Annotated in this window: 48 protein-coding genes and 1 riboswitch (1 of these 49 running past the window's edge); of the genes, 26 read left to right on the top strand and 22 right to left on the bottom strand. The window is 56.4% G+C overall.

What is annotated here, in order from left to right; genetic code table 11:
- Positions 1-90, bottom strand: a 90-nt coding sequence (locus ACWYRJ_RS03330; RefSeq protein ID WP_172946310.1) for a class I tRNA ligase family protein, incomplete at its 3' end; no start/stop codon positions are given.
- Between the two features lie 137 nt (positions 91-227).
- Here ACWYRJ_RS03330 and apbC point away from each other — a divergent pair.
- Positions 228-1,337 (top strand): iron-sulfur cluster carrier protein ApbC, encoded by a 1,110-nt coding sequence (gene apbC, locus ACWYRJ_RS03335; protein WP_455507406.1) that lies wholly within the window; start codon positions 228-230, stop codon positions 1,335-1,337.
- A gap of 93 nt (positions 1,338-1,430) precedes the next feature.
- Here the strand turns inward: apbC and ACWYRJ_RS03340 are convergent, their stop codons facing one another.
- Both ACWYRJ_RS03340 and ACWYRJ_RS03345 read right to left on the bottom strand, forming a co-directional pair.
- Entirely contained in the window at positions 1,431-1,910 is a 480-nt protein-coding gene (locus tag ACWYRJ_RS03340; protein ID WP_455507407.1) for a GNAT family N-acetyltransferase, read from the bottom strand.
- Entirely contained in the window at positions 1,861-2,184 is a 324-nt protein-coding gene (locus ACWYRJ_RS03345) for an RcnB family protein (protein WP_048992494.1), read from the bottom strand. Before ACWYRJ_RS03345 ends, ACWYRJ_RS03340 begins: the two co-directional genes overlap by 50 nt.
- 251 nt (positions 2,185-2,435) lie before the next feature.
- Here ACWYRJ_RS03345 and ACWYRJ_RS03350 point away from each other — a divergent pair, with 251 nt between their 5' ends.
- Positions 2,436-2,951 (top strand): protein disulfide oxidoreductase, encoded by a 516-nt coding sequence (locus ACWYRJ_RS03350; RefSeq protein WP_149366495.1) that lies wholly within the window; start codon positions 2,436-2,438, stop codon positions 2,949-2,951.
- Positions 2,952-2,987: 36 nt separating this feature from the next.
- Here ACWYRJ_RS03350 and ACWYRJ_RS03355 read toward each other — a convergent pair whose 3' ends face one another.
- The 3 genes from ACWYRJ_RS03355 to ACWYRJ_RS03365 all read right to left on the bottom strand — a co-directional run bounded on the left by ACWYRJ_RS03355 (position 2,988) and on the right by ACWYRJ_RS03365 (position 7,189).
- On the bottom strand, positions 2,988-4,454 hold the full coding sequence (locus tag ACWYRJ_RS03355; protein ID WP_455507408.1) for a pyridoxal phosphate-dependent decarboxylase family protein: 1,467 nt from the start codon (positions 4,452-4,454) through the stop codon (positions 2,988-2,990).
- Between the two features lie 18 nt (positions 4,455-4,472).
- Positions 4,473-5,849, bottom strand: coding sequence for a diaminobutyrate--2-oxoglutarate transaminase (locus tag ACWYRJ_RS03360; RefSeq protein WP_047624397.1), 1,377 nt, complete (start codon positions 5,847-5,849; stop codon positions 4,473-4,475).
- A 332-nt stretch (positions 5,850-6,181) separates the two neighbouring features.
- Positions 6,182-7,189: a LacI family DNA-binding transcriptional regulator gene (locus ACWYRJ_RS03365; RefSeq protein WP_455507409.1), complete on the bottom strand. Its 1,008-nt coding sequence runs from the start codon at positions 7,187-7,189 to the stop codon at positions 6,182-6,184.
- A gap of 238 nt (positions 7,190-7,427) precedes the next feature.
- Here ACWYRJ_RS03365 and ACWYRJ_RS03370 point away from each other — a divergent pair, with 238 nt between their 5' ends.
- Positions 7,428-8,669, top strand: coding sequence for an oligosaccharide MFS transporter (locus tag ACWYRJ_RS03370; RefSeq protein ID WP_455507410.1), 1,242 nt, complete (start codon positions 7,428-7,430; stop codon positions 8,667-8,669).
- Positions 8,670-8,684: 15 nt separating this feature from the next.
- Positions 8,685-10,118, top strand: coding sequence for a glycoside hydrolase family 32 protein (locus ACWYRJ_RS03375; RefSeq protein ID WP_455507411.1), 1,434 nt, complete (start codon positions 8,685-8,687; stop codon positions 10,116-10,118).
- Positions 10,119-10,202: 84 nt separating this feature from the next.
- On the opposite strand, the gene ACWYRJ_RS03380 is transcribed toward ACWYRJ_RS03375, so the two are convergent.
- Entirely contained in the window at positions 10,203-10,664 is a 462-nt protein-coding gene (locus ACWYRJ_RS03380; RefSeq protein ID WP_455507412.1) for a hypothetical protein, read from the bottom strand.
- Positions 10,665-10,877: 213 nt separating this feature from the next.
- On the bottom strand, positions 10,878-11,951 hold the full coding sequence (locus ACWYRJ_RS03385) for a YadA C-terminal domain-containing protein (protein ID WP_455507413.1): 1,074 nt from the start codon (positions 11,949-11,951) through the stop codon (positions 10,878-10,880).
- 615 nt (positions 11,952-12,566) lie between these two features.
- Positions 12,567-12,664: riboswitch (TPP riboswitch) on the top strand.
- A gap of 35 nt (positions 12,665-12,699) precedes the next feature.
- Between ACWYRJ_RS03385 and thiM the strand changes: the two genes are divergently transcribed.
- Genes thiM through ACWYRJ_RS03400 form a run of 3 tightly spaced genes read left to right on the top strand, consistent with a single transcriptional unit; the run spans position 12,700 to position 15,056 of the window.
- Positions 12,700-13,470, top strand: a complete 771-nt coding sequence (gene thiM / locus ACWYRJ_RS03390) for a hydroxyethylthiazole kinase (protein ID WP_223579668.1) — start codon at positions 12,700-12,702, stop codon at positions 13,468-13,470.
- On the top strand, positions 13,467-14,267 hold the full coding sequence (gene thiD / locus ACWYRJ_RS03395; RefSeq protein ID WP_149366503.1) for a bifunctional hydroxymethylpyrimidine kinase/phosphomethylpyrimidine kinase: 801 nt from the start codon (positions 13,467-13,469) through the stop codon (positions 14,265-14,267). The genes thiM and thiD overlap by 4 nt, the downstream gene beginning before the upstream one ends.
- A gap of 42 nt (positions 14,268-14,309) precedes the next feature.
- Positions 14,310-15,056, top strand: coding sequence for a GntR family transcriptional regulator (locus ACWYRJ_RS03400; RefSeq protein WP_032646519.1), 747 nt, complete (start codon positions 14,310-14,312; stop codon positions 15,054-15,056).
- Here the strand turns inward: ACWYRJ_RS03400 and ACWYRJ_RS03405 are convergent.
- From ACWYRJ_RS03405 to ACWYRJ_RS03415, 3 genes are read right to left on the bottom strand one after another with little or no spacing between them, the layout of a single operon-like run.
- Complete coding sequence (locus tag ACWYRJ_RS03405; RefSeq protein WP_149366504.1) at positions 15,030-15,983, bottom strand: PfkB family carbohydrate kinase; 954 nt, start codon at positions 15,981-15,983, stop codon at positions 15,030-15,032. The two genes, ACWYRJ_RS03400 and ACWYRJ_RS03405, sit on opposite strands and share 27 nt — an antisense overlap.
- The gene (locus tag ACWYRJ_RS03410) at positions 15,980-16,984 is read right to left on the bottom strand and encodes an ADP-ribosylglycohydrolase family protein (protein ID WP_149366505.1); all 1,005 of its coding nucleotides are present in this window, start codon (positions 16,982-16,984) and stop codon (positions 15,980-15,982) included. The genes ACWYRJ_RS03405 and ACWYRJ_RS03410 overlap by 4 nt, the downstream gene beginning before the upstream one ends.
- The gene (locus ACWYRJ_RS03415; RefSeq protein ID WP_047174535.1) at positions 16,981-18,258 is read right to left on the bottom strand and encodes a nucleoside permease; all 1,278 of its coding nucleotides are present in this window, start codon (positions 18,256-18,258) and stop codon (positions 16,981-16,983) included. Before ACWYRJ_RS03415 ends, ACWYRJ_RS03410 begins: the two co-directional genes overlap by 4 nt.
- A gap of 250 nt (positions 18,259-18,508) precedes the next feature.
- Between ACWYRJ_RS03415 and fbaB the strand changes: the two genes are divergently transcribed.
- Positions 18,509-19,561, top strand: coding sequence for a class I fructose-bisphosphate aldolase (gene fbaB, locus ACWYRJ_RS03420; protein ID WP_008500869.1), 1,053 nt, complete (start codon positions 18,509-18,511; stop codon positions 19,559-19,561).
- Between the two features lie 53 nt (positions 19,562-19,614).
- Here the strand turns inward: fbaB and yegS are convergent, their stop codons facing one another.
- Positions 19,615-20,514: a lipid kinase YegS gene (gene yegS / locus ACWYRJ_RS03425; RefSeq protein ID WP_455507414.1), complete on the bottom strand. Its 900-nt coding sequence runs from the start codon at positions 20,512-20,514 to the stop codon at positions 19,615-19,617.
- A gap of 141 nt (positions 20,515-20,655) precedes the next feature.
- Between yegS and ACWYRJ_RS03430 the strand changes: the two genes are divergently transcribed.
- Positions 20,656-21,156: a DUF523 domain-containing protein gene (locus tag ACWYRJ_RS03430; RefSeq protein WP_455507415.1), complete on the top strand. Its 501-nt coding sequence runs from the start codon at positions 20,656-20,658 to the stop codon at positions 21,154-21,156.
- 161 nt (positions 21,157-21,317) lie between these two features.
- Here ACWYRJ_RS03430 and trhP read toward each other — a convergent pair whose 3' ends face one another.
- The 8 genes from trhP to yegD form a co-directional block, all read right to left on the bottom strand.
- On the bottom strand, positions 21,318-22,679 hold the full coding sequence (gene trhP, locus ACWYRJ_RS03435; RefSeq protein WP_008500866.1) for a prephenate-dependent tRNA uridine(34) hydroxylase TrhP: 1,362 nt from the start codon (positions 22,677-22,679) through the stop codon (positions 21,318-21,320).
- Positions 22,680-22,847: 168 nt separating this feature from the next.
- Complete coding sequence (baeR, locus tag ACWYRJ_RS03440) at positions 22,848-23,570, bottom strand: envelope stress response regulator BaeR (RefSeq protein WP_127731642.1); 723 nt, start codon at positions 23,568-23,570, stop codon at positions 22,848-22,850.
- Positions 23,567-24,970 carry an envelope stress sensor histidine kinase BaeS gene (gene baeS, locus ACWYRJ_RS03445; RefSeq protein WP_455507416.1) on the bottom strand — a complete coding sequence of 468 codons (1,404 nt, stop codon included), beginning with the start codon at positions 24,968-24,970 and terminating at the stop codon, positions 23,567-23,569. Before baeS ends, baeR begins: the two co-directional genes overlap by 4 nt.
- Entirely contained in the window at positions 24,967-26,382 is a 1,416-nt protein-coding gene (gene mdtD, locus ACWYRJ_RS03450; protein ID WP_455507417.1) for a multidrug transporter subunit MdtD, read from the bottom strand. Before mdtD ends, baeS begins: the two co-directional genes overlap by 4 nt.
- Entirely contained in the window at positions 26,383-29,460 is a 3,078-nt protein-coding gene (gene mdtC / locus ACWYRJ_RS03455) for a multidrug efflux RND transporter permease subunit MdtC (protein ID WP_455507418.1), read from the bottom strand.
- Positions 29,461-32,583, bottom strand: a complete 3,123-nt coding sequence (locus tag ACWYRJ_RS03460; RefSeq protein ID WP_455507419.1) for an MdtB/MuxB family multidrug efflux RND transporter permease subunit — start codon at positions 32,581-32,583, stop codon at positions 29,461-29,463. It abuts the gene before it with no gap.
- Positions 32,583-33,785 (bottom strand): MdtA/MuxA family multidrug efflux RND transporter periplasmic adaptor subunit, encoded by a 1,203-nt coding sequence (locus ACWYRJ_RS03465; protein ID WP_455507420.1) that lies wholly within the window; start codon positions 33,783-33,785, stop codon positions 32,583-32,585. The genes ACWYRJ_RS03460 and ACWYRJ_RS03465 overlap by 1 nt, the downstream gene beginning before the upstream one ends.
- A 212-nt stretch (positions 33,786-33,997) precedes the next feature.
- A complete protein-coding gene (gene yegD, locus ACWYRJ_RS03470; RefSeq protein WP_249576341.1) occupies positions 33,998-35,350 on the bottom strand; it encodes a molecular chaperone in 1,353 nt (450 codons plus the stop codon).
- A 130-nt stretch (positions 35,351-35,480) separates the two neighbouring features.
- Between yegD and alkA the strand changes: the two genes are divergently transcribed.
- Positions 35,481-36,347 (top strand): DNA-3-methyladenine glycosylase 2, encoded by an 867-nt coding sequence (alkA, locus tag ACWYRJ_RS03475; protein ID WP_455507421.1) that lies wholly within the window; start codon positions 35,481-35,483, stop codon positions 36,345-36,347.
- Here alkA and ACWYRJ_RS03480 read toward each other — a convergent pair.
- Positions 36,318-39,647: a diguanylate cyclase gene (locus ACWYRJ_RS03480; RefSeq protein WP_111965788.1), complete on the bottom strand. Its 3,330-nt coding sequence runs from the start codon at positions 39,645-39,647 to the stop codon at positions 36,318-36,320. The genes alkA and ACWYRJ_RS03480 overlap by 30 nt on opposite strands.
- A 343-nt stretch (positions 39,648-39,990) precedes the next feature.
- On the opposite strand from ACWYRJ_RS03480, the gene udk reads away from it, so the two are divergent.
- The 3 genes from udk (at position 39,991) to asmA (ending at position 43,178) form a co-directional block, all read left to right on the top strand.
- Positions 39,991-40,632, top strand: coding sequence for a uridine kinase (gene udk, locus ACWYRJ_RS03485; protein WP_008500855.1), 642 nt, complete (start codon positions 39,991-39,993; stop codon positions 40,630-40,632).
- 91 nt (positions 40,633-40,723) lie between these two features.
- The gene (gene dcd, locus ACWYRJ_RS03490; protein ID WP_111965787.1) at positions 40,724-41,305 is read left to right on the top strand and encodes a dCTP deaminase; all 582 of its coding nucleotides are present in this window, start codon (positions 40,724-40,726) and stop codon (positions 41,303-41,305) included.
- A 22-nt stretch (positions 41,306-41,327) separates the two neighbouring features.
- A complete protein-coding gene (gene asmA / locus ACWYRJ_RS03495) occupies positions 41,328-43,178 on the top strand; it encodes an outer membrane assembly protein AsmA (protein ID WP_455507422.1) in 1,851 nt (616 codons plus the stop codon).
- A gap of 90 nt (positions 43,179-43,268) precedes the next feature.
- On the opposite strand, the gene ACWYRJ_RS03500 is transcribed toward asmA, so the two are convergent.
- A complete protein-coding gene (locus ACWYRJ_RS03500; protein WP_455507423.1) occupies positions 43,269-44,852 on the bottom strand; it encodes a TerC family protein in 1,584 nt (527 codons plus the stop codon).
- Between the two features lie 692 nt (positions 44,853-45,544).
- Here ACWYRJ_RS03500 and ACWYRJ_RS03505 point away from each other — a divergent pair.
- The 13 genes from ACWYRJ_RS03505 to wcaI all read left to right on the top strand — a co-directional run.
- A complete protein-coding gene (locus tag ACWYRJ_RS03505; protein WP_014170829.1) occupies positions 45,545-46,684 on the top strand; it encodes a polysaccharide export protein in 1,140 nt (379 codons plus the stop codon).
- A 6-nt stretch (positions 46,685-46,690) separates the two neighbouring features.
- Positions 46,691-47,134, top strand: a complete 444-nt coding sequence (gene wzb, locus ACWYRJ_RS03510) for a low molecular weight protein-tyrosine-phosphatase Wzb (RefSeq protein ID WP_023312405.1) — start codon at positions 46,691-46,693, stop codon at positions 47,132-47,134.
- Positions 47,135-47,136: 2 nt separating this feature from the next.
- Positions 47,137-49,299, top strand: coding sequence for a tyrosine-protein kinase Wzc (gene wzc / locus ACWYRJ_RS03515; RefSeq protein ID WP_111965784.1), 2,163 nt, complete (start codon positions 47,137-47,139; stop codon positions 49,297-49,299).
- A gap of 65 nt (positions 49,300-49,364) precedes the next feature.
- Entirely contained in the window at positions 49,365-50,207 is an 843-nt protein-coding gene (gene wcaA / locus ACWYRJ_RS03520; RefSeq protein ID WP_455507424.1) for a colanic acid biosynthesis glycosyltransferase WcaA, read from the top strand.
- Entirely contained in the window at positions 50,207-50,698 is a 492-nt protein-coding gene (gene wcaB, locus ACWYRJ_RS03525; protein WP_111965783.1) for a colanic acid biosynthesis acetyltransferase WcaB, read from the top strand. The genes wcaA and wcaB overlap by 1 nt, the downstream gene beginning before the upstream one ends.
- Positions 50,695-51,912: a colanic acid biosynthesis glycosyltransferase WcaC gene (wcaC, locus tag ACWYRJ_RS03530; RefSeq protein WP_455507425.1), complete on the top strand. Its 1,218-nt coding sequence runs from the start codon at positions 50,695-50,697 to the stop codon at positions 51,910-51,912. The genes wcaB and wcaC overlap by 4 nt, the downstream gene beginning before the upstream one ends.
- Positions 51,887-53,107 (top strand): colanic acid polymerase WcaD, encoded by a 1,221-nt coding sequence (wcaD, locus tag ACWYRJ_RS03535; RefSeq protein ID WP_008499419.1) that lies wholly within the window; start codon positions 51,887-51,889, stop codon positions 53,105-53,107. The genes wcaC and wcaD overlap by 26 nt, the downstream gene beginning before the upstream one ends.
- A 16-nt stretch (positions 53,108-53,123) precedes the next feature.
- Positions 53,124-53,870 (top strand): colanic acid biosynthesis glycosyltransferase WcaE, encoded by a 747-nt coding sequence (gene wcaE / locus ACWYRJ_RS03540; protein ID WP_008499420.1) that lies wholly within the window; start codon positions 53,124-53,126, stop codon positions 53,868-53,870.
- Between the two features lie 15 nt (positions 53,871-53,885).
- Entirely contained in the window at positions 53,886-54,434 is a 549-nt protein-coding gene (wcaF, locus tag ACWYRJ_RS03545) for a colanic acid biosynthesis acetyltransferase WcaF (RefSeq protein ID WP_455507426.1), read from the top strand.
- Positions 54,435-54,458: 24 nt separating this feature from the next.
- Positions 54,459-55,580 carry a GDP-mannose 4,6-dehydratase gene (gene gmd, locus ACWYRJ_RS03550; protein ID WP_003863514.1) on the top strand — a complete coding sequence of 374 codons (1,122 nt, stop codon included), beginning with the start codon at positions 54,459-54,461 and terminating at the stop codon, positions 55,578-55,580.
- Between the two features lie 2 nt (positions 55,581-55,582).
- The gene (fcl, locus tag ACWYRJ_RS03555; protein WP_455507427.1) at positions 55,583-56,548 is read left to right on the top strand and encodes a GDP-L-fucose synthase; all 966 of its coding nucleotides are present in this window, start codon (positions 55,583-55,585) and stop codon (positions 56,546-56,548) included.
- 2 nt (positions 56,549-56,550) lie between these two features.
- Positions 56,551-57,030: a GDP-mannose mannosyl hydrolase gene (locus ACWYRJ_RS03560; RefSeq protein ID WP_115875796.1), complete on the top strand. Its 480-nt coding sequence runs from the start codon at positions 56,551-56,553 to the stop codon at positions 57,028-57,030.
- Positions 57,027-57,671: the 5' portion of a colanic acid biosynthesis fucosyltransferase WcaI gene (gene wcaI, locus ACWYRJ_RS03565; RefSeq protein ID WP_111965779.1), read on the top strand. It continues 579 nt past the right edge of the window; 645 of the gene's 1,224 nt are visible here — the first part of the coding sequence; its start codon is at positions 57,027-57,029; its stop codon lies beyond the right edge, outside the window. The genes ACWYRJ_RS03560 and wcaI overlap by 4 nt, the downstream gene beginning before the upstream one ends.

A 57,671-nucleotide genomic window follows, 5' to 3' on the forward strand; every position in this document is an offset into this window, starting at 1 on the left:
GATATGCTCCAGCATGTGGCCGAGGTGGATTGAGCCGTTGGCGTACGGCAGTGCGCACGTTACCAGAATTTTCTTCGCGACTTGAGTCATAGTAGGCATTACTTCTTTTAACTGTGAAAAGGGTTTTCGATATTACCAAAAGGGGCATTATTAAGTAAGCACAAACCACGGCCTTTCAGGTAAACTTGTTCATCTAAGGTCTTATTCACAAGAACAAAGGAGTCGGGATGAGTTCTCAATCCCAGGCCAAATCACCGGAAGCCTTACGAGCAATGGTCGCCGGGACGCTGGCTAACTTTCAGCATCCAACCCTGAAGCACAATCTCACTACGCTGAAAGCGTTACACCACGTTGCCTGGCTGGACGATACCCTGCACATTGAACTGCAGATGCCGTTCGTCTGGACCAGCGCCTTTGACGCACTGAAAGAGCAGACCAGCTCTGAGCTGCTGCGCATTACCGGCGCGAAGGCGATTGACTGGAAGCTGAGCCACAGCATTGCCACGCTGAAGCGTGTGAAAAACCAGCCGGGCATTAACGGCGTGAAAAACATTATCGCCGTCAGTTCGGGCAAGGGTGGGGTAGGTAAATCCTCCACGGCCGTCAACCTGGCGCTGGCGCTGGCGGCGGAAGGGGCAAAGGTCGGTATTCTTGATGCCGATATCTACGGCCCGTCTATTCCGAACATGCTGGGCGCGGAAAACCAGCGTCCAACCTCACCGGACGGCACCCACATGGCGCCAATCATGGCGCACGGTCTGGCGACCAACTCCATCGGTTATCTGGTGACTGACGATAACGCCATGGTCTGGCGCGGCCCGATGGCCAGCAAAGCGCTGCTGCAGATGCTGCAGGAGACGATGTGGCCGGATCTGGATTATCTGGTACTGGATATGCCGCCGGGCACCGGTGACATTCAGCTGACGCTGGCGCAAAACATTCCGGTCACGGGGGCCGTTGTGGTGACCACGCCGCAGGATATCGCGCTGATCGACGCCAAAAAAGGCATCGTAATGTTCGAGAAGGTGGAAGTGCCGGTGCTCGGTATCGTTGAGAACATGAGCATGCACATCTGCAGCAACTGCGGTCACCACGAACCTATCTTCGGTACCGGTGGCGCAGAAAAACTGGCCGCGAAGTATCACACCCAACTGCTTGGGCAGATGCCGCTGCACCTTACCCTGCGTGAAGATTTGGACAGCGGAAAACCGACGGTCGTCAGCCGTCCGGACAGCGAATTTGCAGATATGTATCGCCAGCTGGCGGGACGCGTTGCGGCGCAGCTCTACTGGCAGGGCGAAGTGATCCCGGGCGAAATCGCGTTCCGCGCGGTGTAATTCCCCAGCGCTGGATTGCCGGGTGGCGGCTTCGCCTTACCCGGCCTACGAAATACGGTTTTGTAGGTCAGGTAAGCGAAGCGCCACCTGACTTTACCCAAGCCGATAATGCATCAGATAGTACTCTCCGTCCGGAGAATCACCCGTCGCCTCAATGTGCCAGCCGTGCCGCTGGTAAAACGCAATAGCCCGCGCATTCTTCACCAGACACTTAAGCGAACCCGTACTGGTAAACGTTTTCTGCACGTGTTCAAGCAACTCATGCCCGACGCCGATGCTCTGATACTGCGGATCTACAAACAGGTTGTGCAGGAAATTATCGTTCGTCCAGACGGAAGCAAAACCCAGGCGATGGCCGTTCTGCGTGGCAACCCAAATCACTTCGTCACGCGTTACCGCGTCAAAGTCTTCAAGCTGCCAGTCTGAACCGTCCAGCCATGGCCAGGCTTCACGCCGGGCGTGGAGGAAAAGCGTGCGCAGGAAAGGGCGATCGCTTTCCTGCCAGGGGCGAATCAGGATGGTATTAGCGGTGATAGAAAATATCTCCATTGTAGGCTTTGTAGATTTTGCCATCCGCATCGCCGATCAGCACATAGTTCTCGCCCATGTAGGTCCAGTGGGTTCCGGCATCCGGAGCCGGCAGGTTACGCAGCTGGTACTGTTTGATGGTGTACTCCGGCGTTTGATACTGCGCCGGCGCCGTGTCGCCAATTTTGAATTTCGTGAAGTCAGCGATGAACTCTTGTTCTTCATAGGCCTTGATGCCGGATGCCGCTTGTGGTGCTGCATTCGCCGCGCTTGCCAGAGACATCACGACACCCAGAAGCAGCCATTTACACTTAGCCATTTTTTCTCCAGTTGAACGGTTTTTAAGTTTGATTTTGCCTGTCAACAATACGGCAACCTGCCTATTTTAAATATCAGACTATGGCTTGTTCGAAAAAAAATGTAACAAAAATGAACCTACCTGATAACCGTTATCCGTTTGGTAAGCCTCATCGATGAAATGATCTTCACCAGCAAACAGACGCGACACTTCTTTACAGCATAGTGGTGTAATGCCCGCTAAGATGACCTCCGTTAAAACACGAGGTCACAATGGACAACCGCAAAATCAATCGACTGCGCCGCTGGGCGCGGGAAGGGATAATACTCGTTCTGCTGACGCTGGCCGTAGTGTGGGGTGTGGATCAATACCGAAAACCGATGCTCCCCGCCAGTTTTAGCGCAACACCGATGCAGAGCATCGACGGCAACATTCACGATATCGCTGCGCTCAGCCAGGAGCGTCCGCTGCTGATTTACGTCTGGGCGACCTGGTGCAGCATTTGCCGTTATACGACGCCCTCGGTTAATCAACTGGCAGAAGAGGGAGGGAACGTGGTGAGTATCGCCATGCGTTCTGGTGACAATGCAAAGCTTGCGCGCTGGGTTGAAAAGAAACAGCTGAAAATGCCGGTGATTAACGATGCAAACGGTGCTTTGTCGCAGCAATGGCAAGTGAGCGTCACGCCAACGCTGGTGGTTGTGTCGAAGGGGAACGTGGTGAGTACCACAACGGGCTGGACGAGCTACTGGGGATTGAAATTTAGGATGTGGTGGGCAGGGCTGTAAAAATAACCCCTCTCCCGGCGGAAGAGGGGTGTTGTATTACTTAGCCAGAACTTCCTGAGCAGTGCGCTCAACCAGAGACAGCAGGATTTTGATATCTTCCAGCGTCACGGTTGGGTTCAGCAGCGTCAGCTTCAGGCAGGTCACGCCGTTATGCTCGGTCACACCGACGTTCGCACGGCCGGATTCCAGCAGCGCGTCACCAATTTTCTGGTTCAGCAGGGCGATGCCCGCGTCATCCACCTGCACCTGTCCACGGAAGCGGAACAGAACGCTTGCCAGCTGCGGCTGCATAACCAGTTCCAGCGCAGGCTGCGCTTTCACGTAGGCCGCAACCTGCTGCGCCAGGGTCACGCCGTGATCGATGATCGCCGCGTATTGCTCCTGACCCAGCGCTTCCAGGCTCATCCACAGCTTCAGCGCGTCAAAACGACGGGTGGTCTGCAGAGATTTGGACACCAGGTTAGGCACGCCCGCTTCTTCATCGAACTCAGAGTTCAGGTAAGCCGCCTGATAGCGCATCAGCTCATAGTGACGCGCTTCTTTCAGCAGGAACGCGCCGCAGCTGATGGTCTGGAAGAACTGTTTGTGGAAGTCCAGGGTCACAGAATCCACCAGCTCAATGCCGTCAAGGTAGTGACGATACTGCTCAGACATCAGCAGCGCGCCGCCCCAGGCTGCATCAACGTGTACCCAGATGTTCTGCTTCGCGGCCAGTTCTGCAATCGCGCGCAGCGGGTCGATAGCACCGGCATCGGTGGTACCTGCCGTCGCGACGATCGCCAGAATCTGCTCGCCGTTCGCATTGCACTGTTCAATTTTCGCCGCCAGATCGGTCAGATCCATGCGGGAGAATTCGTCCGTTTTCACCTGCACCACGGACTGGTAGCCCAGGCCCATCAGCGCCATGTTTTTCTGCACGGAGAAGTGCGCGTTCTCGGAGCACAGTACGCGGATCTTACGCAGATCGCCTACCAGGCCGTCCTGCTGAACGGAATGACCCTGACGCGCAAAGAACGCATCGCGCGCCAGCATCAGGCCCATCAGGTTGCTCTGGGTACCGCCGCTGGTGAAGACACCCGCGTCGCCAGCCTGATAACCCACGCGGGTACGCAGCCACTCGATCAGTTTGATCTCAATGATGGTTGCGGACGGGCTTTGATCCCAGGAGTCCATACTCTGGTTAGTGGCGTTGATCAGCACTTCCGCCGCCTGGCTTACGACCAGGCTTGGGCAGTGCAGGTGCGCCACACACTGCGGGTGATGAACGGACAGGCTGTCTTTCAGGAAGAACTCCACGGCGCGTTCAATCGCCGCTTCGTTGCCCAGCCCTTTCGGGTTGAAATCCAGCTTAATACGGTCGCGCAGTTCCGCGACCGTTTTGCCCTGGTACATCTCAGGCTGTTTCAGCCACTGCATCACAGCCTGAGTGCTTTGTTCAATCGCCTGCTGGTAAGCTTCAATGCTCTGCGCAGAGGAGAACAAAATTGGGTTTGAATCAGACATCGTAATCAACAACTCCGGTTACGCCGGGCGAACGCCCGCAGCAAGCAGTGCCTGCTCAAATTTATCCAGGAAGATCTTCAGCTCTTCATCGCTGATCAGCAGAGACGGCAGCAGACGCAGAACGATACCGTTACGACCACCGCGCTCCAGAATCAGACCGGCTTCGAAGCACTTCTTCTGAATCAGTGCAGACAGCTCGCCGTCGCCCGGGAAGCAGCCCATGTGGTCTGCGGCTTCGTGTGGCTTAACGATCTCGATACCGATCATCATGCCCAGACCGCGAACGTGGCCGATAACCGGGTAACGTTTCGCCATCTCTTTCAGCTGGCTTTTCAGCCATTCGCCTTGCGCAGCCACTTTGCCTGCGATGTTCTGGTCTTTCAGGATTTTCAGCGTCGTCAGACCGGTTGCCATCGCCAGCTGGTTGCCGCGGAAGGTACCGGTGTGGTGACCTGGGGCCCATGCGTCGAACTGCTTTTTGATGCCGAGCACGGCCAGCGGCAGACCGCCACCGACTGCTTTAGACATCACGATGATGTCTGGCTCGATGCCCGCGTGTTCGAAGGCGAAGAATTTACCGGTACGGGCAAAGCCAGCCTGAACTTCGTCGAGGATCAGCAGAATTCCGTGTTCCTGAGTCACTTTACGGATGCGCTGCAGCCACTCAGCCGGAGCCGGGTTCACGCCGCCTTCGCCCTGAACCGCTTCCAGGATCACAGCTGCAGGCTTACGCACGCCGCTTTCAACGTCGTTGATCAGGTTATCGAAGTAGTAAGTCAGCGCCTTCACGCCCGCTTCACCACCGATACCCAGCGGGCAACGGTATTCGTGCGGGTAAGGCATGAACTGGACTTCTGGCATCATACCGTCAACCGCTTCTTTCGGAGACAGGTTGCCGGTCACGGACAGTGCGCCGTGAGTCATGCCGTGGTAACCACCAGAGAAGCTGATGATACCGCTACGACCGGTCACTTTTTTCGCCAGCTTCAGCGCCGCTTCAACGGCGTCAGCACCGGATGGACCGGTGAACTGCAGGCAGTACTCTTTGCCCTGACCAGGCAGCAGAGAGAGCAGGTATTCAGAAAACGCGTCTTTCAGAGGCGTAGTCAGATCCAGGGTATGTAACGGCAAGCCGCTGGTAATGACATTTTGGATGCTTTTCAGCACATCAGGATGGTTATGGCCAAGCGCAAGGGTCCCCGCGCCTGCTAAACAGTCAAGGTATTCTTTATTATCTGCATCGGTGATCCACACGCCTTCTGCTTTAGTGATGGCTAAAGGCAGTTTGCGCGGATAACTCCTGACGTTAGATTCAAACTCGGCCTGACGGGCCAGATAGGTTTCGTTGCTTTTGTGGGCATCTACGGTGTCAATACGGACTTTATCCGTCATCATATCACTCCTACAACCGCCGCTTCGTTATGAGCCACGATTGAATAAAAAGTTAAAAAACAGATGGGGGCCTGAAAAAAACGCCGCCAATATAGAGCCTTTTGCCACGGGGCTCAATGGTTAATTTGTTTACTGTTTTGTGACACGCGGCTGTAGCGAGGAAATATCCCCATTTTTAAAAAGAAAATTGCATTTTATGCCAAATAAAAACAGCGGGTTATGGCCCGTTTACCCGGTGTGTAAAGACACGGAAAAGAGTGTGACAAAACGTGCCATCGAACGGCAAAAAAGAGGGGAACGCTCCCTGTTTTTGCGTCATGGGCAAAAAAGCAGGCTTACGTTACATGCGCAACGGAATCACGCAGTAAAAATGGACTTTCTACGCGCGTGGTTTCCAGATGCTCTTCACCGTTAATAATATGCAAGGCGCTCAGACGACCAATTTCATAGTGCGGCAGTTGAACCGTCGTGAGTGGCGGCAGGAACAGCTCTCCAATACCCACCATATTGTCATAGCCGATAACGGCGACATCTTCCGGTATGCGAAGCCCTTGCCCCAGCAGCGTCTGATACACCATAAACGCGATACGATCGTTGCCGCAGATAACCGCGTCAAACCGGGGAATGCCATTCTGGATGTGAGCCAGCAACACTGACGGAATGTCGCGGTAGTGCTCATCGCCGGGTGCCATATAGCTGTGCGCCAGGCCGTCCGGATCGAGCCCCGCTTCACGGCATGCACGCTCCAGCCCCTGACGACGACGGGTTGTGGCCAGATGCCCCTCAGGCAAATGCAGGCAGAGAGGTCGTCGATAACCCTTCGCGAGTAACGCCCGCACGGCGGTATACTGCCCCTGTTCATCATCAGGAATATAGCTGGCGACCTTTTCGCCGTCACTTTCGCAATTGGCCAGCACGCAGGGAAGGGTGAGAAGTTTGGCCGGGAGAGGAACCTGACGTAACCCCATGGTGGTGTAGATAATTCCGTCAGGCCGATGAGAGAGAAGAAGGTCGACAATGGCGTCCGGGTTGTCATCGGTAAACATATTCATCACGAAGCTGTTCCAGCCGTGCATTCTGGCCGTCTCTTCAATTGACAGCGTGATCTCCACCGAAAAAGGTGTCGTCACCGTATCGAGCGCCAGTACGCCTATGGTTTTAGGCGAGGCATGCGCGCCGCGAATTTTCTTGGCGGACAGGTCAGGAACGTAGCTGGTCTGCTCGATAGCAAGCTTAACGCGCGCCAGCGTTTCAGGTTTAAGGCGCTCCGGGCTATTCAGCGCGCGGGAGACCGTCATCAGCGATACGTTAGCCAGCTTTGCGACGTCCTTCAGGGAAGCCATTTTCTTACTCCGTTAATGCTCTGCGGGAAAGGGTATACAACTAAGTGGCTGATGTAAAAGGAAAGCTGATGCACAGGGCAGGCCATATTTAATTCAGTGATTAATATTTGATCGCGATCTCATTCTATCAATGTTAACGTTAACTTTCGTGATTAACATCTTAAATTTCCGCCAAACCGGATGAGAAAGCGTAAATGTTAACGTTACCATAATGTCATTACTCCAATATGAGAATGTCATGATGAAAACGCATCACTCTCACAGCTACCCTTTATTAAGCGCATTACTGTTTTTCTTTTTTGTCACATGGTCATCTTCCGGCTCGTTGCTCTCTATCTGGCTCCACCAGGAGGTGGGGTTAAAGGCAGGGGATACGGGAGTCATCTATGCCGTGCTGTCCGTCTCCGCGCTGTGCGCGCAAATCTGCTACGGCTTCATTCAGGACAAGCTTGGCCTGCGCAAAAACCTGCTCTGGTTTCTGACCAGCCTGCTCATTCTTTCTGGCCCGGCCTTCCTGCTGTTTGGTTATCTGCTGCAAATTAACGTGTTACTCGGCAGTATTTTCGGTGGGATTTATATCGGCCTGACGTTTAACGGCGGGATAGGGGTACTGGAGTCCTATACCGAGCGCGTGGCCCGCCAGAGTCAGTTTGAGTTTGGCAAGGCGAGGATGTGGGGATCGCTGGGCTGGGCGGCAGCAACCTTTTTTGCCGGGCTCCTGTTTAACATTAACCCGAAGCTGAACTTCGCGGTGGCGAGCTGCGCCGGGCTGGTGTTTTTTGTGTTGCTGGCGCGCCTAAGAGTCTCTTCCGCGCCGCACGCCATGCAGGAGGCGGTATCCGGCGGTAAGGTCACGCTGGAGGATGCCTTACGTCTGTTGACGCTGCCGCGCTTCTGGGCGCTGGTGTTTTTTGTTATCGGCACCTGTATTTATGGCGTCTACGACCAGCAGTTCCCGGTCTATTTCTCCTCACAGTTCCCGACGCTGCAGGAAGGAAACGCCATGTACGGCTATCTCAACTCCTTCCAGGTTTTCCTTGAGGCGGCGGGCATGTTTTGCGCCCCGTGGCTGGTGAATCGCCTCGGTGCGAAAAACGGCCTGATTTTCGCCGGAATGGTGATGGCGATGCGTATGGTGGCATCGGGTCTGGTTGAGGGTCCGGTATTGATCTCCATTACCAAGCTATTGCACGCGGTTGAGCTGCCCGTTTTGCTGGTCTCCATCTTTAAATACAACAGCCTGCATTTTGATAAGCGGCTCTCTTCCACCCTCTATCTGGTGGGCTTTGCCTGTACAAGCTCGGTGATTGCCTCGGTGCTGTCGCCGCTGGCAGGTTACAGCTATGAGAAATACGGCTTTGCCCAGTCCTATCTCATCATGGGTCTACTGGTCTTCAGCACCACGTTTATCTCCATCTTCCTGTTGCGCTCGGGTAAGTTCTCTTCTGACCCGCTCATGCCGCAACCTTCCACCATCTGATCAAAGAGTAGAGAAATGGCGTATTCCATTACGAAAGCAGAACAGGAACTTCAGTCCAGACGCGAAGGGCTTAACCTGCGCTGGTATCCCCGTTACCACCTCGCTGCGCGAGCTGGCTGGATGAACGACCCTAATGGCCTGGTGTGGTTTGACGGCTGGTATCACGCGTTTTACCAGCATCATCCATATTCGACCCAGTGGGGTCCGATGCACTGGGGCCATGCGCGCAGCAAGGATTTAGTTCACTGGGAGCACCTCCCTGTTGCGCTGGCACCGGAAGGACCAGACGACAAGGACGGCTGTTTTTCCGGCTCGGCGGTAGTCGATGGCGATACGCTGGCGCTGATTTATACCGGACATAAATTCCACGGAGATCCTGGCGATGAGGCTAATCTCTACCAGTTGCAGTGTCTGGCCACCAGCCGTGACGGTATTCATTTTGCCCGGCAGGGAACGATCGTTGACACGCCGCCTGGACTGCATCACTTCCGCGACCCGAAAGTGTGGCGTGAAGGGGAGAGCTGGTACATGGTTGTCGGCGCGCGCGACGGTGAGACGGGCCAGGTGCGCGTATACCGTTCTGCCGATCTGCGCGAGTGGCTGGATACGGGCGTGCTTGCGGTGGCTGAAAAAGAGATGGGCTATATGTGGGAATGCCCGGACTTTTTTACCCTCAACGGTAAACGCGTGCTGATGTTTTCGCCTCAGGGGCTGGCGGCAGAGGGATTCAAAAATCGTAATCTTTTCCAGAGCGGCTACCTGTTGGGCGAGTGGCAGCCCGGCCAACCTTTTGTGCGTGAAGGGGAATTTGTGGAGATGGATCGCGGGTATGATTTCTATGCGCCGCAAAGTTTCCTGACTCCTGACGGCCGCCGCATTGTTATCGGCTGGCTGGACATGTGGGAATCGCCCCTGCCGGAACAGCAGGATGGCTGGGCGGGTATGCTTTCTTTACCGCGCGAGCTGACGCTGAGTGCGGATAACCATCTGCAAATGCGGCCAGCCAGAGAAGTTGAAGCCCTGCGCGGGGCGTGGTTCCCCTGGCCGATAAGTACACTTAATAACCAGCAGATGACGCTGGTGGAACACTGCGATGCGATGGAAGTCATTCTGCAATGGGATTGCACGAATAGCAGCGCGGAGCAATACGGCATTCGTCTCGGCGACGGCCTACGCCTCTATGTTGATGCCCAGATGCAGCGCCTGGTGCTGGAGCGACACTATCCACAGTATGGCCTGTGCGGTACCCGAAGCGTCGCGCTTAACCTGAACGACGCGCTCAGCCTGCGCCTGTTCTTTGACTGCTCTTCGGTGGAAGTGTTTGTTAACGAAGGTGAGGCGTGCCTCAGCAGCCGTATTTATCCTGATGCCGAATGCCGCGAGCTGGCGTTATTTGCCTGGACGGGAGGAGCATCGCTTATTCATGGCGGGGCGTGGCAGTTAGAGTAAATCTGTATTTAGTCATGAGCTAAAATAAAGCCCCATACAAATGGGGCTATGTAAATCTTATCAGGAGGGAGCGTAGTGCTAAGATCACATTTTTGATAATTGTGCGTTTAGAACTCTCTCTTTCTCGACAACCAGCTGCATAATATAGCTACCCTTGTGCCATAAACCCTTATTTGGCTTCCAGCCTTTCGAAAGCAGATATTCAGCAGCATCAGAGATTGGCTTATTCATAACGTGATCCGCTTCACCTGAAAACTGTATAACATCGCCGCTCGCTTTGGCAGGCCTGCTGTCACAACGACCCGCAGCATCCATAACCTGAGTGCAGCCTTCAGGAAAATGCTTATGTGCTGATTGTGCAAGTTGAGCAGCATTCTCCAAAGCCTGTTTTTCTGCAGCAGCGTTAATGGCTGTAGTGCGGTTTTGCTCTGCAATATAACAAGCGTCTTTACTCACCCCCTTGCTTTGACAATCCGCCATCCATTGAGCTGGTGAGGAACACGCAGCAAGATATAATACAGCCGCTATCATCATTAACTTTTTCATTATTGCCTCAGTAATTACAATTATAAATATAGGTGCCTAACATCAAGCCGATCCATATCCCTAATAAAATAAAAGTGAGATACAAAACAGCGGAGATAAAAATGTACTTTGTCATTTTATTTGCGAGCAGCAATGTATTGAGTTATAGCCAGCTGATCAAAACTCATGGGCGATTTCTTTAGCTCACTGGCATTTTGTTTTAATACTGTAACATCACCATCCGTATGATGCGGACGCCGCAACAATTTCATTGCCGTTGGATGTACCTGATGTAGAGAGAGTAGCAGCTACATTCTCAGCGAACTTATGACGGTAGCCGATCGCATAACCTTGCGCATCTTTGAAGTTGGCAGCACCGACGGCAACCGCGTTATCTGTATCAACGTAATGCAAACCAGCAAGAGAAGCAGCGCCAGCGATACCAGCACGATATTCCTTGCGATCCTCATTCTGCTGATTCTCCAGAGAAGAGAACTTAGCGTTATTTTGACTCTCTAACGCAGTAATACGTGATTCATGATTCGCTAATTGTGCGCTGTGATTCTGAATTGTCGCTTCCTGTGTTTGCTGGCGTGACTGAACGGTAGCAACAGCAGATTTATTCGCTGCGGCTACCGTTTCTGCATCGACAGCTAAAGATTGCGCATAAGCGCCCGTATTAAATGCCTGAGTCGCTTTGCCAGAGGCATCCTGAAGTGCTTGATCTTGTCTATCCTGATCGGCGTTGAAAATGCTTTTATCTACCTTACTTGCTAGCGCTTGAGTGTTGGCGTCTGCTTTGTTGTTCGCATTGGTCGCGGTGATGTCAGTTTTATCTACTCTCGTGTTTGTATCAATAATTGCTTGACCGTTAGTAATAACGCCTTGTAAAGCCGCGTCTGCTTTATTATTAGTGTTATCAATCAATATATTCTGTTTGTTATCAGTGATTGTCTGATCTGCTTTGTAATCGTCGACTTTCTGGTTAAGGATAGCGTTAGCTTGAGTGTTAGCATTTACGCCATCTTGAGCGGTGTTAGCTGTATCTTGTGCTTTATTAATAGCTGTATTTGCTCTGTCAATATCGCCCTGAAGGTTATAGATTTGCCCGTCTTGCTTAATGTTACTCCCCTCAATGTTATCAAGGTTATAGGCGGTTTTATCGGTACCCTGAATTTGAATGTGAGCACCTGGATTGTTGACGTTATCGTCAAGGTTTATGTTTGCTTCCGCAGCATTTGCAGTATTCATTGAACCAGCAAACACAAAACCAAAAACAGCGATAGCTGTTGTATTTAAATAGTTCATTTTAAAGCTCTCATCATCACTACAAGAAAAAATAAAGTAAGGGCGCTATCCTGGCGGGAAGATACAACGCCTTGTTATATCTGAAATAATTCACTATTAACGTTGAAAATTTTGGTTTGATAACTTATTTCGTAACGTGCAGTAACTATCTATGAATGTGTAATTTTGATTATTGATCTAAATCATAAATAGCAGGAATAGCAAAACGAACCGTTCCAGAAAAGCTCGGCTTAATAATCTTATAATACAATAAGATAGCGATTCATAATGGATGAGAGTCAAATTAGATATAAAACACTAATACATTAAATATATTTAAGTGTTTTGATTTGAATGGGTTAATAATACACATAACAGTTTATGTAAATTTATGGTTTTTTGCCGATTATTTATTATCGAACCTTTCGTCAGCTTCGAATGAAAATAAATTCAGCTCATTTTTGTTCCGGGATATACCAGGAAAAAATATTTATGTTGAAGATGCTAGCGAAAAAGTGTTTAGGGAGATTCATAACGCGATCGCTGCCGTGATAAATCAAAACCCCTTGCGCCTGGCCTGTGGCCACGGTTACACTGAATGAGAACATTGATTTCAATAAATCATTGTTTTAAAAGTATTTTGACTCGGGGTGCCCTTCTTCGTTGAAGGCTGAGAAATACCCGTATTACCTGATCTGGATAATGCCAGCGTAGGGAAGTCAGATGCCTTCCCGGTCATCGCTTCTTCACGCAAGGCAGGAGCGAACCCATGCAGCCTGACCTGCTCGATTTACACGTTTTACATCACTTCCGCACCCGTTCTCCGCTGACCCATTGTATGACCAATGATGTCGTACAGACCTTTACGGCCAACGTTCTGCTGGCGCTTGGCGCATCCCCGGCGATGGTGATTGAGGCCGAAGAGGCCGAGCAGTTTGCCGCGATCGCCGATGCGCTGCTGGTCAACGTTGGCACGCTGACCGCGCCGCGCGCCCAGTCGATGCGCCGGGCGATTGAGAGCGCGGTGGCGGCAGGCAAGCCCTGGACGCTGGACCCGGTTGCCGTGGGCGCCCTGACGTTCCGCACCCGGTTTTGCCATCAAATCCTTGCCCTGAAACCGGCGGCCATTCGCGGCAATGCCTCTGAAATCCTTGCTCTTGCCGGGATGAGCCCGGGCGGGCGCGGCGTTGATACGACCGATACCGCAGCCAGCGCGGTGCCCGCTGCACAGGCGCTGGCTCGCCAGACCAATGCCGTTGTGGTCGTCACCGGCGAGGTGGATTACATCACGGACGGGCAACGTACCCGAACGGTTACCGGCGGTGACCCGCTGATGACGCGCGTGGTGGGCACCGGGTGCGCGCTCTCTGCCGTTGTGGCGGCGAGCTGCTCGCTGCCGGGTGACCGGCTGGATAACGTCGCTGCCGCCTGCGGATGGATGAAACGAGCCGGAACGGTCGCGGTTGCGCAGTCGCGTGGCCCGGGCAGTTTTGCCAGCGCGTTCCTGGATGCGCTCTATACGCTGGAGGAGCAGGCATGAAGCGGATTAACGCCCTGACCATTGCCGGCACCGATCCCAGCGGCGGCGCGGGTATCCAGGCTGACCTGAAAACATTCTCGGCCCTTGGCGCGTACGGCTGCTCGGTCGTTACCGCGCTGGTGGCGCAAAACACGCGCGGCGTGCAGTCGGTCTACCGTATCGAGCCGGATTTTGTTGCCGCGCAGCTGGATTCTGTGTTCAGCGACGTGCGCATCGATACCACCAAGATCGGCATGCTGGCCGAGACGGATATTGTGGAAGCGGTGGCCGAGCGGCTTAAACGCTATCAGGTGCAAAACGTGGTGCTGGATACCGTCATGCTGGCAAAAAGCGGCGACCCGCTGCTTTCGGCCTCCGCCGTGGAGACGCTGCGTACAAAACTGCTGCCGCAGGTGGCGCTTATCACGCCCAATCTGCCGGAAGCCGCCGCGCTGTTAGGCACATCGCATGCGCAAACGGAACGCGAGATGAAAGCGCAGGGAAACGCGCTGCTGGCGATGGGCTGCGGCGCGGTGCTGATGAAGGGCGGTCATCTTGACGATGCTGAAAGCCCGGACTGGCTCTTTACCCGCGATGGCGAAGTACGTTTTACCGCGCCGCGCGTGCAGACCAAAAACACCCACGGCACGGGCTGCACGCTCTCCGCCGCGCTGGCGGCGCTGCGTCCCCGGCATGAAGGCTGGGCCGATACGGTTAGCGAAGCGAAAGCCTGGCTCTCGGCGGCGCTGGCAAAAGCCGATACTCTGGAAGTCGGTCACGGTATTGGGCCGGTTCATCATTTTCATGCATGGTGGTAACCCAGTATACTGGCAGGAAACACCACGCCTGAGAAAACAGAGATGGAACAAGCGCATACCCGGTTAATCGCTCAACTGAATGAACGGATCGCCGCGCCGGACAACACGCCGCTGTACCTGAAATTTGCCGAAACGGTAAAAAATGCGGTGCGCAGCGGGGTGCTGGAGCACGGGAATATTTTGCCCGGCGAGCGCGATCTGAGCCAGTTAACCGGCGTGTCGCGCATCACCGTGCGAAAGGCAATGCAGGCGCTGGAGGAAGAGGGCGTGGTGACGCGTTCCCGTGGATATGGCACGCAAATCAACAACATCTTTGAATATTCGCTGAAAGAGGCGCGCGGGTTCTCGCAGCAGGTGGTGCTGCGCGGCCAAAAGCCCAATACGCTGTGGGTCAACAAGCGGGTGGTGAAATGCCCGGAAGAGGTGGCTAATCACCTGTCGATCTCCCCGGACAGCGAGGTTTTTTTACTTAAGCGCATTCGCTATGTGGATGACGATGCGGTGTCGATTGAAGAGTCCTGGGTCCCGGTCGGGTTAATTCCCGATCCGGATGCCATTGGCATTTCGCTGTACGACTACTTCCGCAGTCAGAACATCTTCCCGCAGCGCACCCGCTCAAGGGTGAGCGCCCGCATGCCGGACAGCGAGTTTCAGGCGCACATTAAGATGGATGAAAAAATACCGGTGCTGGTGATCAAGCAGGTTGCGCTTGACCAGCAGCACCGTCCGATTGAGTACAGCATCAGCTACTGTCGCAGCGATCTATACGTCTTTGTGTGCGAGGAGTAATTCCTCACGAGTCGGGGCGCAATCGCCGCCGCGGTGGCTGACCACCCAGGACGCCACGGCATTCCCCAGCAAAACGGCGTCTGCCAGTGACCATCCCGCTGCCAGCCCTGCCAGCGTGCCGCCCGCGTGGCTGTCGCCAGCACCAATGGTGTCCACAACCGTCGCCGGGAACGCCGGAACAACGCCCGAGGCGTCACCCTCATACCACATAGCACCGTCTTTATCATGGCGCACAATTAGCGCGGCGCCGAAGCGTTGCTGCCACACTTCACCCAGGTTTTCAGACTCCACACCTAATCTTTCAGCTGCAAGTTCCGCTTCCTGACGATTGAGCGACACGATTGGCCTGCAGGCCATAATCCGCTCCATCAGCGCGTCGGGAATATCCGCGATGCGGGGGCCGAAATCGATCAATGCCGTCACGTCCTGTAATCCCTCCAGCCAACGTGTCAGCAGCTCGCCGCACGGCGATGCCAGCTGGTAGCCGGACAAATAAACCAGACTGTTTTGCGGAACGTAAAGCGCATCCAGCCAGCGCTGCTGCCACTGGTTCTCCACGCCGCTAAAGGACATAAAGGTACGTTCGCCGTCAGGCTCAACCAGCGCCAGGCACCAGCCGTTGTCGCCCGTATCGGCCTCCACGGCGCTGTGCAGATCCTGCTTCGCCATGGCGTTGCGGATAATATCCGCCCAGACGCCGTGACCGACGGGCAGAGCGTTTTGCGCCATAATGCCGAGCCGCTTCAGGGCGATGGCGATATTCAGCGCGCAGCCGCCGATATTCACGCCCTGCTGTTTAAGCTCGATATCGCACCCGCGCCAGGGCAGGGCGTAGGCGTCGGCGATGACGTCTATCACCGCTGCGCCCAGCACCGTCACCGGGCGCGTGGCGTGCAGGGTGTCGAGACGTTGGGCAAATGCATTCATACGCCCTCCCTTTGCTCCCGATAGTGCAGCAGTTTCTCGCAATAGTGACCGAAATCGAGCCGGTTAACGGCGTCGAGCTCGGCCTTCAGCGCCGGGTCAATCGCCTGAACGCCGTGGAGCGCGCCGCAGATGGCTGTCGCCATGGCGCCAATGGTGTCCGTATCGCCGCCCAGGTTGGCGCATAAAATGGCGCAGCGGTTCGGATCGGTTTCCGCCAGTTCGACCATCGCAATGGCCGCCGGGACGGACTCAATGGTGCTGGTTCCTGCGCCGACAAGCTGATAAATCTGCTCGCTGGCGGAGTCGATGCCGTTGGCTTCCCGTACGGTCTTAAGCGCCAGCTCAATACGCGCCGCCAGCGACGCGCTGAAGGTGGTGGTTTTCGCCTCCTGCGCATAGCGGGCGATACCCGGCAGGGCATCGACGATGTTCTGCCAGCTTTCGCCGTCGACGGCACGGGAAACCGCCCACGCAATCACCACCGCGCCGGCAATGGCGAGGTCCGATTTATGGGTCGGGCTGGAGGCCAGCGCCACCTGCTCAACAAAGTGTTCCAGACGCGTCGCCGGAAGCAGGCAGCCCAGCGGGGAGGCGCGCATCGCCGCCCCGTTGGTCACGCCGTTGTTTTCCAGCTCGCTGACCGGCTTGCCGTCACGAATTGCGTTAAGCGCGATTTTGGAGGTCGGGCCGAGCACGTTCTTATTAAACGCATCGAAATCCAGAGCCCAGCGCAGAATATGCTTGCCGATAACGTCCGCGTTGATCTCCCCGTCGCACTCGACGATCGCATCAGCCAGGCACAGCGCCATTGAGGTATCGTCGGTAAACTCTGCCTGTTTGAAATAGCAGGCCGCATTATTCTCTGCCGGGCCGGGTAAAAAGCGGTCAATCCAGCCGAAGTGCGCCTTGACGCGCTTTCTCGGCCACAGCTCCGACGGCATGCCCATCGCATCCCCTAAAGCCTGCCCGTAAAGGGCACCGAGAACACGTTCTTGTTTCATTTAACTTCCCCTTGTGTCAGCGCGGTATCGCCATCAACCACCGCAATTGCGGCGATCTCTTTGTCCGATTCGCGGAAAAACAGCATAAACAGCACGGCAATCACGGCAATCATGATTGCACCAAACGTCCACATTCCGGCCCAGTTGAAGGTCAGCCCATTCACCGGCTCTTTGTATGCGAACATTTTTTCCATCATCACGCCGCCCAGGCGGTAACCCAGCAGGCTACCAAAGCCCTGGCAGCACAGCGTAATCAGGCCCTGTGCGGCGGTGCGCATGTGCACCGGCGCTTTTTTATCCACGTAGATATACGCGGTGACGTAGTAGAAGTCGTAGCTCACGCCGTGCAGCAGAATCCCGAGGAACAGCAGGGCGTAGGTGAAGTACTGTTCCGCACCACCGTATACGAAGAACCCGTAGCGGATGGCGGCGGTAATCAGACCCAGCAGTAAGACCTTCTTAATACCAAAGCGTTTGGTAAAGAACGGCAGGGCGAGCATAAAGAAGATTTCGGAGAACTGGCCGAGCGTCATCCAGCCGGTGGCGTTTTTCATTCCCACTTCGGTGAGATAGCCGTTGGCGAAAATGTAGTAGAAGGCCAGCGGCATGGCGAACAGGAACGAGCAGAAGAAGAACACGAGGAAGTTTCTGTCGCGCAGCAGGATCAGCGCGTCCAGCCCGAGCATCACTTTGAAGTCCAGCTTGCCGGTACTTTTCGGCGGGGTGTTCGGCAGGAACAGGGCAAAGACGCCGAGCAGGGCGGAGCTGGCGGCCGTCATCAGCAGCGGAATATTGGTATCGGAAATATCGCTGTAGCCCAGCATCTGCGGCAGGAACCCACACGCCAGACCGGAGGCGATCCAGCCGATAGTGCCCATCACGCGGATACGCGGGAAATCGGCTTCGACGTCATCCACGTTCGCGAAGGCAATACTGTTGGTCAGCGCGATGGTGGGCATGTAGGTCAGGGAGTAAACCAGCAGCAGCGGGAAGAAGGTGCTGAACTGGGTTTGCTGTGCGGCGAAGTACATCAGAATCGCGCCGGCAAACATCAGCACCGCCAGCACTTTCTGCGCGGCGAAGAAGCGGTCCGTCAGTGAGCCGACCAGAATCGGGGAGAGGATAGCGGCAATGGCAGTACAGGCGTAAGACCACCCAATTTCCCCCGCGGTAAAACCGCTTTTGCTCAGCCACAGCCACAGCGGCACAAACCACGCGCCCCAGATAAACCATTCAACAAACATCATGAATGACAGTTGGACTTTCGTTTTCATTTTTTAATCCTGCATGTCAGAGAGGGTACGCCTTTAACATACCATTCAATAATACCTTTTAAATACCTTTGTGGCGATTGTTTGATCAATGTAACAGTTTTGTTGTACACGAATCGAGCCAGCAGATTGTGCTGAAAAAAAATGCAAAGGCTGGAAAATCTGTTAAGTCGGTACCAGGCTTAGTCTGCCCATAAATAATGGGACTGGATTAACGCACACCGACATGACGTCGAACTTACGGGAGTATCACATGACTGATATTGCGCAGTTGCTTGGCAAAGACGCCGACAGCCTTTTACAGCATCGTTGTATGACCATTCCAGCCGACCAGCTTTACCTGCCTGGTCATGATTACGTTGACCGCGTGATGGTCGACAACAACCGTCCCCCTGCCGTGCTGCGAAATATGCAGACGCTCTACAACACCGGACGGCTCGGCGGCACCGGGTATCTCTCTATTCTGCCGGTAGACCAGGGCGTTGAGCACTCGGCGGGCGCCTCCTTTGCGGCGAATCCGCTCTACTTCGATCCGAAGAACATTGTTGAACTGGCGATTGAAGCGGGCTGTAACTGTGTAGCCTCCACCTACGGCGTGCTGGCCTCCGTCTCGCGTCGCTATGCCCACCGCATTCCGTTCCTCGTGAAGCTGAACCACAACGAAACCCTGAGTTACCCTACCGAATATGACCAGACGCTCTACGCCAGCGTCGAGCAGGCGTTCAATATGGGGGCGGTTGCCGTTGGGGCGACGATTTACTTTGGCTCTGAACAGTCCCGTCGTCAGATTGAAGAGATCTCTGCGGCGTTTGAGCGCGCTCATGAGCTCGGCATGGTGACCGTGCTGTGGGCGTACCTGCGTAACTCGGCGTTCAAAAAAGACGGCGTGGATTACCACGTGTCGGCCGACCTGACCGGCCAGGCGAATCATCTGGCGGCGACCATTGGCGCTGATATCGTGAAGCAGAAAATGGCCGAGAATAACGGCGGCTATAAAGCGGTGAACTTTGGCTACACCGATGACCGCGTTTACAGCAAGCTGACCAGCGATAACCCGATCGATCTGGTGCGCTACCAGCTGGCGAACTGCTATATGGGACGTGCTGGGCTGATTAACTCCGGCGGCGCGGCGGGCGGCGATACTGACCTGTCAGATGCGGTGCGTACGGCGGTTATTAACAAACGCGCGGGCGGCATGGGGCTGATCCTGGGCCGTAAGGCGTTTAAGAAATCGATGGCCGACGGCGTGAAGCTGATCAATGCGGTGCAGGACGTCTATCTGGACAGCAAAGTCACGATTGCCTGACCTGAGGGCGAAGTGTAGGCCGGGTAAGGCGTAGCCGCCACCCGGCAATACCATCAGCGCAAAAGCACACAGTCCGGCGGCAACCGACACTGCAGCGCGCCGGGCAACACCTCAATGCGGAACTGCGTCCCGCTCAGCGGCTCTCCGTCGAGGTTAAACGTCATCCCGTGCGGCGCATTTACCTCAAACCACGCCGATTTCCCGTCAATGATATTTGGACTTTCTTCCGGCTGCGTCAGCGTGGTAAACAGCGCGGGCAGCAGGCCGTCACCCGTGAAAATCCTCAGCTGTAGCTGACCGTCATTGATCAGCGCCTCCGGGCACAGCTGCTGACCGCCGCCTGCCTGTCGACCATTGCCAATGCCAATTACCAGCGCGTCACCCTGCCACTGAAAATCCTCGCCGCGAATTTCGCAGCGGTCAGGCTTGAGAGTGTCCATGCGCATCAGGCCGTGGATCAGGTACGACACGCCGCCCAGCGCCGCCTTCAGCTTTTCCGGCGTTTCGCTGGTGATGCGCGTGCCAAACCCGCCGGTCGCCATATTGATAAAGCAGGTTTTATCATTCACCTGCGCAATATCCACGGCGGTGGCTTTACCGAGGATCGCCAGCTGGAGCGCCTTCTCTAACTCCTCCGGGATCCCGGCGCTGGTGGCAAAGTCATTGGCGGTGCCGAGCGGTAAAATGCCCATCACCGGGCGGTTTGCCGGGGGCAGGTCGATTAGCGCTGAAGCAATCTCATTGATAGTGCCATCGCCGCCGCCGGAAATGATGGTCTCAACGCCAAGCACGAGGGCTTCATTGATATAGCGTGCCGCGTCGCCTTTTTCCCACGTAACCCTTACGTGAATGCGCGCGCCGTCGTCGCGCAAGCCGTGAATTGCCTGACGCAACAGATCGTTGCCCGCGCTTTTGCCGTTGAGAATCAATAAACTGTCTGGATAGGTTGCCATCCGCGCTGCTCCCTTTTTTAGCGTTAGTAAGAGTGTATAGCAGAGAGGAAAAAAGCGGGTAAGAACAGGATGAAAGGAACAAAATATGCCCGAAAGCGCGTTACACTCCAGCGATGATATGAACGTAATCACAGGAAAGTGATGATGAATAAAATTTTGGTAAGCGCGTGCCTGATGGGCTTCAGGGTTCGTTATAACGCAAGTGAGAAAGCGCGAATGGGTGAGCAACTTGCTCGCTGGCAACAGGAACAACGTCTGGTTATCCACTGCCCTGAACTGGCGGCCGGGTTGCCTGTACCTCGTCCTCCGGCAGAGATTATGTCCGCTGATGGGAAAGACGTGATGCACGGGCAAGCCAGAATTATTGAAAATACAGGGCAGGATGTAACCGCACATTATCAGCTCGCAGCCTGGCTTGCGCTACGCGCTGCTCAGGAGTCGGGGTGTAGCGCTGCATTGTTAACCGATGGCAGCCCAACGTGCGGTAGTGAGTTCATTTATGACGGTTCTTTTCGCGGAATACATAAAGCGGGGAGGGGAGTTGCGGCATCGTTGCTCGCAGAGCATGGGATCGCCGTGTTCTCAGAGAAGCAAATCGACGAACTCATTGCCTGGATTGAGGGGAGAGAAGGCAAAAAATAAGCCCGCGTAAGGGAGATTACGCAGGCTAAGGAGGTGGTTCCTGGTACAGCTAGCATTTATGGGTTATGTTTTTCAGCGGGGGGATAATACCCGTATTGAACGAAGCGGTATGTGATCCGATTCTAAGAATTATCCCAGCGCGAAAAAATTTCCCTGATTGACTATTTGCCGTGTGGGTTTCGGGTGCTTTCACCGTTGAAGTTACGCATCAGCAGCGCGAACTTCAGCTCCACCTCTTCCGGAACCGGCAGCCAGACGGTATGCCCGTCGCCCGGCGCGACCTCAATCGCTTCGCCTTTGCCGTTTTCCAGATGCTCCAGCGTGAAGTTCATGTTGCCCTGCGGGGTCATCAGCTCCAGGCTGTCGCCTTTGGTGAACTTGTTTTTCACCGCGACGGCCGCCAGCGCGCCTTTACGCTCGCCGGTGAAGTCACCGACAAACTGCTGGCGCTCGGAAACGGAGTAGCCGTGCTCGTAGTTCTGGTAGTCGTCGTGGGTATGACGGCGCAGGAAGCCTTCGGTATAGCCGCGGTGCGCCAGGCCTTCCAGAGTTTCCAGCAGGCTGGTATCGAACGGTTTACCGGCGGCCGCATCGTCGATGGCTTTACGGTACACCTGCGCGGTACGCGCGCAGTAGTAATAGGATTTGGTGCGGCCTTCAATCTTCAGGGAGTGCACGCCCATCTGCGTCAGACGCTCGACGTGGGCGATGGCGCGCAGATCTTTCGAGTTCATGATGTAGGTGCCGTGCTCGTCTTCAAAGGCGGTCATGTACTCGCCAGGACGTTTGGCTTCTTCAATCATAAACACGCTGTCGGTTGGCGCGCCGATGCCCAGCGTCGGCTCAACGTTGGTCACCGGAATAGGCTCGTGCTTGTGGACGATGTTGCCGATGTCATCCTCTTTGCCTTCCTGGACGTTATATTCCCAGCGGCAGGCGTTGGTGCAGGTGCCCTGGTTCGGGTCGCGCTTGTTGATGTAGCCGGAAAGCAGGCAGCGGCCGGAGTAGGCCATGCACAGCGCGCCGTGGACGAAGATTTCGATTTCCATATCCGGCACCTGAGTGCGGATCTCTTCGATCTCTTCCAGAGACAGTTCGCGGGACAGAATGACGCGGGTCAGCCCCATCTGCTTCCAGAACTTCACCGTCGCCCAGTTGACGGCGTTAGCCTGTACGGAGAGGTGAATATCCATCTCCGGGAAATTCTCCCGAACCAGCATGATTAAACCCGGGTCCGACATGATCAGCGCGTCCGGCCCCATATCGACCACCGGCTTCAGGTCACGGATGAACGTTTTCAGCTTGGCGTTGTGCGGCGCGATGTTGACCACCACGTAGAATTTTTTGCCCAGGGCATGCGCTTCGTTGATGCCGAGCTGCAGGTTCTCGTGGTTGAATTCGTTGTTACGCACGCGCAGCGAGTAGCGCGGCTGGCCCGCATACACGGCGTCGGCGCCATAGGCGAAAGCGTAACGCATATTTTGCAGCGTTCCCGCCGGGGAAAGGAGTTCCGGTTTAAACATGTTTGTTCTCGTTCTGATGACAGGTCAGATCCGCGTGCACCTGGTGCAGCGGTAAGGGGAGATCCCCCACTTTAAGGGCGGGCATTGTAGCGCTGCGGGGCAGGGAGGTAAAGTTATTGTGCCGGGTGGCGGCTTCGCCTTACCCGGCCTGGATTGACCTGCGGATGACTAGGCAATCCTGCACGCATCCGCTTCCCAGCGATACCCCACGCCATACACCGCGCGAATAAACGACTGTTCGGCGTCCAGCGCTTCCAGCTTGCGGCGCAGGTTTTTGATATGGCTGTCGATGGTGCGGTCGGTCACTACGCGGTAATCGTCGTACAGGTGGTTCAGCAGCTGTTCGCGGGAGAAGACTTTGCCCGGCTCGTGGGAGAGGGTTTTGAGCAGGCGGAACTCCGCAGGGGTCAGGTCCAGCAGCTTGCCGCGCCAGCTTGCCTGGAAGCGGCTTTCATCCACAATCAGCGGGCTTTCAGCGTCCAGCACCTGAAGCTCGCGCTGCGGCCTGCAGCGGCGCAGAATGGTCTTCACGCGGGCTACCACCTCGCGCGGGCTGTAGGGCTTGCAGATGTAGTCGTCCGCGCCGATTTCGAGCCCCAGCAGGCGGTCAATCTCTTCAATTTTGGCGGTGACCATGACGATCGGCACGTCGGAGAAGCGGCGAATTTCCCGGCACAGGGTCAGTCCGTCAACGCCAGGCAGCATTAAATCCAGCAGGATCAGATCCGGCGGAGTCTGGCGCACGTACGGCAGCACCTGGTCGCCGTGGCTTATCAGCGACGGGGCATAGCTGGCCGCGCGTAAGTAGTCGATCAGCAGCTGTCCCAGCTTGGGTTCGTCTTCGACGATCAAAATGCGCGGCGTGTTTTCGTCAATCGGTAACTCGGTCATACTTCTCTCGATAAATCCCGTTCCAGAGGTAACTCTACTGTAATGCTAACCCCGCCAAAAGGCGAATGGGCGGCGCGGATCGTGCCATTATGCGCCTCGACGATGTTAACGCAAATCGCCAGCCCCAGGCCGGAGCCGCCGCTGGCGCGGTTGCGGGAGCCTTCGGTACGGTAGAAACGTTCAAACAGTTTTTCCAGCTGCGCGTCCTGCACGCCTGGGGCGGAATCCGCGAAGGTGAGGGCAAAGCGCCCGTTTTCCTGCCTGCCGGAGATGTGCAGCCCTCCGCCGCTGTCGGTGTAACGCAGGCTGTTTTCCAGCAGGTTGTTGAACAGCTGCATCAGCCGGTCTTTGTCGCCAAACACCACCGCGCTGTCCGGCAGGGAGAGGTCGATTTTCAGGTCGCGGCTGGCAAACCGCTCGCGGAAGGCGCCGCTCGCCACTTCCAGAATGTTAATCACGTCCACCGGCGCTTTCTGGTAGGCCAGCGCGCCTTCGTCAGACATGGAGAGCTGGTGGAGATCGTCCACCAGCTTGGTGAGCGTGCCCACCTCCGCCTGCAGGGAGGCCACCGATTCGGGCGTAAACTGGCGCACGCCGTCCTGAATGGCCTCGAGCTCGCCGCGCAGCACCGCCAGCGGGGTGCGCAGCTCGTGCGAGATATCGGCCATAAAGTCGCGGCGCATCTGCTGGTTTTTCTCCAGCGTGCTGGCAAGCTGGTTAAAGTCCTGCGCCAGCTTGCCCAGTTCGTCCTGGCTGCGGGTATCGACGCGGGTGGTGAAATCCCCGGCGGCGAGCTTGTGCGTACCCTCCACCAGCCGTTTTACCGGGGCGAGCAGACCGCGCGCCAGCGGGAAGGTGGCGAGCGCGGCGAGCAGCGTGGAGAGGGCTACAATCAGCCAGCTTGTGCGGCGCTGCTGGCGGTCAAAGTTGATGTCGGTGTTGCGCGTCAGGCGCTCCACCGGGGAGGCGATCACCCAGCCAACGGTGGCGTTATTGACTTTAATCGCCCGCCGGGTGCCGTCCGGCGGTATCGGCGCGCGCGGGCCAACCAGGGGGCGCATATCCTGGTCGATCACCCAGAACTGGGTGCGCCAGCCGTGCGGCGGCATGCCCGGCCCCGGGCGATCGTCACCGGTATCGTGCTCCAGCGAGCGCAGGATCTGGAAAATAAAGCGGTCGTTATTGCGCAGAAAACGCCAGTTGCCATGTTGGGCGTACTGTTCACTCAGCGCATCGCTTAAGCCCTGTAAACGCTGTTCATTGCCATGCTTGATGTAATCAATAAAGCCGCGCTCAAAGCTCACCCGCACCGCCCAGTGCATGGTGATCAGCAGGACGATACAGGTGGCGAAGATCGCTACAAAGAGCTTGCCGGTAATACCCGGACGCCAGAATTTCATGAGCCACTCCTTTTGCCGCGCCTAATCACGACGTTCTTGCTGGTATCATCCGGCACTCTGGCGAAGATGAAAGTGGGCAGGGCGATGATGACCGCCATGCTGATATAGGTATACAAAAAGACCTGATGCGCCACCGGCGTGTCGACGCTGAGATGGTGCTGGCCGTACATGCCGAGCAGCAGGCCGGCAATGGTGACGCCCACGCTCATTGAGAGCTGCATGATCATCGACAGCAGGCTGTTGCCGCTGCTCGCCAGATCGTCCGGCAGGTCCTTCAGCGTCAGGGTGTTCATCGACGAGAAGCGCATGGAGTTGACAATCCCCTGGCAGAACAGCACCAGCGGTAGAGCGTAGTACCAGCCCATCAGCGCCACGGCCATAAACAGCAGGCTGACCAGCGCCAGCCCCAGCGTGGCGGCCACCAGCACGTGACGGTAGCCAAAGCGGTTCACGACCTGCACCACGATGCGCTTCATCCCCATGCTGCCGAGCACCATCGGGATCATCATCAGGCCCGCGTGGAACGGCGAAAAGCCCAAGCCAATTTGCAGAAAAACGGGCGTCATAAACGGCAGCATCCCGCTGCCGATGCGTCCGGCAAAGCTGCCAGACAGGCCCAGACGGTAGGTGGGGTTTTTAAACAAGTTCAGGCTGAACAGCGCCTTATCGTTACCTCTGGCATGCCGCAGATACCACAAAATAGCGATGACGCCGAGAGCGACCAGAATACCCAGCGTCAGGGGGGAAATCCCGAGCCCTTTTTGCCCGTCCAGCGCCAGGGTAAGCGTAGCCATGCCCGCCGCCAGCAGGATAAAACCGAAGAAATCAAAGCGCCGCGTCTGCATTTTGTAGTTCGGCATCAGCGCCAGGGTGGCGATGGCACCGATGATGCCCACCGGCAGGTTGATTAAGAAGATCCAGTGCCACGAGGCGTACTCCACCAGAATGCCGCCCAGCGCCGGGCCCAGCAGCGGCCCCACCTGACCGGGCAGGGTCACAAAGGTCATCGCCGCCATGTACTGCTCGCGCGGCATAATCTTCATCACCGTTAGCCGCCCGACGGGCACCATCATCGCCCCGCCGATGCCCTGCAGCACGCGCGCCGTCACCAGCTGGTCGAGGGTATTGGCCTGGGCGCAAAACAGCGAGCCGGTGGTAAACAGCACGATGGCGGTAAAAAAGATGTTCCGCACGCCGACCTTATCGGCCAGCCAGCCGCTGGCGGGCAGCATCACGGCCACCGTCAGCACGTAGGAGACAATCACCATGTGCATATGCAGCGGGCTCTCCCCCAGGCTTTTCGCCATGGAGGGGAGGGCGGTGTTGACGATGGTCGTATCCAGCGACTGCATAAAGAAGCCGAAGGCGACTATCCATAACTGCCAGCGAACGTTGGCGGGGAGATCGGTCATTTACTCGGTCACCGTGGTTCTGTTTTTACGCGAGAAGCGCAGCCGCAGGCGGTCGAAGAACAGATAGACCACCGGCGTGGTGTACAGCGTCAGCAGCTGGCTCATCACCAGGCCGCCGACAATGGTGATCCCCAGCGGCTGGCGCAGCTCTGAGCCGTCGCCGCCCGAGATCACCAGCGGCAGCGCGCCAAACAGCGCCGCCAGGGTGGTCATCATGATCGGACGAAAACGCAGCAGGCAGGCCTGGAAGATGGCCTCTTCCGGCGAGAGGTTGCCGTTGCGCTGGGCGTCCAGCGCGAAGTCCACCATCATGATGGCGTTTTTCTTCACGATGCCGATCAATAGCATGATCCCGATGAGCGCGATAAGGCTGAACGGCGCGCCGAACAGCTCCAGGGCCAGCAGTGCCCCCACGCCCGCCGACGGCAGCGTCGAGAGAATGGTCAGCGGGTGCACGTAGCTTTCGTACAGCACGCCCAGCACAATATAGACCGTGGCGATGGCGGCCAGAATCAAAATTACCTGCGAGTTCATCGTCTCCTGGAACACCTGCGCGGTCCCGGCAAAGCTGCCGCGCACGGTGGACGGCACGCCAAGCTGGGTCATCGCGCGGTTGATTGCGTCGCTGGCCTCAGAAAGCGACGAACCGGCGGGCAGGTTAAAGGAGATGGTCGACGCCGCCGATAGCCCCTGATGGTTCACCGACAGCGGCGCGTTGGCAGGCTGCCAGCTGGCGAAGTAGGAGAGTGGAATCGCCTTGCCGTCGTTGTTAATCACAAACATTTTGTCCAGGGCGCTGATGTCCTGGGTGTAGCGCGGGTCAACTTCCATTACCACCTTGTACTGGTTCATCGGCTGGTAGATGGTGGAGATCTCGCGCTGGCCGAAGGCGTTGTTCAGCAGGCTGTTGGCGGCTTCAACATTAATACCCAGCCGCGACATGGTTTCGCGGTCATAGGTCAGCGCCATCTCGGCGCCGTTGTCCTGCTGATCGGAGTTCACGTCCGCCAGCTCCGGCAGGGCAGCCAGCGCCTTGCGGATCTTCGGCTCCCACTTGCGCAGGGCGGCCAAATCGTCCGAGAGCAACGTGTACTGATAGCTGGCGTTCGCCTGTCGCCCACCGACGCGGATATCCTGAACGGCCATCAAAAACAGGTTTGCCCCCGGCTCTTTGGCGAGCTTCACCCGCAGGCGATCAATCACCTGCTGGGCGGTTTCGTTGCGCTCGCCGCGCGGTTTCAGGGTAATAAACATCATCCCGCTGTTGACGCGTGACCCGCCGGTAAAGCCGGTGACGTTATCCACGGCTTTGTCTTCCCGAATGATCTTCATAAAGTCCTGCAGCTTGCCGCGCATCGCCTGGAATGAAATGCTCTGGTCCGCCTGAATGCCGCCCATCAGCACGCCGGTGTCCTGCTCCGGGAAGAAAGTTTTCGGGATGGTGATATACATCCAGACGTTGAGCACGATGGTGCACATCAGCACCAGGCCGACAAGACGCGTATGGTTCAGCACCCACTTCAGCGATTTTCCGTAACCTTCCTGCAGTGCCATCAGGAAACGGCCAAAGCCTTTGCGGCGCGGCTGCGAATGGGGTTTGCTGCGCTTGAGCATCCAGCCGCACATCATTGGCGTCAGCGTTAAGGAGATGACCAGCGAAATGCCGATGGCGACGGAGAGAGTGACGGCAAACTCGCGCAGCAACCGGCCCGGCAGCCCGCCCATCAGCAGCAGCGGCAGGAACACCGCGACCAGCGACAGGCTCATGGAGAGTACCGTAAAGCCCACCTCGCGCGTGCCCTGCAGCGCGGCCTGCAGCGGCTTCACGCCCGCTTCCAGATGGCGGGAAATGTTCTCCAGCACCACGATGGCGTCATCCACCACGAAGCCCGTCGCAATCGTCAGGGCCATCAGCGACAGGTTGTTGAGGCTAAACCCGCACAGATACATGGCGGCAAAGGTACCGATCAGCGAGACCGGCACGGCGACCGCCGGAATAAGCGTCGCGCGGCCGGATCGCAGGAACAGGAAGACCACCAGGATCACCAGCGCGACGGAGATCACCAGCGTTTGCTCTACCTCTTCCAGCGAGGCGCGAATGGTCGGGGAGCGATCCTGGGCAATTTGCAGATCGATCGCCGCCGGTATGGTCTCCTGCAGGTCCGGAAGACGGGCGCGAATGCTGTTCACCGTCTCGATAATGTTGGCCTCCGGCAGCTTGCGGATCATCAGCAGAATCGCCGGCTTTGCGTTAGTCATCCCGGCGTTACGCACGTTCTGCACCGAATCGGTGACGCTGGCAACGTCGCCTAATCGCACCGCCGCGCCGTTGTTATAGTGGATGATGAGCGGTTGATATTCCGCCGCGGTTTTCAGCTCGTCGTTGGTGTGGATCTGCCAGCGGTGGCTGCCGTCCTCAATCGCTCCCTGCGGTTTACGCACGTTGGCGTTGCTGATGGCGGAGCGCACGTCGTCCAGCGACACGCCCTGGTTAAACAGCGCCTGCGGGTTTAACCCCACGCGCACCGCGGGCAGGGAACTCCCGCCAACGCTCACGTCGCCGACGCCGTTAATTTGTGAGATTGTCTGCGCCAGCTGGGTGGATGCAAAGTCGTACAGCTGCCCCTGCGAGTACGTATCCGAGGTCAGCGTCAGGATCATGATCGGCGCGTCGGACGGGTTGGCCTTGCGGTAGGTTGGGCGGCTCGGCATCCCGCTCGGCAGTAGGCTTTGCGCGGCGTTGATGGCCGCCTGCACGTCGCGCGCTGCGCCGTTAATATCCCGGTCGAAGCTGAACTCCAGAATGATGCGCGTGCTGCCCAGCGAGCTGCTGGAGGTCATCTCGTTGACCCCCGCAATCCGCCCGAGCGAACGCTCCAGCGGCGTGGCAACCGACGAGGCCATGGTTTCCGGTGAGGCGCCTGGCAGCGAAGCGCTGACCATGATCACCGGGAAATCCACCTGCGGCAGAGGCGCTACCGGCAGCAACCGGAAGCCCAGCACGCCGCAGAGGGTAATGGCGAGCGAGATTAAAATCGTCGCCACCGGGCGATAAATGAAGAGGGCGAAAAACTTCACTTACGCCTCCTCTTCACGTTTCGGGAAGCGGCTTTTGGTCCACAGCGCCAGGCGGTCAAACAGCAGGTAGATCACCGGCGTGGTGAAGAGGGTCAGCACCTGGCTCACCAGCAGACCGCCTACCATGCCGATACCCAGTGGACGACGGAGCTCCGCGCCGACGCCGGTGCTCAGCATCAGCGGCAGCGCGCCCAGCAGGGCGGCCAGCGTGGTCATCAGGATGGGGCGAAAACGCAGCAGGCAGGCCTGGAAAATCGCATCGCGCGGCGACATGCCCTGCTCGCGCTCGGCGGCCAGGGCAAAGTCGATCATCATGATGGCGTTTTTCTTCACGATCCCGATAAGCAGAATAATGCCGATGATGGCAATCACGTCCAGCTCGCTGCCCGCCAGCATCAGTGCCAGCAGTGCCCCCACGCCCGCCGTCGGCAGGGTAGAGAGGATGGTGATCGGGTGGATAAAGCTTTCATACAGCACGCCGAGCACGATGTACATCGCCACGACCGCCGCCACGATCAGCCAGATGGTGTTACCCAGCGCGGCCTGAAACGCCAGGGTGCTGCCCTGGAACTGGGTCTGAATATCGGACGGGAAGCTGAGATCTTTTTCCGCCGCCTGAATGGCCTCCACCGCTTCGCCCAGAGAATAGTTGTCCGGCACGTTAAAGGAGATGGTGGTGGACGGGAACTGATCCAGATGGTTGATCGACAGCGGGGTATAGCGTTCTTCCACCGTGGCGATAGCGCTCAGCGGCACAATGCCGCCGTCTTTGCTGGTCAGGCGCACCGAGTCCAGCCCCGCCAGGCCGGGCGTGTTCTCCGTGTTGTGCTCCAGCACCACGCGGTACTGGTTCGCCTGGGTGTAGATGGTGGAGATCAGGCGCTGACCGAAGGCGTTGTACAGGGCGTTGTCCACGTCCGCCATGGTGATACCCAGACGGCTGGCGGTATCGCGGTTGACGTTAACGTACGCCGCCAGCCCTTTGTCCTGCCAGTCGCTGCTAACATCGGAGAGCTGGGGCAGGGTGTTAAGCTTGTTCACCAGCTGCGGCACCCAGGTGCTGAGGGCATCCAGCGTGGTGGCCTGCAGCGTGAACTGGTACTGCGTGCGGCTGACCTGCGTATCAATGGTCAAATCCTGAATCGGCTGCAGGTAAAGCTCAACGCCCGGCACGCGCGCGACGGCGTTTTGCAGACGCTCAATGACGGCGTTGACGCGATCGTCGCGTTCATCCAGCGGCTTGAGGTTGATCTGCAGACGCGCGCTGTTGAGCGACGGGTTGGTGCCGTCGACGCCCACGTAGGAGGTCAGGCTCTCGACCGCCGGATCCTTCATGATGATTTCAGACACCTGCTGCTGGCGCTGTGCCATATTGGCGAAGGAGACCGACTGCGGGGCCTGAAGCGTGCCCTGAATAATGCCGTTGTCCTGGATCGGGAAGAAGCCTTTCGGAATGAAAATCCACAGCATCACGCTGAGCGCCAGCGTGCCGAGCGCCACGCCGAGCGTTGCCCACGGATGGTTCAGAACTTTCGCCAGCACGCGACCATAGGCGGCAATAATGCGCTCGAACATGCGCTCGGAGGCGTGCGAAAAGCGGTTTTGCTTGCGCAGGGACTCGTGGCTCAGCATGCGGGCGCACATCATCGGCGTCAGAGTCAGCGACACCACGGCGGAGATCAAAATGGCGACCGCCAGCGTCACGGCAAACTCGCGGAACAGCCGCCCGACGATATCGCCCATAAACAGCAGCGGGATCAGCACCGCAATCAGCGAGAAGGTCAGCGAGATAATGGTAAAGCCGATTTCCCCTGCGCCCTTCAGCGCGGCGGCCAGCGGTTTTTCGCCTTTCTCGATATAGCGCGAGATGTTCTCGATAACGACGATGGCGTCATCCACCACGAACCCGGTGGCGATGGTGAGCGCCATCAGCGTCAGGTTATTGATCGAAAAATCGAGGAACACCATCACCGCAAAGGTGCCGACCAGCGAGAGCGGTACGGCGACGGCAGGAATAATGGTCGCCGGGACGTTACGCAGGAACAGATAGATGATCATAACCACCAGCGCAATCGCCAGCATCAGCTCAAACTGGGTGTCGGTGACCGACGCGCGAATGTTGGTGGTACGGTCGGAAAGCACCTTCACGCTGACCGATTTCGGCAGGCTTTCGATCAGCTGCGGCAGCATGGTGCGGATGCTGTCGGCGGTTTCGATGATGTTCGCGCCCGGCTGGCGCTGCACGTTCATCACGATCGCCTGCTGCCTGTTGGCCCAGGCTCCCAGCCAGCTGTTTTCCGCACCTTGTTCTACGGTCGCCACGTCGCCCAGACGCACCGGCGCGCCGTTCTGGTAGGCGATAATCAGCTGACGATATTCGTCGGCGGACTGCATCTGGTCGTTCGCCGAGAGCGTCACGGCGCGGGTTGGGCCGTCCAGCGAGCCCTTCGCCGAGTTGACGTTCGCGTTGCTGATGGCGGTGCGGATGGTTTCACTGGTGAGCCCCAGCGCGGCGATGGCCTGCGCGTTCAGCTTGACGCGCACCGCCGGGCGCTGTCCACCCGCCAGGGTGACGAGGCCGACGCCGGAAACCTGAGAAATTTTTTGCGCCACGCGCGTTTCGACCATGTCCTCTACCTGGGTCATCGGCATGGCGGAGGAGGTGACGGCCAGCGTCATGATCGGCGGATCCGCCGGGTTCACCTTGCTGTAGACCGGCGGGTTAGGCAGATCCGACGGCAGCAGGTTGGTGGCGGCGTTGATGGCGGCCTGCACCTCCTGCTCGGCGACGTCCAGCGACAGCGTCAGCTGGAACTGCAGCGTCACGACGGATGCGCCGCCGGAGCTCTGGGAGGACATCTGTTTTAGCCCCGACATCTGGCCGAACTGGCGCTCAAGCGGGGCGGTGATGGCGGACGTCACGACATCAGGGCTGGCGCCGGGATAGAGCGTCACCACCTGAATGGTTGGGTAATCCACTTCCGGCAGCGCCGATACGGGCAGGAAGCGATAGCCGATAATCCCGGCGAGCAGGATCGCCACCATCAGCAGCGTGGTGGCGACAGGACGGAGGATAAACAGGCGTGATGGCCCACCTGTAGAGCCTGGCGGCAGCACCTGCATCAGGAGGTCGCTCCCTGTTTCGCCGGTTCAACCACTTCTACTTTGGCTCCTTCGGTCAGACGGTCAATACCGTCGGTGACCACGCGGTCGCCTGCGGAAAGGCCGGCGCTGATGACCACCGTCTGGCTGTCCTGAATTCCGGTTTTTACGAGATGCTTGCTGACCTTATTGTCGCTGTTAAGCACCCAGACAAAGTTGCCTTCATTACCCATCTGCAGCGCAGCGGTAGGGATCACCACCGCGTTCTCTTCGGTCGCAACCAGCATGCGCGCATTGACGAACTGGTTCGGGAAGAGGGCATCGTCCTGGTTATTAAAGCGCGCCTTCAGCTTGATGGTGCCGGTGGTGGTGTCGATCTGGTTATCCAGACTGAGCAAAGACCCTTCACTTAATTTCTGCTTGTTGGTGCGGTCCCAGGCTTCCACCACCAGGCCTTTACCGGCTTTTTGCGCCTGCATGACGGTCGCGATATCGCTTTCCGGCAGGGTAAAGACTAAATCAATCGGGTGGGTCTGGGTGATCACCACGATGCCCGTGGTGTCGCCGCTGGAGATTTGGTTGCCGATATCGACCTGCTTCAGGCCGACGCGTCCGTCAATCGGCGCGGTGATGCGGCTCCAGTCCAGCTGCAGCTGGGCGCTGGCCACGGCGGCCTCGTCGGCTTTGATGGTGCCCTGCGTTTCGCTGACCAGCGACTGCTGGGTATCAAGCTCCTGACGAGACACAAGGTTGGTTTTCACCAGCTGCTGGTAGCGGGCCAGATCGCGACGGGCGTTGGCGAGAGTGGCTCTGTCTTTCGCGAGCTGTCCCTGCGCCTGGGCGAGGGCGACCTTAAACTGGCTCGGATCGATTTCCGCCAGTAAATCACCGGCTTTGACCTGCTGACCTTCCTGGAAGTGGATCGCGACGAGCTGGCCGTCGACGCGGCTGCGCACCGTGGCGGTATTGGCGGCGGTAATGGTCCCGAGACCAGTGAGATAGCGAGGAACGGCTTTATTCACCGCCGTCGCCGCCTGTACCGGCGCCAGGGCTCCGCCGCGCATGCCGTGACGCCCTCCGCCTGCCGGGCGCTGTGCCTGATTGCTGGCACCGGCGGGAGCTGCGGAGTTCGCGGATTGACTGTGCCAGTACCAGGCGGCGGCAAGGGCCACCACAATGATGCCAGCGGCGATTGCCCAGCGGGGTTTGTTACTGCCTTTCATCGTTATACGTTCTCATCCTGAAGACTTCGGGGAATGATACTAGTTTAGTCAGCTAACACAGCGGAAAAATGGAGGAAATATGGAAGACTGTCAGGAATGGTCTGAATGGAGGTAAACGCAAAACGGCAACATCCGCTGCCGTTTTTGATGTTTTATCCCTCTCCCTGAGGGAGAGGGCCGGGGTGAGGGCACCAGGCCGCACCGCAACAACGCTAGCTAAACATTACCTGCGCCCAGCGCGCCAGCCCTGCTGTAACGGAACCAAAATCATCGCCCCCTGCAATCGGAATACCCGGCAGCTGTTCGGCCAGCGCTTTCTTAATCAGCGGTGAACGGGCGCTACCGCCGGTCAGGTAGATGACGTCCGGCTTCTCTTTGCCGTTCTCCAGGGCCAGCTGCACCTGTTCCAGAATGCGCTGCAGCGGCTGGGCAAGCGCCATCTCCAGACCGTCCTGCGAAATGGCGGTGGCCAGTTCGTCGCTGATAAACGGCAGGGAGACCGCATGTTCGGCGCGGTCGGAAAGGGCGATTTTGCTCTCTTCCGCGGTACGCACCACGCGGTAGCTCAGACGCTGGCGCCACACTTTATAGAGGAGGGCGACTTTTTCGGCGTCCTGGGCATCGCGAACCAGATCGTTAAGGAAGCGGCCGTTCGCGGTGCTGTAAAAATCACTTTGCGCAGGCACATCGTTGATAGCAATCGCATTCCACCACGGCAGGATCGGCAGGGCGATGCCTTTTTCCGTCTGACCGCCCATGCCGAGCAGCGGCATCAGGCTTTTGAATGCCAGCGCGATATCGAGATCGTTACCGCCTACGCGGCAGCCGCTGTGCCCGAGCAGGCTGTTTTCACGATCGCGACGGTTATGCCATTCGGGGCCCATCAGCAGCAGCGAGCAGTCCGTCGTGCCCCCGCCGATATCCACGACTAACACGCGCTTCTCTTCCGTCAGCGTGGCTTCAAAGTCCAGCCCCGCGGCAACCGGTTCATACTGGAATACCACATCGCGGAAGCCTGCGCGGTGCGCCGCGCGTTCAAGGATCCCCTGCGCCTGCTGGTTGGCCTCGTCGCCGCCCAGCCCCTGGAAGTTGATCGGGCGGCCAATCACCGCCTGGGTAATCGCATCGGTGACCTGCGTCTGCGCCTGATTGCGAATATGCAGCATCATCGCGCACACCAGGTCTTCAAACAGCGCGACCTGCTGCGGCTTCAGGCCGCTGGCGCCGAGGAAGGATTTTGGCGACTTAACGAAATAGACTTCTTCGGGATCTTCAATGTAGTGCCCGAGCGAAGAGAGGCCGAACTGCACGCTGGACGGCGTAACGTCGATATCTTCCTCACGGTTAAAGCTGACCGCCCGGCGCAGCAGCGCCTGGGTCTCCGCCGCCGTGGCCGGAACCTGATGGTGGCGGAACAGCCATTCACTCACCGCTTCACGCGTCGGCGCGCAGAGCATTGACGGCAGCAGCGTGCTCTCTTTTTCCATTTTCAGGAGCCGTGGCTGCCCATTTTGCATAATCGCAACCGAGCAGTTTGCCGTACCGTAGTCAAATCCAATAAACACGATGAATCCCCATGCCGGTGAGAAGGGGCGAGACTTTAACGAAATGTCCGCATGGCGACAACAGGAATATGAAAGCAAGGCGAAACAGGACCTTTCCGTTTATGCTGTGAAGAACCCAAAAGGAGAGACGATGTACACCCTGAACTGGCTTCCCCCTTACGACTGGCAGTGGATGTTTGGCTTTCTTGGCGCGCGTGCGGTGACGAGCATTGAAACCGTCACAAACGACTACTACGAGCGCAGTTTTGCCTGCGAAGGGCATCAGGGAATATTTCGCGTGACGCCGGATATCGCAGCCCATACGCTGACCGTGACGTTCAGTCCGGGGTTGACTCCGGTTGCGCAGGCATGTCTCGAGCGCATAGAACGCCTGTTCGATCTCTCCTGCAACCCGCAGCACATAGCGGATACGCTGGGCGATCTCGGAGCTGCAAGGCCGGGCTTACGTTTGCCGGGATCGATGGATGCGTACGAGCAGGGCGTCCGGGCGATCCTCGGGCAGCTCGTGAGCGTGGCGATGGCGGCGAAGCTGGCGTCGCGCGTGGTGGCGTTATGCGGCGAACCGGTGGCGGATTGCCCGGGGTATCTCTGCTTCCCCACGCCGCAGGCGCTGGCGGCAGCGGACCCGCTGGCGCTGAAAGCGTTGGGCATGCCCGTAAAACGCGCGGAGTCGCTGATTCATCTGGCGCACTCGGTTATCGACGGAACGTTTCCGCTTTTCCCGCCCGTGAATATAGAAGAGGGGATGAAGGCGCTACAGCAGCGGCCGGGGATAGGGCGCTGGACGGCAAATTATCTGGCCCTGCGCGGCTGGCAGGCGAAAGATGTGTTTCTGCCGGATGATTACCTGATTAAGCAACGCTTCGCCGGAATGACGCCCGCGCAAATTCGTCGTTATGCCGAACGCTGGAAACCGTGGCGCTCCTACGCGCTGCTGCACATCTGGTATACCGACGGCTGGGCACCGTCAGTTGATAGCGAAATAGCTGGTGTTTAGCAGAAGATCTAATGGCTGCGGCTCGGCGATAGTGTCGCCATAGATAAAATCAATGCCGATGCCCGAGAGCGTATCCATCATGATGGGCTGATTACACGGCCCTGCTATGGTCTTCATTCCCAGACGCTGGGCGTGGCCCTGAACAATGGTCACCATCATCTCATCCATCAGATTGCCATAGACGTTGCTGACCACCTCTGCGTCCAGCATCAGATAGTCGGCCATGTTCGGGCTCAGGTGCGTGAAGACGTTCATGTCGCGTCCTATCTGACTGAAGATCACACGGCAGCCCGCCTGGCGAAGCTTTTGCAGACCCCGCTGCAGGTTTTTATCCGGGCTGCACACCACGTCGGCAGAGATAACCAGATGCAGGAGACGGCCCGGCATGGGGCTTTTATCCAGCAGCTCGAGAAGTTCATCGACCAGCGTTACGCTGGCTAAACCGGCCTCAGAAAGCGGCAGTGCCACGCCCATGCCTTTACTGGCCACCTGCGCGGCGGAGGCACGGAAAAATTCACTAAAGATACGTCTGTCGAGGGCGTGCAAAAGCTCAGGCTCCGCCAGGCCCGAACGGAAGGCATGCTCCTCCTGTACTTCACCCTGGCTGGTCCACAGGCGTAACGAAAGCAGCCAGAAATTACTGCTTTCCGGGATGCGCGGGGAGGCGACGCTGCGGGCGATCATCATCAGATGATTGTCTTTAATCATGTGCCACTGTTCATCAAGCGACATCATGCTGCGCGTGTTGTGATCCCGCTCCTGCTGGGGTTCGTAAACCGTCACAGTACCGCGCCCGTTGTTTTTTGAGGCGTAACAGGCAATATCCGCCTGCGACATTACCTCCGACGCCTGATGGTTATTTTCATCAATCAGCGTGATACCTGCGCTGGCGCCGATCCGGTGCAGGCGGCCTTCCCACATAAAGTGATAGTCGTTGATGGCATGAATCAGGCGACCGGCAATATAGCGCGCGCTTTCAATATTGCAGTCCGGCAATAGTAACCCAAACTCATCCCCGCCCAGACGCGCCAGCACGTCGCTGGAGCGGAGCATGGTCAGCATCAGAGAAGAGAGTTCCCGCAGCAGGGCATCGCCCGCCGCATGTCCCGCCGTATCGTTGACGGCTTTGAAGCGATCGAGATCGATAAAGACCAGGGCATGGCGCTGTCGCGTTTCGCGAACGGTCTGCAGGAGTCGTTTGAGATGATTTTCGAAGCTGACCCGGTTTGCCAGATGGGTTAGGGCATCGTGGGAGGCGCTGTAGCTCAGCTGGCGCAGCATTTTGCGCGACTCTGTCACGTCCTGAATCACTATAACCGAGCCAATATTCTGTCCATCCAGCGTGCTGAGCGGCGTAATGCTGTAATGAATATCAAAATTACCACCGGTACGGCAGTTCAGCACCACGTCCTGATCGATATCAGAACGGGACATATCGCCGCTGTGAATATTCTCCATCAGCGGCCCTTTTTCACCAAAGGTGATATGCAACACCTTCAGGATCGGCTGGCCGATAGCTTCGGTCTGCAGCCAGCCGCTCATTTTCTCAGCGACCGGGTTCATAAAGGTGACGTTCATGTTGATATCGGTGCACAGCACCGCTTCACCGATAGAGTCGAGCGTGATGTGTAGCCGCTCTTTTTCCTGGAAAAGCGCCTCGTTAAGCTGCTTAACCTCGGTCATGTCCATGTTGATACCGAGCAGCCGTTCGACTTCGCCCTGCTTATTGAGCACCCGGTTCGCCAGGGAGCGAATATGGCGCACGCCTTCCTTCACGCGGATGCGGAATTCCAGCTTAAACGGCAGACGGGATATCAGCGAGTCCCGCAGCACCTTCTCAGCGTGGGCACGATCTTCCGGCAGCATCGTATCGTGCCAGAGCTGCCAGGTAGGCTTGATGTGCGGCGGGATTTCATACAGCTCAAACATCCGCTTGTCCCAGCTGATGATGTCTGGCTCGAGATCCCACTCCCAGATGCCGATGCCGCCCGCTTCGTTAGCAAGCGTAATGCGCTCCATCAGGCGTTTATTGACCCACTCGGTCTGCTTCAGGTCGTTAATGTCTTCAATCTGGGCGATAAAATAGAGCGGCGAGCCGTCGGCATGGCGCACGACGGAGACGGCAAGCAGCGCCCAGACCACTTCCCCGTCGCGGGTGTAGTAGCGCTTCTCGAGGGTGTAAGTGTTGATGTCGCCGTTGACCAGCTGTTCGAGCTGCTCCAGGTCGGTATTCAGATCTTCCGGCCAGGTGAGCTGCTGGAAGGTCAGCGACTGGAGCTCCGTCTGGCTGTAACCGAGGAAATTGCACAGCGCCTTGTTAGCCTGAAGCCATTTACCTTCGATGCTGACCAGCGCCATACCGATGGCGGAATACTCCATCGCATTGCGGAAACGCTCCTCGCTTTCGGTAATGTGCTTGCGCTCGGCGCGGAAGGCGTACATCACCATGGTCATCACGTTGGCAGGCAGGAGTAGCATCAGAAACGGCAGCCAGGGGGCGTTCAACATCGGCCCGACGTGCTGGGTTGTCAGCGCCACCGGGTTCCGGGCAATCATCAGCGACACAACCATCACGGTGACAAGAAACACCATGAACGCTTCCATTCGCGGCAAGCGCACCGCGCTCCACATAAGCAAAACGATAACGCAGGTGAAAGGCCACGGCAGCCAGGTAATGGCTGCCCAACTGAGGGCCAGCGTCACGGCCAGGGTGGTCAGGGTTTCCAGCAGCAATCGTGGGTCACGGTGGCGCAGCAGATAATGCGGTTTAAACAACAGTCCCAGTGGTACCACCGCCAGCGCGCCAATGGCTTCAGACAACACCCAGACGAAGAAATTACGCGCTGGTTCAGGGCCGGGCGCCAGCAGGGACACCAGGACGCCGCCCACCAGGGGCGGTATCACGGCGCTGCCGATGGCCACCCGGATCCAGTCATTCAGATTCTGCAGCGGGTTGTACCACGGCAGCAATTTGCGCAGCAATAACGCACCGGTAAAGGCTTCAACCACGTTAATTGAGGTGTAGGTGAGGTTTATCGATCCCCACGAAAACAGCATCCATGTGGCCAGAATATTGCCGAACGAACAGGCCAGGGCGATTCCCGGCCACATTTTTCCTGCATGGCGGTAAAACGCCACCATCATAATGGCGGTGGGGAACCAGAGCGGGGCCAGCAGGGTGCCGAACCGGGTGAGCTCCAGCGAAAATAAGGTAAAGATAAAGGTGACCAGGCCCAGACAGACAAGTCGTATTAAAGGATGTGGGGTGGTAACCAAAACCCGCTGGTATTGTTTATTCATTACCGCTTTATCCAGAGACGCCATGCCGTCAGGGAAGATGTCCGAACGCGTGAATTTGATAATTTGGTTTATGCTAGTACAAACAATTTACAATTCATATGGTGACCGCTCAGAATTTGACACCACAGACTTATTAAATAGAAGCGCCGTGAAAAAAAACGGTTAAACGCTGAAAAAACGTTCATTTAAATTTCACTCAGGGAATAAGACGTCACTTTTAGGCCAGTCTCGCAGAACCTGTGCATTCGACTGGTATCACGCCCGCGAAATCCCTATAATTGCCGCGTTTGACGCTCCGGCGTCGTCCTTCCTTAACATCCAGGTTAATCAGGTCGCTAAATTTATGACTGATAAGTCTCATCAGTGCGTCATTATAGGCATCGCCGGCGCATCGGCTTCAGGTAAAAGTCTAATTGCCAGTACGCTTTATCGCGAACTGCGTGAACAAGTAGGTGATGAGCATATCGGCGTCATTCCCGAAGACAGCTATTACAAAGATCAATCCCATCTGTCGATGGAAGAGCGCGTTAAAACGAACTATGACCACCCAAATGCAATGGATCACAGCTTGCTGTTCCAGCATTTAGAAGCGCTTAAGAGCGGCCAGGCGATTGAACTGCCCGTTTACAGTTACGTAGAACACACCCGCACCCAGGAAACCATCCGCATCGAGCCGAAGAAGGTCATTATCCTCGAAGGCATCCTGCTCCTGACCGACGCCCGCCTGCGTGAATCCATGAACTTCTCGATTTTCGTTGATACTCCGCTGGATATCTGCCTGATGCGCCGCATCAAGCGTGACGTTAACGAGCGTGGCCGTTCGATGGACTCCGTCATGGCGCAATACCAGAAAACGGTTCGCCCGATGTTCCTGCAGTTTATTGAGCCATCCAAACAATACGCCGATATCATTGTGCCGCGCGGGGGTAAAAACCGCATTGCTATAGATATCTTAAAAGCGAAAATCAGCCAGTTTTTTGAATAAGCCGCGTGAATTGTGTACCGTTCAGAGATAACCTGGTTTTACCCTGAGCGCTTACCGCCTCAGGGTACGATGCATGAAAGGAGAAAGTGCCATGCGTCTTTGTGATCGCGATATAGAAGCCTGGCTGGATGAAGGCCGTTTGTCTATTACCCCACGTCCACCCATTGAGCGTATCAATGGTGTGACCGTTGATGTACGGTTGGGGAATAAATTCCGCACCTTTAGCGGCCATACCGCACCGTTCATTGACCTCAGCGGGCCGAAGGACGAAGTCAGCGCTGCGCTCGATCGTGTGATGAGTGACGAAATCGTTATCGACGAGGGCGAAGCTTTTTATCTGCATCCGGGTGAACTGGCCCTGGCGGTGACGTTTGAATCTGTAACCCTGCCTGCGGACCTGGTCGGCTGGCTTGATGGCCGTTCTTCGCTGGCGAGACTGGGGCTGATGGTTCACGTGACCGCGCACCGTATCGATCCCGGCTGGTCGGGGCGTATCGTTCTGGAATTCTTCAATGCCGGTAAATTGCCGCTGGCGCTGCGTCCGGGAATGATGATCGGCGCGTTAAGTTTTGAACCGCTGTCAGGCCCGGCAGATCGTCCTTATAACCGTCGGCAGGACGCAAAATATCGCGACCAGCAGGGCGCGGTTGCCAGCCGCATTGATAAAGACTGATCGTTAGCCCATTGAGGATGCCATGAGAAGAGTTCTGACAACGCTGATGATTTTGCTGGTGGTGCTGGTGGCTGGCCTTTCGGCGTTGGTTCTGCTGGTTAACCCCAACGATTTCCGCACTTACATGGTGCGGCAGGTCGAGGCACGCAGTGGTTATCAACTGAATCTTGACGGGCCGCTGCGCTGGCACGTCTGGCCGCAGCTCAGCATTCTCTCTGGCCGCATGTCGCTCACCGCGCCGGGAGCGTCCCAGCCGCTGGTGTCCGCAGACAACATGCGCCTTGATGTGGCGCTGATCCCGCTCATTTCCCATCAGCTGCAGGTTAAGCAGGTGATGCTGAAAGGCGCGGTGATTCAGCTCACCCCACAAACCGAAGCCGTGCGTGATGCAAATGCGCCGGTCGCGCCGCGCGAGAATACCCTTCCTGATGAGCCGTCCGATACTGGCTGGTCTTTTGATATCGGCAAGCTGAAAGTTGCCGATAGCGTGTTAGTTTTCCAGCATGAACACCAGGAGCAGGTGACCGTTCGCGACATTAACCTACAGATGGAACAGGATGCTCACCACCTTGCGACGGTAGAGTTTAGCGGACGCGTGAATCGCGATCAGCGTGATTTGACCCTGTCGCTGAATGCGAATGTGAATGCGTCAGACTACCCGCATCAGCTCACGGCTGATATCCAGCAGCTTAACTGGCAGCTGACGGGCGCCGATCTTCCCGCCCAGGGGATCGCCGGTCAGGGAACGCTGCAGGCCGTATGGCGCGAAGAACAAAAACAGCTGGAGCTGGATAATCTCAACCTGCAGGCTAATGACAGTAGCCTGAAGGGGCAGGCGAGCGTCACGCTCGAAGAGAAGCCGAAGTGGGTGCTGAATCTGCAGTTTGACAGGCTCAACCTTGAAAACCTGTTGCCGCCTCTGCCAGCCAGCGCCACGGACAGCGATGCCACGCAGACGGGGCAAAGCCAGGCACCGGTATCACGTCCGGTTATCTCGTCTAATCTCGATCAGCCCGACTATAACGCCCTGCGTGGATTCACGGCGGATATTCTGTTGAAAGCCAATAGCCTGCGCTGGCGAGGCATGGACTTTACCGACGTGAGCAGCCAGATGTTTAACCATAACGGTTTGCTGGTGATCTCCGAACTGAGCGGTAAGATGGGCGCAGGAAACCTCTCGCTGCCCGGTACGCTGGATGTCCGTAAAGACGTTGCCAGCGCCGAATTCCAGCCGCGTCTCGACAATGTTGAGATAGGCACCATCCTGAAGGCGTTTAACTACCCGATATCCCTGACGGGGCAGTTGACGCTCGCGGGTGACTTCTCAGGTTCGCAAATTGATGCCGATGCTTTCCGCCGCGAGTGGCAGGGGCAGGCGCATCTCGATCTGAAAGATTCCCGTATGGAAGGGCTTAACTTCCAGCAGCTGGTGCAGCAGGCGGTTGAGCGCAGCAGCGATGTAAAAGCCCAGGATAACTACGACAGCGCCACGCGCCTCGAGAGCTTCACCGCGGACCTTACGCTGGACAACGGACAGCTTACTCTCGACGGAATGCAGGGCGCCTCTTCACTCTTATCAGTGACCGGTGAAGGCAAACTGGATCTGGTGAAAGAGACGGCGGATACGCGCTTTAACGTTCGGGTACTTTCCGGCTGGCAGGGTGAAAGCAAGCTCATCGACTTCCTGAAAGAGACGCCGGTCCCGCTGACCGTATACGGCAAATGGCAGTCACTGAATTACAGCCTGCAGGTGGATCAGATCCTGCGCAAGCATCTGCAGGATGAAGCGAAACGTCGGCTTAGCGGCTGGGCGGATCGTAATAAAGATTCACAGGACGGCAAGGATGTGAAAAAGCTGCTGGATAAGCTGTGATGTCCGTTGTGCCGGGTGGCGGCTTCGCCTTACCCGGCCTACAAAAACCGAACATCGTAGGCCGGGTAAGCGAAGCGCCACCCGGCTTTTTTATACCTCAAAATCCAGTTCTTCTTCATCCCGCAGCGGAATGAGTTGAACCTTCTGCACGCGATGGTTTTCAATCTGCAGTGTTTTGAGCAGATAGTCTCCCACCTGAATCTCTTCTCCCGGCTGCGGGATACGCTGCAAGTACTCCATCAGCAGGCCGGCAATGGTGTGATATTCCCGTTTTTCATCCAGCGGCAGTGGGACATATTGCACCAGGTCTTCCAGCGGCATGTGGCCGTTAGCCGTCCAGGAGCCGTCTGCGTTTTTCTGAATGTCGTGGCGCGCGTCAATCTCATCCACCTCGTTAGGCAGATTACCGGCGATGGTTTCCATCACGTCGCTGAGCGTGACCAGCCCTTCCACTGAACCAAACTCATCTACTACAAAGGCAAAGTGCGTGCGCGCGTTACGGAATTGCTCCAGGGCGGAAAGCAGCGGTAGCCCTTCCGGGAATACCAGCGGCTGGCGAACCAGGACGCGAAGATTGAGCGGCTCACCGTGAAGCTGCTGCTGGAGCAGGTCAATAACGTGCACCACGCCCAGCAGCTCATCTTCTTCTTCACCGCCGGTCACCACCACGCGGGTGTGCTGGTTTTTATCCAGCAGGGCGCGAACGTGCGCTTCCGGGGCCGTCAGGTCGATATGTTCAATGTCATGTCGCGATGTCATGATGCTGCTAACCGTCCGCTGATTGAGATTGAGCACCCGCTCAATCATCAGCCGTTCCTGCGGGTTAAAGATCTGCCCGTCGCTGTGATCGGCCAGCATGGCGGAGGATTCGGCGTCAAGCTCGGCATCCTCTTTCTTACCGCTTAACAGGCGCATAACCGTGTCGGCCGTGCGCTGACGCAGGGTCTGATTCGCGGAAAGGAAGCGGCGGCGGTTAAATATCGCCAGCTGGTTAAGCGCTTCAATCATGACGGAGAATCCGATGGCGGCATACAGGTAGCCTTTCGGAATATGGAAGCCAAAGCCGTCGGCCACCAGGCTAAAGCCAATCATCAGCAGGAAGCTCAGACAGAGGATCACGATGGTCGGGTGACTGTTCACGAAGCGGGTCAGCGCCTTGCTGGCCATTACCATCAGCGTGATGGCAATAATGACTGCGGCCATCATCACCGCAAGGTGGTCCACCATCCCGACGGCGGTGATCACCGAGTCAAGGGAGAAGACCGCATCCAGCACCACGATTTGCGCCACCACCGGCCAGAATTTCGCCCCGCGGCGCTGGGTCGGGTTCTCGCTGTCTTTGCCCTCCAGCCTCTCGTTGAGCTCCACGGTGGCTTTAAACAGCAGGAACAACCCGCCGAAGAGCATGATCAAGTCGCGGGCGCTAAAGCTCAGACCGTGAATGGAGAATAGAGGCTGAGTGAGCGTCACCAGCCAGGAGATAGAGGCCAGCAGCAGTAGCCGCATCACCATAGCCAGCAGCAGACCCGTTACGCGCGCGCGGTCGCGCTGGGAAGGAGGCAGTTTTTCAGCGAGGATGGCGATAAAGACCAGATTATCAATCCCGAGCACCAGCTCGATGACGACCAGCGTAACCAGCCCGGCCCAGATTGAGGGATCGGCAATCCATTCCATAGTAATAGCAATACCTTCTGTAATATGACAAATGTCACACTTCGATCATGGATAAAGCTGGGGGAAATTGCAATGCCGGGCTGAGATTTCTCTTAATACGACGGGTACAAAAGAGAGCATTCTCAATAATCTGTAAATAAGCGAAATACGTATATTTAATTACAGGGAAAGCATTTTAGGATATATCGCAGGCGATGATTTTTACTTTCATTTTGTCAATATAAAGAAAATCCTAAAAGGTCAAAAATTTGCTCTTAATATTAATCTTAAAAACCGATATTAGGACAGTTGTCTCCTTGCCTGCTATTAGGTTAGCTGCAACAATTCTCCCAGCATCAAATGTTAAATCTCGGTGTTGCTATTAATGTTCGGTCTTCAGGGATGGTTATTCATTATTCGTCGGGTTTCTCAAGCGACTGATATATTTCCAGAAGACCTTGCTCAAGAGGGTGTCTATCCATAACACATTGTTTAGTCAGTGGATTGGTAACTGAAAGCCAAGGGCGGTAGCGTGCCTGAAAGCGTGTGAATCAGCCTCGATTATTCTGTCAAGAGCCAATGGATGAATAAGCTTTTTTTAGGACTGATGCCAGTTATATTTCTATTTGATTAACTGCATGCTGAAACCCAATACGACTCGAGCTTATTTAAATTGCACAGGATAATTACTCTGCCAAAGTGATAAATAATCAATGATGAAATCCAAAATGAAATTGATGCCATTATTGGTGTCTGTGACCTTGATGAGTGGTTGCACGGTCTTTCCCGGCAGCAATATGTCAACAATGGGTAAGGATGTGATCAAGCAACAGGATGCCGATTTTGATCTCGACAAAATGGTGAATGTTTATCCACTTACGCCTCGTCTGGTCGAACAATTACGTCCACGTCCGAATGTTGCCCAGCCGAATATGTCGCTGGACCAGGAAATTGCGTCCTACCAGTATCGCGTGGGGCCGGGTGACGTGATCAACGTGACCGTCTGGGACCACCCTGAACTGACCACGCCTGCGGGCCAGTACCGCAGCTCAAGCGACACCGGTAACTGGGTGCAGTCAGATGGCACCATGTTCTATCCCTACATTGGTAAAGTCCATGTTGCGGGGAAAACGCTTGCCGAGATCCGTAGTGATATTACCGGCCGCTTAGCGCAGTACATCGCCGATCCGCAGGTGGACGTTAATATCGCCGCATTCCGCTCGCAAAAAGCCTATATCTCCGGCCAGGTGAACAAATCCGGCCAGCAGGCCATCACCAACGTTCCTCTGACCGTACTGGATGCCATCAACGCCGCGGGCGGGTTAACCGACGGTGCCGACTGGCGCAACGTCGTGCTCACCCACAACGGGAAAGAGCAGCGCATTTCGCTGCAGGCGCTGATGCAAAACGGCGATCTGACCCAGAACCGCCTGCTTTATCCGGGCGACATTCTCTACGTGCCGCGCAATGACGATCTGAAAGTCTTCGTGATGGGTGAAGTGAAGAAACAGAGCACCCTCAAGATGGACTTCAGCGGTATGACGCTGACCGAAGCGCTGGGCAATGCTGAGGGTATCGATCTGACGACCTCTAACGCGACCGGTATCTTCGTGATCCGTCCGCTGAAAGGTGAGGGCAGCGCGAAAGGCAAGATTGCCAACATCTACCAGCTGGATATGTCCGATGCGACTTCTCTGGTGATGGCGACGGAGTTCCGTCTCCAGCCATACGATGTGGTGTATGTCACCACCGCGCCGGTTGCCCGCTGGAACCGTCTGATCAACCAGTTGCTGCCAACCATCAGTGGCGTTCGCTACATGACGGATACGGCGCGCGACATTCATACCTGGTAATCCGCGATGTTTAACAAAATTCTGGTGGTATGCGTGGGGAACATTTGCCGTTCCCCTACGGCTGAACGGTTGTTGAAACACTACCAGCCCGAACTAACCGTTGATTCGGCAGGGCTGGGTGCACTGGTCGGTAAAGGTGCCGATGAGCGCGCAACGAGCGTAGCGCGGGATCATCACCTCTCTCTTGACGGTCACGTGGCCCGCCAGGTCACTGGCCGCATGTGCCGGGAGTATGACCTGATCCTGACGATGGAAAAACGCCATATTCATGCGCTGTGCGATATCGCTCCGGAGATGCGCGGCAAGGTGATGCTGTTTGGTCACTGGGACAATGAACGTGAAATCCCCGATCCGTATCGCAAAAGCCATGAGGCCTTTGAGGCGGTTTACACCTTACTTGACCAGTCTGCCCAACAGTGGGCGCAGGCACTGAAAGTTCAGCAGGGATAACAATGACAGAAAAAACAAGACCTTCTGCCGCCCCGACTTCGGGCAGTGATGAAATTGATATTGGGCGCCTGGTCGGCACTGTTGTAGAGGCAAAGTGGTGGGTGCTTGGCATTACCGCCGTATTCGCCGCGGCGGCCGTCGTTTATACGCTGTTCGCCACCCCTATCTACAGCGCCGACGCGCTGGTGCAGATCGAGCAGAATACCGGCAACTCGCTGGTGCAGGATATCGGCTCCGCGCTGGCGAACAAACCACCGGCATCCGACGCTGAAATTCAGCTCATCCAGTCACGTCTGGTGCTGGGTAAAACGGTTCACGATCTCGGGCTCGATATCTCCGTCACCAAAAATACCTTCCCAGTCTTTGGTGCCGGCTGGGACCGTCTGATGGGGCGAAGCAATGACACGGTGAAAGTCACTGACTTCGTGCTGCCGAAAGGGGCTGCCGATCAGACGTTTACCCTGACGGTGCTTGGCCCGAAACAGTATCAGCTAACCAGCGACGCAGGTTTTAGCGCCCGCGGTGAAGTGGGGCAGATGCTGACCAAAGACGGCGTCAGCATGATGGTCAGCGCGATTAACGCCCAGGAGGGCGGTGAATTCACCGTCACCAAATTCTCCACGCTGGGGATGATCAACAATCTGCAAAACAACCTGACCGTCACCGAAAACGGTAAGGACACCGGCGTGCTGAGCATGACCTTTACCGGTGAAGATAAGGATCAAATCCGCGACATCCTGAACAGCATTACCCGCAACTACCTTGAGCAGAACGTCGAGCGTAAGTCGGCGGAAGCGGCGAAAAGCCTGGCGTTCCTGTCAAAACAGCTTCCGGAAGTGCGCGCCCATCTGGATGAAGCCGAGAACAAGCTGAACGCTTATCGTCAGGATAAAGACTCCGTTGACCTGCCGCTTGAGGCAAAATCGGTCCTTGATTCGATGGTCAACATTGATGCGCAGCTCAACGAGCTGACCTTCAAAGAGGCGGAAATTTCCAAGCTTTATACCAAACGCCACCCGGCCTACCGCACGCTGCTGGAGAAACGCCGTACGCTGGAAGAGGAGAAGGCGAAGCTCAATGACCGCGTGACCGCGATGCCGAAAACGCAGCAGGAGATCGTGCGTCTGACCCGCGACGTGGAGTCCGGACAGCAGGTTTACATGCAGCTGCTGAACAAGCAGCAGGAGCTGAAAATCACCGAAGCCAGTACCGTCGGTGACGTGCGTATTGTCGACCCGGCGATTACCCAGCCAGGGGTGCTGAAGCCGAAGAAAGCGCTGATTATTCTCGGCAGCATTATTCTCGGCCTGATGCTCTCCATCGTCGGTGTACTGCTGCGTTCGCTGTTCAACCGCGGAATCGAAAGCCCGCAGGTGCTGGAAGAGAGCGGTATCAACGTCTATGCCAGCATTCCGCTGTCTGAGTGGCAAAAATCCCGTGACAGCGTGAAAACCATCAAGGGCGTTAAGCGTTACAAACAGAGCCAGCTTCTGGCGGTGGGTAACCCAACCGACCTCGCTATCGAAGCGATCCGCAGCCTGCGCACCAGCCTGCACTTCGCGATGATGCAGGCCAAAAACAACGTCCTGATGTTAACCGGCGTTAGCCCGTCAATCGGTAAAACCTTCGTCTGCGCCAACCTGGCGGCCGTTGTCAGCCAGACCAACAAGCGTGTGCTGCTGATCGACTGCGATATGCGTAAGGGCTACACCCACGAGCTGCTGGGTACCAACAACGTTAACGGTCTGTCGGAAATCCTGCTCGGTAAAGGTGACATCAGCCAGAGCGCGAAACCTACAACGGTGCCGAAATTCGATCTGATCCCACGCGGTCAGGTGCCGCCTAACCCGTCCGAACTGCTGATGAGCGAACGCTTCACCGAACTGGTGGAGTGGGCGAGCAAAAACTACGACCTGGTGCTGATCGATACGCCGCCAATTCTGGCCGTGACCGACGCAGCCGTTGTTGGCCGCCATGCGGGCACCACGCTGATGGTAGCGCGTTACGCGGTGAACACCCTGAAAGAGGTGGAAACCAGCCTGAGTCGCTTCGAGCAGAACGGGATTGAGGTGAAAGGGGTGATCCTGAACTCCATCTTCCGCCGCGCGACCGGGTACCAGGATTACGGGTATTACGAGTACGAATATAAGTCTGACAGCAAATAACAATCCCCCTCACCCTAACCCTCTCCCGAGGGGAGAGGGGCGGGGTGAGGGATCAGGGGAAGATCATGACCACACAACGCCCTTTAGTTTCAATCTATATGCCGACATGGAATCGTCAGCAGCTGGCGATCCGCGCAATCAAGTCGGTGTTACGTCAGGATTACGATAACTGGGAGCTGATCATCGTTGATGACTGCTCTTCCTCGTATGAACAGCTGCAAAAGTTTGTGACTGACCTCAACGACCCGCGGGTGGTCTATACCCACAACGCCATCAACTCCGGCGCCTGTGCGGTGCGTAATCAGGCGATTATGCAGGCCAAAGGGCAGTATCTCACCGGAATCGACGACGATGACGAATGGACGCCTAACCGCCTGTCTATTTTCCTGTCGCATAAAGAACAGCTGGTTACGCACGCTTTCCTGTACGCCAACGACTATGTCTGCCAGGGCGAGGTCTACTCGCAGCCCGCCAGCCTGCCGCTGTACCCGAAATCACCGTACTCACGCCGCCTGTTCTACAAGCGCAACATCATTGGTAACCAGGTATTCACCTGGGCCTGGCGTTTCAAAGAGTGCCTGTTTGATACCGAACTCAAGGCCGCGCAGGATTACGATATTTTCCTGCGCATGGTGGTGGAATACGGCGAGCCGTGGAAAGTGGAAGAGGCTACGCAAATCCTGCACATCAACCACGGGGAGATGCAAATCACTTCCTCGCCGAAGAAGTTCTCCGGCTACTTCCATTTTTACCGCAAGCACAAGGACAAGTTTGACCGTGCCAGCCGTAAATATCAGCTCTTTACCCTCTATCAGATCCGCAATAAGCGCATGAAGTGGCGCACGCTGCTGACGCTGCTGTCCGTGCGTAACGGCAAGCGTCTGGCTGATGGACTTCGGGGGAAATAATGTTTCTGGAAGATTGCCGCGCTAACAGCTGGAGCCTGCGTCCGTGCTGCATGGTTCTGGCGTACCGCATCGCGCACTTTTGCTCGGTGTGGCGCAAGAAAAATGTGCTGAACAATATCTGGGCGGCACCCGTGCTGGTGCTGTACCGCATCATTACCGAATGCTTTTTTGGCTATGAAATTCAGGCCGCTGCCACCATTGGCCGCCGCTTTACCATCCATCACGGCTATGCGGTGGTGATCAACAAGTTCGTGGTTGCCGGGGATGATTTCACCATCCGCCATGGGGTGACCATGGGCAACCGCGGGCCGGACAGCCTGGCCTGCCCGGTTATCGGCAATAACGTCGAGCTGGGCGCGAACGTGGTGATCATCGGTGACATTACGATTGGTAATAACGTCACGATTGGTGCTGGCAGCGTGGTGCTGGACAGCATTCCGGATAACGCGCTGGTGGTGGGAGAAAAAGCCCGCGTGAAGGTGATTAAATGAACATTCTGCAATTTAACGTACGCCTCGCAGAAGGCGGAGCGGCAGGGGTGGCGCTGGATCTGCACCAGCGCGCGCTGCAAAAAGGACTCCAGTCTCGTTTTATTTACGGCTATGGCAAAGGCGGCAAGAAAAGCGTTAGCCACGATAATTTCCCGCAGGTGCATAAGCACACGCCGCGTTTGACCTCGATTGCTAACATTGCGCTGTTCCGTCTGTTTAACCGCGATCTGTTTGGCAACCTGAACACGTTGTACCGCACGGTAACCCGTACCACCGGCCCGGTTGTGCTGCATTTTCACGTGCTGCACAGCTACTGGCTGAATCTGGAAGAGGTGGTGGCGTTTTGCCAGAAGGTGCAGGCCCACAAGCCCGACACCCGCTTTGTCTGGACGCTGCACGATCACTGGAGCGTAACCGGGCGCTGCGCGTTTACCGACGGCTGCGAAGGCTGGAAAAACAATTGCCAGAAATGCCCGACGCTGAGCAACTATCCGCCGGTGAAGGTGGATCGCGCGCATCAGCTGGTCGCCGGAAAGCGCCAGCTTTTCCGCGACATGCTGTCGCTCGGCTGTACGTTTATCTCCCCGAGCCAGCACGTGGCCGATGCCTTCAACAGCCTGTACGGGGCAGGGCGCTGTCAGATTATTAACAACGGCATCGACGTGGCGACGGAAGCCATTCTCGCCGAGCTGACGCCGGTGGCAGAAACCGCGGGCAAACCGAAAATCGCTATCGTTGCGCATGACCTGCGCTACGACGGGAAAACCAACCAGCAGTTGGTGCGCGACATGATGGCGCTGGGTGACAAAATTGAGCTTCATACCTTCGGCAAATTTTCCCCGTTCGAAGGGGCTAACGTGGTGAACCACGGGTTTGAAACTGATAAGCGCAAGCTGATGAGCGCGCTTAATGAAATGGATGCGCTGGTATTCAGTTCACGCGTGGATAACTATCCGCTGATCCTTTGTGAAGCGCTCTCCATCGGCGTGCCGGTGATTGCCACCCACAGCGATGCGGCACGTGAAGTGCTGGAAAAATCCGGCGGCAAAACTTTTGCCGAGCAGGAGGTTCTGCCGCTGGTTCAGCTGCCGAAGGCGCTGATCGCTCAGGCCGTTTTTGGCACTGACCTGGAATCGTTCCGCAACCGCAGCCGCAAGGCCTACAGTGGACAACAGATGCTGGAGGAATATGTCTCGTTCTATCAGAATCTGTAGTTATCTGCTGCTGCCGCTGATCTACCTGCTGGTCAACGTCAAAATTGCCCAGCTCGGCGAAAGCTTCCCGATAACCATCGTCACCTTCTTGCCCGTTCTGCTTTTGCTGTATGTCGATAAAATCAACCTTAAGAAGCTGATGATTGCCTTAGGGTTGGGCACGGGCCTGACGCTGTTTAACTACATCTTTGGCCAGTCGCTGGATGCCAGTAAATACGTCACCTCGACCATGCTGTTTGTTTATATCGTTATTATTATCGGAATGGTCTGGAGTATTCGCTTCAAAACGATTTCTCCACACAATTATCGGAAAATCCTCAGGTTCTTTTATATTGCCGTTGCGTTAATTGTTATGCTTGCTGCAATGGAGATGGCGCAAATTATTCTTACCGGCGGCAGCAGCCTGATGGAGATAATTTCGAAATATCTCATTTACAGCAACAGCTATGTATTGAACTTCATCAAGTTCGGCGGGAAGCGTACCACGGCCCTCTATTTTGAACCGGCGTTTTTCGCTCTGGCGTTAATCTCAATTTGGCTCAGCATCAAACAGTTTGGTATCAAAACGCCTAAGACCGATGCTATGATTCTTGCAGGAATTGTTCTCTCTGGATCGTTCTCAGGGGTAATGACATTTATCCTGTTTTACCTGCTGGAATGGGCGTTTCAGTACCTGAACAAAGATGCGATTAAGAAAAAACTGCCGCTGGCGATTATCTCCCTGACGGTATTTATGGTGGGCGTGATATTTGCCTTCCCGTACATCTCAGAACGTCTGGGTGATTTGGGAACGGAAGGGTCTTCGTCCTATTATCGCATCATTGGACCGCTGGTGATGGTGGGTTATTCCTTAACCCATATTGATGGTGTAGTAAGATTCGGCTCACTTTACGAATATGTTGCATCATTCGGAATCTTTAACGGTGCGGATGTCGGTAAAACCATAGACAATGGTCTGTATCTGTTAATTATTTATTTTTCATGGTTCGCCGTACTGTTGACGCTGTGGTATCTGTTTAAAGTTTTCAAAATGATGATTAACGCGTTTGGTGATAACCAGAACTTTCGCGTGCAACTTTATCTGTTTACGCCGGTGTCGCTGTTTTTTACCGGGTCAATATTTAGCCCGGAATATGCTTTCTTGATTGTCTGTCCGTTTATTCTGCGCAAAGCGCTTAATATTACGCACGTATGACGAAATGAGGTGATTTATGTTTCTTAGCGTCATTACTGTCGCTTTTCGTAATTACGAAGGGGTGGTAAAAACCTGGCGCTCGCTGCGCAACCTGGCGCGCGATCCAAGCCTCACCTTTGAGTGGATTGTGGTCGACGGCGGCTCGAACGATGGCACGGCGGAGTTTCTGGAAAAACTCAACGGTGAGTTCAACTTACGCTACATCAGCGAGAAAGATAAAGGCATCTACGATGCGATGAACAAAGGCATCAATATGGCGCAAGGCCGTTATGCCATCTTCCTGAATTCGGGTGATATTTTCCATGACGACGTGGCGCTGTTTGCCCGTCAGCTGGCGCGCCAGAAAGAGGACGCCATGTATATTGGCGATGCGCTGCTTGATTTTGGCGACGGACATAAAGTGTGCCGCAGCGCGAAGCCGGGCTGGTATATCTACCATAGTTTGCCCGCCAGCCATCAGGCCATTTTCTTTCCGGTAAAAGGTCTGAAAAAACAGCCTTATGATTTGCAGTATAAAGTGTCATCCGATTATGCGCTGGCAGCCAGTCTGTATAAGTCAGGTTACCCGTTCCGCCGAATTAAAGGGCTGGTATCTGAATTTTCGATGGGTGGCGTGTCAACCTCGAATAATCTGGAGTTGTGCCAGGATGCCAAAAACGTACAGCGTAAAATATTACGCGTGCCGGGGTTCTGGGCGGAGTTGTCTTATTTTTTACGCGTGCGCACCACGAGTAAAACGAAAGCCTTATATAACAAAGCCTGAATATAAGGAAACGTAATGCAGGATCTGAACGGTTTCTCCGTACCGAAAGGTTTTCGGGGGGCGGGCGGTATTAAAGTGCAGCTATGGTGGGCCGTTCAGGCCACCTTATTTGCCTGGTCACCGCAAATACTGTACCGCTGGCGAGCATTTTTATTGCGCCTGTTTGGCGCAAAAATAGGAAAAAACGTAGTCATTCGGCCTTCGGTGAAAATTACCTATCCGTGGAAATTAACGCTCGGGGATTATGCCTGGGTAGGGGATGACGCGGTGTTATATACCCTTGGCGAGATTAAGATTGGCGCAAATTCGGTGGTTTCACAGAAATGTTATTTGTGTACCGGAAGCCATGACTTTATGAGTCAGCATTTTGATATTACCGCCTCGCCTATTGTGATTGGCGAAAAATGCTGGCTGGCAACGGATGTTTTTGTTGCACCGGGTGTATCTGTTGGCGATGGCACGGTAGTCGGTGCCCGCAGCAGCGTTTTTAAATCGCTACCGGCAAATAAAGTTTGCCGTGGCAACCCCGCAGTGGTGATACGCGAACGCGTTGAAACTGATTAAATTCATAAGTAGAGGAATATAAACATGTCTAAAGTCGCTCTCATCACCGGCGTTACCGGGCAGGATGGTTCTTACCTGGCAGAATTACTGCTGGAAAAAGGTTATGAAGTACACGGTATTAAGCGTCGTGCGTCTTCTTTCAACACCGAACGTGTGGATCACATCTATCAGGATCCGCACGCGGCGAACCCGAAATTCCACCTGCACTACGGCGACCTGACCGATACCTCCAACCTGACCCGTATCCTGCAGGAAGTGCAGCCGGATGAAGTCTACAACCTGGGCGCGATGAGCCACGTTGCGGTCTCCTTCGAATCCCCGGAGTACACCGCTGACGTTGACGCCATGGGCACGCTGCGTCTGCTGGAAGCGATTCGCTTCCTGGGCCTCGAGAAGAAAACCCGTTTCTATCAGGCATCCACCTCTGAGCTGTACGGTCTGGTGCAGGAAATCCCGCAGAAAGAGACCACGCCATTCTACCCGCGCTCTCCGTACGCGGTAGCGAAACTGTACGCTTACTGGATCACCGTGAACTACCGTGAATCCTACGGCATGTACGCCTGTAACGGCATTCTGTTCAACCACGAATCCCCACGTCGCGGCGAAACCTTCGTGACCCGCAAAATCACCCGCGCTATCGCCAACATCGCGCAGGGTCTGGAGTCTTGCCTGCACCTTGGCAACATGGATTCCCTGCGTGACTGGGGCCATGCCAAAGACTACGTGAAAATGCAGTGGATGATGCTGCAGCAGGAACAGCCAGAAGACTTCGTGATCGCGACCGGCGTGCAGTACTCCGTTCGTCAGTTCGTTGAAATGGCTGCCGCACAGCTGGGCATCAAGCTGCGCTTCGAAGGCACCGGCGTGGAAGAGAAGGGCATCGTGGTTTCCGTGACCGGCCATGACGCACCGGGCGTGAAGCCTGGCGACGTGATTGTGCAGGTTGACCCGCGCTACTTCCGTCCTGCTGAAGTAGAAACCCTGCTGGGCGACCCAACCAAAGCGCACGAGAAGCTGGGCTGGAAACCAGAAACCACTCTGCAGGAGATGGTTTCCGAGATGGTAGCCAAAGATCTTGAAGCAGCGAAAAAACACTCCCTGCTCAAGTCTCATGGCTACGAGGTTGCCATCGCGCTGGAGTCCTGAGAATGACAAAACAACGTATTTTTGTCGCCGGTCATCGCGGAATGGTAGGTTCCGCGATTGTTCGCCAGCTCGAACAGCGCGGTGACGTCGAAGTGGTTGTACGCACGCGCGACGAGCTGAACCTGCTCGACAGCCAAGCGGTACAGGACTTCTTTGCTAACGAACGCATTGACCAGGTGTATCTGGCGGCGGCTAAGGTGGGTGGCATTGTTGCCAACAACACCTATCCGGCGGATTTCATCTACGAAAACATGATGATTGAGAGCAACATTATTCACGCGGCGCATCTGCACAACGTGAACAAGCTGCTGTTCCTCGGTTCATCCTGTATTTACCCGAAAATGGCGAAACAGCCGATCGCCGAAAGCGAGCTGCTGCAGGGCACGCTGGAAGCCACCAACGAGCCGTACGCGATTGCCAAGATTGCCGGGATCAAGCTGTGCGAGTCCTACAACCGTCAGTACAACCGCGACTATCGTTCGGTGATGCCGACCAACCTGTACGGACCGCACGACAACTTCCACCCGAGCAACTCGCACGTGATCCCGGCGCTGCTGCGTCGCTTCCACGAGGCGACCGCCGAGAACGCCCCGGACGTGGTGGTGTGGGGCAGCGGTACGCCGATGCGTGAATTCCTGCACGTGGACGACATGGCTGCGGCCAGCATTCACGTTATGGAGCTGGATCGCGAGGTGTGGCAAGAGAACACCGAGCCGATGCTGTCGCACATCAACGTCGGTACCGGCGTGGACTGCACCATTCGCGAGCTGGCGCAGACCATCGCGCAGGTGGTGGGCTATAAAGGCCGCGTGGTGTTTGACGCCACGAAACCGGACGGCACGCCGCGCAAGCTGCTGGACGTGACCCGTCTGCATCAGCTGGGCTGGTATCACGAGGTGTCACTGGAGCAGGGGCTGGCCAGTACCTACCAGTGGTTCCTGGAAAACCAGCACCGCTTCCGGGGGTAACGATGTTTTTAAGTCAGGAAGATTTTGCCACGGTAGTGCGTTCCACTCCGCTCATCTCAATTGATCTGATTGTGGAGAACGAACGCGGCGAGTTCTTGCTGGGGAAACGAACCAACCGTCCTGCACAGGGCTTCTGGTTCGTGCCCGGCGGGCGCGTGCAGAAGGATGAGACGCTTGCCGATGCGTTTGAGCGTCTTACTCTGGCGGAACTGGGCCTGCAGCTGCCGATGGCAGCGGGCCAGTTTTACGGGGTCTGGCAGCACTTCTATGACGATAACTTTTCAGGCACCGGGTTCACCACGCACTACATCGTGCTGGGGTTCCGCCTGAAGGTGAGTGAGGCAGACCTGCGTCTGCCTGATTCTCAGCACGACGACTACCGCTGGCAGACGCCAGAGGCGCTGCTGGCGAGCGACAATGTGCATGACAACAGTCGCGCCTATTTCCTCGCTGAACGTCAGTCCGGGGTGCCGGGCTTATGAAGATCCTCGTATACGGAATCAACTACTCGCCGGAATTAACCGGCATCGGTAAATACACCGGCGAGATGGTCGAGTGGATGGCGAGCCAGGGACATGACGTGCGGGTCATTACCGCGCCGCCGTACTACCCGGAATGGAAAGTGGGGGAGCGCTACTCAAGCTGGCGCTACCGTCGCGAAGAGGGCGCAGCGACCGTCTGGCGCTGCCCGCTGTATGTGCCTAAGCAGCCCTCGACGCTGAAGCGGTTGATTCATCTCGGCAGCTTTGCTCTGAGCAGCTTCTTCCCGCTGATGGCGCAGCGTCGCTGGAAGCCGGATCGCATTATCGGCGTGGTGCCGACGCTGTTTTGCACGCCGGGCATGCGCCTGCTGGGCAAACTCTCCGGCGCGCGCACCCTGCTGCACATTCAGGATTATGAAGTGGACGCCATGCTGGGCCTGGGGATGGCAGGCAAAAGCAAAGGTGGAAAGGTGGCGAAGCTCGCCAGCGCCTTTGAGCGCAGTGGCTTACACAACGTGGATTACGTCTCAACTATCTCGCGCTCGATGATGAACAAGGCGCAGGAGAAAGGCGTCCCGGCGGAGAAGGTGATCTTCTTCCCGAACTGGTCCGAAGTGGCGCGTTTTCGCGACGTGACTGAG

It is taken from the genome of Enterobacter sp. (assembly GCF_977039595.1).

Coding starts and splice junctions, on each gene's coding strand:
- apbC (WP_455507406.1), top strand. CDS start 228: ATGAGTTCTCAATCCCAGGCCAAATCACCGGAAGCCTTACGAGCAATG.
- ACWYRJ_RS03340 (WP_455507407.1), bottom strand. CDS start 1,910: ATGGCAAAATCTACAAAGCCTACAATGGAGATATTTTCTATCACCGCT.
- ACWYRJ_RS03345 (WP_048992494.1), bottom strand. CDS start 2,184: ATGGCTAAGTGTAAATGGCTGCTTCTGGGTGTCGTGATGTCTCTGGCA.
- ACWYRJ_RS03350 (WP_149366495.1), top strand. CDS start 2,436: ATGGACAACCGCAAAATCAATCGACTGCGCCGCTGGGCGCGGGAAGGG.
- ACWYRJ_RS03355 (WP_455507408.1), bottom strand. CDS start 4,454: ATGTCTGATTCAAACCCAATTTTGTTCTCCTCTGCGCAGAGCATTGAA.
- ACWYRJ_RS03360 (WP_047624397.1), bottom strand. CDS start 5,849: ATGATGACGGATAAAGTCCGTATTGACACCGTAGATGCCCACAAAAGC.
- ACWYRJ_RS03365 (WP_455507409.1), bottom strand. CDS start 7,189: ATGGCTTCCCTGAAGGACGTCGCAAAGCTGGCTAACGTATCGCTGATG.
- ACWYRJ_RS03370 (WP_455507410.1), top strand. CDS start 7,428: ATGATGAAAACGCATCACTCTCACAGCTACCCTTTATTAAGCGCATTA.
- ACWYRJ_RS03375 (WP_455507411.1), top strand. CDS start 8,685: ATGGCGTATTCCATTACGAAAGCAGAACAGGAACTTCAGTCCAGACGC.
- ACWYRJ_RS03380 (WP_455507412.1), bottom strand. CDS start 10,664: ATGAAAAAGTTAATGATGATAGCGGCTGTATTATATCTTGCTGCGTGT.
- ACWYRJ_RS03385 (WP_455507413.1), bottom strand. CDS start 11,951: ATGAACTATTTAAATACAACAGCTATCGCTGTTTTTGGTTTTGTGTTT.
- thiM (WP_223579668.1), top strand. CDS start 12,700: ATGCAGCCTGACCTGCTCGATTTACACGTTTTACATCACTTCCGCACC.
- thiD (WP_149366503.1), top strand. CDS start 13,467: ATGAAGCGGATTAACGCCCTGACCATTGCCGGCACCGATCCCAGCGGC.
- ACWYRJ_RS03400 (WP_032646519.1), top strand. CDS start 14,310: ATGGAACAAGCGCATACCCGGTTAATCGCTCAACTGAATGAACGGATC.
- ACWYRJ_RS03405 (WP_149366504.1), bottom strand. CDS start 15,983: ATGAATGCATTTGCCCAACGTCTCGACACCCTGCACGCCACGCGCCCG.
- ACWYRJ_RS03410 (WP_149366505.1), bottom strand. CDS start 16,984: ATGAAACAAGAACGTGTTCTCGGTGCCCTTTACGGGCAGGCTTTAGGG.
- ACWYRJ_RS03415 (WP_047174535.1), bottom strand. CDS start 18,258: ATGAAAACGAAAGTCCAACTGTCATTCATGATGTTTGTTGAATGGTTT.
- fbaB (WP_008500869.1), top strand. CDS start 18,509: ATGACTGATATTGCGCAGTTGCTTGGCAAAGACGCCGACAGCCTTTTA.
- yegS (WP_455507414.1), bottom strand. CDS start 20,514: ATGGCAACCTATCCAGACAGTTTATTGATTCTCAACGGCAAAAGCGCG.
- ACWYRJ_RS03430 (WP_455507415.1), top strand. CDS start 20,656: ATGATGAATAAAATTTTGGTAAGCGCGTGCCTGATGGGCTTCAGGGTT.
- trhP (WP_008500866.1), bottom strand. CDS start 22,679: ATGTTTAAACCGGAACTCCTTTCCCCGGCGGGAACGCTGCAAAATATG.
- baeR (WP_127731642.1), bottom strand. CDS start 23,570: ATGACCGAGTTACCGATTGACGAAAACACGCCGCGCATTTTGATCGTC.
- baeS (WP_455507416.1), bottom strand. CDS start 24,970: ATGAAATTCTGGCGTCCGGGTATTACCGGCAAGCTCTTTGTAGCGATC.
- mdtD (WP_455507417.1), bottom strand. CDS start 26,382: ATGACCGATCTCCCCGCCAACGTTCGCTGGCAGTTATGGATAGTCGCC.
- ACWYRJ_RS03460 (WP_455507419.1), bottom strand. CDS start 32,583: ATGCAGGTGCTGCCGCCAGGCTCTACAGGTGGGCCATCACGCCTGTTT.
- ACWYRJ_RS03465 (WP_455507420.1), bottom strand. CDS start 33,785: ATGAAAGGCAGTAACAAACCCCGCTGGGCAATCGCCGCTGGCATCATT.
- alkA (WP_455507421.1), top strand. CDS start 35,481: ATGTACACCCTGAACTGGCTTCCCCCTTACGACTGGCAGTGGATGTTT.
- ACWYRJ_RS03480 (WP_111965788.1), bottom strand. CDS start 39,647: ATGAATAAACAATACCAGCGGGTTTTGGTTACCACCCCACATCCTTTA.
- udk (WP_008500855.1), top strand. CDS start 39,991: ATGACTGATAAGTCTCATCAGTGCGTCATTATAGGCATCGCCGGCGCA.
- dcd (WP_111965787.1), top strand. CDS start 40,724: ATGCGTCTTTGTGATCGCGATATAGAAGCCTGGCTGGATGAAGGCCGT.
- asmA (WP_455507422.1), top strand. CDS start 41,328: ATGAGAAGAGTTCTGACAACGCTGATGATTTTGCTGGTGGTGCTGGTG.
- ACWYRJ_RS03500 (WP_455507423.1), bottom strand. CDS start 44,852: ATGGAATGGATTGCCGATCCCTCAATCTGGGCCGGGCTGGTTACGCTG.
- ACWYRJ_RS03505 (WP_014170829.1), top strand. CDS start 45,545: ATGATGAAATCCAAAATGAAATTGATGCCATTATTGGTGTCTGTGACC.
- wzb (WP_023312405.1), top strand. CDS start 46,691: ATGTTTAACAAAATTCTGGTGGTATGCGTGGGGAACATTTGCCGTTCC.
- wzc (WP_111965784.1), top strand. CDS start 47,137: ATGACAGAAAAAACAAGACCTTCTGCCGCCCCGACTTCGGGCAGTGAT.
- wcaA (WP_455507424.1), top strand. CDS start 49,365: ATGACCACACAACGCCCTTTAGTTTCAATCTATATGCCGACATGGAAT.
- wcaB (WP_111965783.1), top strand. CDS start 50,207: ATGTTTCTGGAAGATTGCCGCGCTAACAGCTGGAGCCTGCGTCCGTGC.
- wcaC (WP_455507425.1), top strand. CDS start 50,695: ATGAACATTCTGCAATTTAACGTACGCCTCGCAGAAGGCGGAGCGGCA.
- wcaD (WP_008499419.1), top strand. CDS start 51,887: ATGTCTCGTTCTATCAGAATCTGTAGTTATCTGCTGCTGCCGCTGATC.
- wcaE (WP_008499420.1), top strand. CDS start 53,124: ATGTTTCTTAGCGTCATTACTGTCGCTTTTCGTAATTACGAAGGGGTG.
- wcaF (WP_455507426.1), top strand. CDS start 53,886: ATGCAGGATCTGAACGGTTTCTCCGTACCGAAAGGTTTTCGGGGGGCG.
- gmd (WP_003863514.1), top strand. CDS start 54,459: ATGTCTAAAGTCGCTCTCATCACCGGCGTTACCGGGCAGGATGGTTCT.
- fcl (WP_455507427.1), top strand. CDS start 55,583: ATGACAAAACAACGTATTTTTGTCGCCGGTCATCGCGGAATGGTAGGT.
- ACWYRJ_RS03560 (WP_115875796.1), top strand. CDS start 56,551: ATGTTTTTAAGTCAGGAAGATTTTGCCACGGTAGTGCGTTCCACTCCG.